Here is a 57,671-nt window from a genome sequence, read left to right as displayed (position 1 = left end):
GGGAGCAATCTTACCCTGCAAGAAATCATCATAGCGGCTGGAGTATTGCGTATAGTTCAAAGAGATGATATGAATAGGCGCTATTTTGGTTAATTTTCGTTTGATTTCCTTATAATTTGGCAAATGAATATTGGTGATAGCCTCGACAATAATTACGTTATGATCATCAGCTATTTTTTTAAGTTCTTGAGCTTGAGCAACGGTTTCAACATAGGGCTTTTCACAAATAACATTTTTGCCAGCCAAAACGGCTTTTTTAACAACGTCATAATGCAAAAAGTTAGGTACGGCGACGTAAACGGTGTCTACGTTGTCGTCATTGCACAACTGATCGTTATCCGCAAAGACCTCTTTAATACCGTACTGCTTAGCTAAATCTTCAGCGATATGGCGACTGCGCTTAGTCGTAGAGATTGCTGCTAGTTCCAAATTTTCAATTTTAGCAGCAGTGGTTAAAAAGTCATGGACAATTTTGCCACTGCCAATAATACCTAATTTCATTTTGGACCTCCAATTTACTGGTGAAAATATTTAAAAGAGTTAACACCCTTATTTTATCTCATCGAATAGATCTGGAGAACCCTATCATTTTAGATTATTTAGTTGTAGCTGGGGTCTGGGGTCGCATTTTTGACTTCGTCAGGAAGAGCTAAAGAATCAGAGCCACCAAAGCCAAACATTTTAAGTTTGAAAGATGCTGGTGTCTTTTTATCATAATTCATCTTAAAGTAAACAGCATAGTCTGTTACTTCTTCGTCTTTCAGAGTGAAAGTAACGTAGCATTTGCTGAGTTTAACGTGTTTTTTGAAAGACTTGGTGTCTACCTTATAATCTTTAAAAATCTGGTTTAACATTTTGGCTGCTTTAGTCATGCTGACGCTACTTTTGAGAGTATAAACGCCTTTTTTATGACTAAGACGGGCATTCTTGTTGAAATCATGTTTAACACTCTTGGTAAATTTCTTAATTGTGCTTTCATATTTTTGCATGTCCGGCTGTGCAGTTTCACTGTCTTCAAGAGGTATATATTGCCATTTACCATCTACTTTGGTGTAAAGGCGGTTGGAAGTCAGATCAACCCATTGTTCTACTTTACCTTTGTTTTTACCAGCTCTGACAGTAGTAATAGATTGCACTAGTTGAGGCTTGGTAGTGAAGGTGCCATGGGCATCAAAACCCAGTTTTTGCTTACCACTTTTAATCTTAGTGGTGAAAACGTATTGGCCACTGGTTGGTTCCGCCTTTTTATTGTTAACAATCGCAACAGCCTGCTTTTTATTTAACGCTGCGTCAACTGTTTTGGCGTGAGTCAAACCACCACCAACAAGGGCGGCAGATAATAATACAGTAGAAATTAGTTTTTTAAATTTCATGATTAAATACCTCTTAATTATTAAAAACACTTTATATTATTTTAACGGGTTAGCCGGTGCGTTTTTAACCTCATCGGGTAATTGTAAGTCGTTAAAGTCACCAAAATTACTCTTACTTTGCTTTACTCGAACATGTATAGTTTTGGCGAAACTTGCTTTAAGGCTAACATAGGTACTTACAACTTTTTGATCCTTAATGGTGTAAACAAACTTGCAATTGCTAAATTTAAAACTCTTTAGTAAGGATTTTGTATTTGCTTGACCTAGCATCCCTAGAGTACTTCGTAATAATTTCTTACCGCTAACTTTACCTTTAACCGTGTAAGTTTCATTATTATTGGTGATTTTGGCATTCTTGCCCATTTCCTGATAAATACCCTTATTATATTTCTTAAGCGCTTTACTATTTTTTAGTTTATTTAGTTCTGTAATCAAAAAGTCTGGTAAGGTATCGTACTGCCATTGGCCTTTTTGCTTAGAATAAAGGCGCTTGCTGTCTAAATCTACCCATTGCTCAGTAGTCTCAGTTTTCTTTCCGGTTTTTGTTGTGCTGATGATGTGAAATAACCCCTTTTGACTATTAAAAACGGATTGTTCTGTGGTAGTTGTAGTCTTTTTCCTATATTTGGTCGTTGTTGTTTGTTCCATTTGCAAACTAGTGGGATTTTGTTCATCCTTTGCAATAACTGCAATTGCCTGCTTTTTGCTTAAGGCTGCTTCTACTGACTGGGCATGAAATAGCCCACCACCAACAAGGGCGGCAGATAATAATACAGTAGAAATTAGTTTTTTAAATTTCATTGGTAATATCTCCTTTTTTAAGATAACTATATTTTATATCTAAAAAAGCTTTTGTATACCTTTTTTAGTTAAATTTTTATTAAAATTATATATATTAGTCTGCCCAACAGGTCTTGACCAAATAAAAGTCTGAATAATCCTGTTGCCATTGGTGGTAGAGCTTGATTTTTAGATAATCCGGTCATAAAAATAGTCCCGCAAGTTGCTTAATTTGCAGGATTCATTTCATTATTCGGCATTTTTTCTAAATTAAAAGGACTAGCTTCTGCTTAGTAGCGGAAGTAAGTCCTTAACTAGAACCCCATAAACTTTGCTGGTTTTAGGGTTCACATTAATAATAGTTATTTCTTCTTTTTATTTGTTTCAGGTAATGGCTTGGCGTTAAGTGCATTATTAGGAATCTTTAAAAAGTCCCTGCTGCCAATGTTGCCGTAACTTTGACCAGCACTGAAGCGCATTAATTTGTTTACTTTAATTTTAACTAAGTATTGAAACGTATAAAGCTTCTTATTTTTAACCACAAGTTTTGCGGTCATACCTTGAATTTTTCCTATTTTGGCTATTTTACGGTAAATAGTTTGTTGCTTTGAGCTTTGATTATTAGTGATAAAAATGGGATCAAGCGCCTTCTTTATGGTCTTTTGATCTTTAACTGTTGCGTCTAGCGTATATGTTTGCCCCTTACGTGTCATTTTATAAGCTTCTGTAAGAGCCGCTGGCGGATCCATTAACATGGGGTTGTTGACTATGGAGTCCAATAAATCAACGTATGAATGACCAGTTAATTTGTTAAAGTCGCTCTTGTACCAATTGCTTTCACCATTAATATAGATATGATTGGAATTATCAACCCACTCTTGTGCAGACTGGGTTTTGCCTTTAGCCTGTGTTTGGGAATTAAGTTGAAAAACGGTGGGATTGCCTCCAAATAGGGCAGTCGTAGCAACAACTTGGTTCGAAGTATCAGTACCCAAAGTGATAACCTGCTTTGCCTGCCCACTCTTAAAAGATTTCTGTGAACATTTGATTACTTGGCTTTTAGTTAAAATTGGTTCGCTTTGCTTTTTTGGCTTCGAGCAACCACCAGCAATTAAAGCTGCCATTAAGCTTAGGCCCAGCATTAGTTTTTTAATTTTCATAACTAGTTAGATAATCTCTTTTCTTATAATCATTATTATTTCTATTGTATCTTAAAACTTGAATTTAAAAAACGATTTTTAACCCTAAAACCTATGAAAACAAAATGTAAATGTGTAAAATAGTAAGTGAAACATTTAATTTGCAAAGGAGATATTTCATGTCAAAATTAGTTTTGATTCGTCACGGACAAAGTGAATGGAACCTTGAAAATAAATTTACTGGTTGGATTGATGTAGATTTATCAGAAAAAGGCGTTGAAGAAGCCAAGAATGCAGGTAAGTTAATTAAGGAACACGGCTTGAAATTTGATCAAGCTTATACTTCAGTTTTAACTCGTGCCATTAAGACTTTGCACTATGCCTTGGAAGAAAGCGACCAACTTTGGGTTCCCGAAACTAAGACCTGGAGATTAAACGAGCGTCACTACGGTGGTTTGCAAGGCTTAAACAAGAAGGCTACTGCTGACAAGTACGGTGATGAACAAGTCCACATTTGGCGTCGTTCATACGATGTTTTACCACCAAAGATTGAGGATGACTCTAAATACAGTCAAGTTCACGATCGTCGTTACGCTGATCTTGACCCACACATTATTCCTCGGACTGAGAACTTAAAGGTTTGCTTAAAGAGAGTTATGCCATTCTGGGAAGATCACATTGCACCAGACCTATTGGCTGGTAAGAATGTCATTATTGCCGCTCACGGTAATTCACTTCGTGCTTTGACTAAATACATCGAAAACATTTCTGACGCTGATATTATGAACTTGGAAATGAAGACCGGTGAACCTGTAGTTTACACCTTTGATGACAAGTTGAATGTCACTAACAAAGAGAAGTTAGACGACTAATTTTAAGTTAAAAAATAAAATTCCTAACCTTCGTGGTTAGGAATTTTTTGTAGCTGCAGTTTATTTGTCAATTTTGACAGAAGCGTCAAGTTGTCGACCAGATTGTTCAGCATATTCTTTTAATTTTGGTTTGATTTTTTTCAATAAAGTCTACTCTCCTTTTTATCACTTATACTCCGCAACATATTGTACTTTAATATATTTAAAACACTATATGTTGAAAAGGCTATTGCTTTTAGGCTTTAGCATGATTATCAATCCGGTTCCTTTTTCCAGCACAAAAAAGCAAAAAAATAGATCAAGTCTTTTCCAAAAGAAATACTTGATTTATCTTTTTGTCTAAAAATTAATTCTTACATTTTCTACTATAGCAATACCGTGCAAAGTATAGTTTTTTCCAGGAATTGATTCCTTATAAGAAATTGTATTAAACGACATTACAATGCTTAAAGCTACTAATATAGCTTTTAAAATGAAAAAAGTAAAAAATTAGTACAAACAAGATTATTAATGAAATAAAAGAACTAAGTAAAAAACATGGCTACCCGCCATATGCTGATCAATATATTATCAGAGTGACCTTGCCATAAAGATATTAAAAACCGATCTGTCCAATTACTAGGCAGATCGGTTTTGTTCTTTAGTTTTTGCCTTTTCTTTTGGATTTCAAAGCAATAGCAAAATCAGCAATTTCATTTTGATCTCGCTTACTTAAATGACCGATTCCCTTAAAGGTTAAACCTCTTTTGGGAAAGCGGTAAAGCTTACCAATATCGACCCATGAGGGCTTCATTAAACCGGCAGCTTGCCATTCTTTAATTGGATAATACTGTTGCCTGATATAAGCCGATTTATTTTTGTACTTACTGGTAATTTTATAAGCTTCAACTGTTTGCGCCGAAACCTTGCGAATTAATACTGGTCTAGGCTTACCACCATTAGTTTCTACATAACTAACGAATAAGCTAATTAGGTCATTAGTCTTCATTTGGATCATTTAGCCAATTAGCAACTTCTTTAGCGTCTTTAAACTCCACTATTGGAGTATTTTCAGTGGCCTTTAAAAAACGTAACTTTGCTCGTTCTGTTTCACTTAAAGTTGGCTTAAAGGGTAAAGCACCATCTGCAACGATTTGCTTATAAAGCATGTTAATAGCCGTGGTGGGTGTTAGGCCCAACTCACTCAAAATTGCTTCGGTATTTTCAGCCAAGTTTTTATCAATTTGTACTTGAACTCTTTTTTTATCTTTAACTGCCATGACTGTCTCGCCTCTCTCAAATAGTACTCTAATTGTACTACTGTTTGAGTGCTACTTCAATTTCTATGCCTTTTTGGGCTTTTGCTTTAATTTTAACCGCTTTGCTACTGCTTATTTTTAATTTCTTCGTCTGACCAAATGTGGCTTTTCCCTTGATCTTGTATAATAGGTATTATAAAGAATTTTATTTAGGTAAGAATCTGTTCAGACAACTAAATATCAATATTTAACAGAAATTAGGTGCTCTTCAACTTAGCTACGTAATACTGGAATTAGTAAGACTAAAATAATATTGATATTGGGCTTGATACTCTTGAACATTTAAATCGTGAAGATGTAATGTTGTACATTGATTATCTTAAGAATGGCCAAAATAAGCAGGGGGAGTATAACTTTCCCCCATTTAAAAATTAGAAAGCAACGTTATCATGCTCCAAAGGGAGACAAAGCCCTATTTTTAACTATATTTATCGTAGGCTGGTTAAGTCGCTAATTGAAGAAAAAGAAATTTCAAACTGGGATTTAAAAATTGCAGGTCAGTGTTTCAAAAATTTTGACTTAAGAGATGTGAATTCTTTGCCAGGTTTTAAGAATTACTCTGGCAAAAGTAGTTATTCAGCTACTATAACAGTCGATAAGCTTTTAGATGAATTCAAGATTGATCTAGGACAAATCGGTGAAGTCGCTGAACTAAAAGTTAACGGTAAATTAGTGGGAAGAACTATTGAGCAAAGCACAACTTTTGCGATAACACCATTCTTAAAAGTAGGTCCAAATAAAATTGAAGTTGAAACGGTAAATAACTTGGCCATTAAAATTCAAGACCCTGAATCCCAATTTGGTATTATTCCACCAGCTGGATTAATCGGGCCGGTAAAGTTAAAAATCTACCAAAGCTGAAAAAAGAAAGACAATCAATTACGTAAAAATAATTGATTGTCTTTTTCTTGAAATGGATGTTGAGAAATTCTTAATCCGGTTCATTAATATTTAAAATGGCATCGAACACGCTCTGGGGCAACTTAATATCACTTTTAACAGCTTGCCTTTTGTTTAGACTTTGTCTACGCAAAAGTTGTTGTTTCTTCGAAATACTCCGTTTTTCGCCATTAACAGCCGCATTTTTACGCAAAGGCGGTACGTCAACTCTGGCAATTGCTTTGTTTTCCACCATTGCTTGCACAGGCATGGGGTATAAACGCCGCGGCACAGTATACTTCAATTTTTTAACTAATTTATGGGCGATCAAATCGGCTTTTTGCCGCGGCACGATAATGTCTAGAGCATCAACAGAAGCATAATTAATCTGAATTTGAATTTTAACTACATCTACTAGTTCGTAATCCAGAAATTCAGTGTCAAGAGTCGCAAAACCATGAGTAATTGATTTTAAGCTGTTGAAAAAGTCATAGGCAATTTCAGATACCGGCAGTTTGTATGTTAACGTGACTAAATCTTGTTGATTGTCCAAGTTGACCATTTCCCCAAAATGCTGGTCGCATAATTTCATGACGGCACCCAAGTATTCATTGGGCGTGGTAATTACGGCCTTAACGTATGATTCAGTGACATAATCAATTTCAGAAAAATCAGGAAATTTTGCCGGATTGGTGATAGTGAGATATTCCTGTTTAGGCTGAGGCTGCTTGAGGTAAACGTGGTAGGTGGCATTCGGCGCGGTTGTCAACACTTCGACATGATATTCATCGCGCAGTCGTTCCTGGATGATTTGCAGATGGAAAATACCTAAGAAGCCGCAACGAAAGCCGGCATCCAGTGCTTCAGATTGTTCGGGGGTGTAATGAAAGGCTGAATCATTGAGAGCGAGCTTACTGATAGCCTGCTTTAGAGCCTCATAGCTGGTATCTCCTTTAGGATAAAAACCAGCATAAACCATTGATTGCGCTGGCTTAAAGTGGGGAATGGCATTTTTAGTCGGATTTTCCGCAGTGGTTAAGGTATCGCCAACCTGCACGCTGGCAACATCCTTAATCCCAGTCACAATATAGCCGACTTCACCCGCGTTTAATTCCTTTACTGGCTTCATATCTGGCGTGAAGATTCCCACTGCTTGAGCATTAAATGTGCTGCCGTTCTGCATTAATTCTAGTTTTTGCTGGCTTTTTAACGTGCCGTCAATTAGTCTGACATCGGCGATAATTCCCTGGTAAGAATCATACTGCGAGTCAAAAAGCAAAGCCTTAAGAGGTGCAGCGGGTTTTCCCTGAGGAGCTGGGATTTTTTGGTAAATAGCTTCTAATACCTGGTGAACATTTTCGCCAGTTTTAGCAGAAATTTTTAAAATAGCCACATCTGCGAATTCGGGGCGCAAAGCACGAATTTGCGCTTCTGTTGCCGCAACGTCAGCCGCCGCATTGTCAATCTTGTTAATAACTGGAATGATGGTCAAGTTATGCTTTAAAGCTAAACGTAAGTTGGCTACGGTTTGTGCTTGTACGCCTTGGGTTGCGTCAACTAATAAAATAGCACCATCGCTGGCGGCGAGGCTTTTAGAGACTTCGTAGGAAAAATCAACGTGTCCCGGCGTATCGATTAAATTGTATTCGTATTCTTGACCATTGTCAGCTTGATAAAAGTTACGCACTGATCGTGATTTGACCGTTACTCCGTGAGCTTGTTCAACTTCCATGCTGTCGAGTAATTGGTCACTTAACTGCCTTTTGCTCACAGTATCAGTTTGTTCCATAATTCTGTCAGCTAAGGTTGATTTACCATGATCAATATGAGCAATTATGGCAAAATTTCTGATGTTCGCGAGTTTCATTTTATTTAGTTCCCTCCAGTTTTTGTTGCAATCCTTGTAAGTAAAACAACATTATTTGATTGGCTTCTTGTTCGAGGTCGATTTGAAAGCCGTTAAAGTCGACGGGCAATTGATCGTGGTGAAATTCGTCCAGATTCATCATGTTCATGAGACCGCTAATTATGGCGCTTTGAATAATAAAAAGGTGACTGGCCTCTTTAACGCTTAATAGTGTGATTCTTGCAGCAATCGCCTGTCCCAGTTGCTGGTTTATTTCATATAATTTTTCCCGACCGGCCAAAGTTTGTTCTCTGTCAGCCGCTGCTTCTAAAATTGGTCCTCGTAATGCGTTAAGCCGCAATAAATCGGGCCTTTCACGTATTAACAGGTGATTTTGTTCTAATAAAAAAGCAGTAAAGTCATTCCAAGAAGTGATACTTGCAGTTTTTTGAAAACGCTGGCGTACTTCTTTGAGGTAGTCTTGATAACCAGAAAGCAGCAGATACATAAAGATGTTTTCTTTGGTTTTAAAGTAATTAAATAGTGTGCCTTTAGCTACGCCTGATTCATGTGCAATTTGCGCCATGGATATTTGGTTAAAATCATTTTTTTGAAATAATTTACTGGCTGCAGCCGCAATTAGCTGCTTTTTGGCTTCTTTTTCTCTGGGAGTTAAGACATACATAATGACATTTTGTGCTCCTTTCATTCAATAATGACCAACGGTCATTTTACAAATAATTATTAATTTTTGCAAGCAAAAAACCAGCTACTTATGCAGCTGGCTTGAACACATATTTTATTTATTAATGTATTTCTTTAATTGTTCACCATGAAGTCCGGCACTTAAGCCCACTAAGAGTTTAATTCTGGCCTTTTGGCCATTAAGGCCGCGGCAGAAGATAATACCCATTTTGGCTAAGCCAACACCGCCGCCCTCATAATCATAGACCGGTTCGGCGATACCATTAAAGCAGCGTGAGACTAATACCAGCGGAATATTATTATCAAGCAATTTTTGCAGTGCTGGCAGTGTTTGTGGCGGCATGTTGCCAGCACCTAAAGCTTCAATCACTATTCCTTTAGTTGTCGGTTTATTTAAGGCCTGCAAAATTTCTGGTCCCATTCCTGCATAGGCCTTTACCAGATAGACATTTGCAACGACATGATCAATAGGTAAATGTTGCTGCGGGTTAATAGTTTGCACATAATTGACGTGGCCTTCTGAAACAACGCCAATTGGACCAAAAGTGGCTGTCCGAAAAGTAGCTACGTTGGTGGTGTGAGTTTTGGTGACATAACGGGCCGGATGAATTTCATCATTCATGACTACTACAACGCCCTTACCAATGGAAGCATCAGAGCTGGCTACCATAATTGCAGTCCTGAAATTGTACAGGCCGTCACTGCCAATTTCGTTAGAAGAACGCATGGCCCCGGTCACTACTACAGGCATTTTGCTGGAGATAGTTAGATCTAAAAATAAAGCTGTTTCTTCCAAAGTATCAGTGCCGTGAGTTACAACTGCGCCAAAAAAGCCTTCTGCTTCAGCTTGGCGGATACGCAAAGAAAGTTGCAACATGCGCTCAGGAGTCATATGGGGCGAGGGCAAATTAAAAATTTCTTCTGTAACTAACTGCACGTCATCATCAACATTTAAAGGTAAATCAGCTAGTGGATTTTGACTGTTGGGCTTAATTTTGCCATTTTCATCTTCTGACATTGAAATGGTGCCACCAGTGTGTAAAATTAAAATTTTTTTGCTCATGATCGTTTTACTCCCGTAATTTCTTTTAATACCCATCAAGAGTAACATAAATTTTCAGCTGCTGATACCTTTAACGGTCAAAGTTTTTAGACATAAAAAAGCAGCCAGACGAAGCAGTGATATGACCCTCAAATTTAAGACAACTTTGGCCGTCATATGAGCAAACAGACCAGCCGTTTATGTTAAAAGTTTTAATCAGCGAAAACCTCTTGCGCCAGACCAAATGCTGACCATGCTTTAGGCCAGCCGCAATAAAAGGCCAGGTGGGTAATCAACTCCACCATTTCGTCTTGAGTAATACCATTCTTTTTTCCTATAATCATATGTGATTTAAGTTGGGGGAAAGCGCCTTGTGCCATTAATGCAGCACAGGTAATTAAGCTACGGTCGCGTGCAGATAATTTATCTTCTCTTGACCAGACTTCACCAAATAAAACGTCATCATTTAATTCTGCAAATTTAGGTGCAAAATCACCTAGTTTATCTCTACCAGCAGTCTGTTTTTTCATTTTTAGTCCTCCAGTTTCTCATATTCTTCATCTGTAACAGGTTCCAACCATTTAGGCGTTCCCGCAGTAATAGCTATATGTGCAAACCAACTGTTCTTGGTAGCACCGTGCCAATGTTTGACACTGTCATGAACTACGACGACATCTCCTGGGTGCAGTTTGCGTGCCGGCTTACCCTCTTCTTGATACCAGCCTACACCGGCGGTAGCTAGTAAAATTTGAAAGCCACCAATGTGCTGGTGCCAGTTGTTGCGACAACCGGGTTCAAAACTGACATTTGAAACGCTGACATTAATATTAGGATCACTGACTAAACTCTGCAAATAGCTTTGACCTTTAAAATATTTTTGATAAGCAGTATTTTTGGCACCTAAAGCAAAAATACCATCTTGCACATCACTTTTATGATCGTCCATTTTTTTAACTCCTTTATATTTGATTTAATAAGATTACTTTAATCCTTAACGTGAACTTTAAGTCAAGTTGTTTTAACAGATGAGTTCAATGAGTTTTATTAATGATAACTATTGTTTTTTGAATAGTATATATTGGAAAAATATAATGTGATAGAATTAATTTGACTAATGAAAGCGATTTATATTAAGGAGATTACCATGATTTATCACAAGAATATTGCATGGAATGCAAATTATGATGTTGTTGTTTTAGGATTTGGCGGTGCTGGTGCCACTGCTGCTCGGTTTGCGGCTGATCATGACGCTAAAGTGCTACTGGTTGATGCAGCTCCTGAAGGGCACGAAGGTGGTAATACCCGGTATTCTGCCCAATTAATTGGTACTGGTAACGATTTTGATGAGTTAAAAAAGTATTATCAGAAACTAACGGCGCCAATGGAACTTGACGAAGAGATGATTGATACTTATGTCGACGGGATGGTGCACATTCCTGAATATGTTTCAAAATATTTGGGTGTTAAACCAAATAGTGCTAAGGAATATGCCCCTGACAAAAGTTATGCTTTCAGGGAATTTCCAGAATTTCCAGGTTCAGAGTCCTATGATTTCACCACTGTAACTAAACATTGGTTTGATGCTTCCTTATGGCAGATTTTAAAAGAGCAGGTAGTGAAACGGCAAGACAAAATTGACGTTTTGTACAGCACACCTGCTCAAGAACTAATTCAAGATCCGGAAACTAAAAAGATTTACGGCGTAGTGATTAAGCGTGACGGTAAGCTGCTCAAAGTTCAGGCTAAAAATGGTGTTGTCATGACTACCGGTGGTTTTGAAAATAATCAAAGAATGATTGAAGACTTTATTGGCGCCAAAAGACTGGCACCTTTAGGCACCCTTTACAACAAAGGTGATGGTCTGAGAATGGCCCTGGAAGTTGGCGCTGATTTTTGGCATTTACATAATTATGAATCTTTAGGTCTGCTTCATGGTATGGCTTTTGCGGTACCAGCAGGACAACGCGGTCGCTTAATGTTAGGGTCTCAAAATGAAGCGGTCGCTAGCGGCAGTGCCTTTGTTGTAGGTGATGACGGTACCAGATACTTTAATGAAGCAGAAGAAAACCGCCACGGCCATATCAAGAATCATGGTCAATGGAAAGTGCCGCTAAATCAAGAGCACCCATACTTGATTTTTGATGAAACTAAAAAGCATGAATTAGATAGCGATAAAATTATTGGCGATTACAAACCATACACAGAAAATGTTATCAAAGCTGACTCTGCTGCTGAATTAGCAGGTAAAATTGGTGTTGCACCGGCAGTATTGTCTGATACCCTCAATCGTTTCAATCAAGCATGTCAAAAGCAAGATGATCCCGAATTTAGAAGAGATCCAGCAACTTTACGTGCATTTACTGGTAACACAATTTATGCTGTCAGACTAGAACAAACTATGCTCAATACACAAGGTGGTCCTAGAAGAAATAAGAATGCCGAAATTTTAGATACCAGAGGTAAAGCAATTCCTAATCTTTATTCTGCTGGTGAACTTGGCGGTATCTGTGCTAACCAATACCAAGGCGGCAATAATTTGGCAGAATGCTTAATTTGGGGCAAGATTGCAGGAGAAAATGCTGCTAAACCAAAAGCTGCTGCAACTACTGATGCGGCAAGTGGTGCTACTATGCCTGAAAAGCACTTAACTTCGGATCTTAAACACGAAACCTATGAAACAGGAGAAAACCAATATATTGGTAAATCAACTAAAGGTATGGGTGATGAAATAGTTGTCCGGGTAACTGTTGATGAGCAAAAGAACTTGAAGAACATTGAAGTTTTGAAGCAAGCTGAATCAGATGACTATGGCCTAAAAGCTATCAAGACTTTACCTGCCAAAATGGTTCAGGAAAATACCGTTGATGTTGATGCAGTCAGCGGTGCCTCAAGCTCATCACGCGGTCTCAAAGATGCGGTTAATGATGCGCTAAGTAAGATAAAGTAACAGTTTTTAAAAAGGCCATTTGCGCTAAATGGTCTTTTTGTATACACTAAATCAAATTGTGCAATACAAATCTATGTTTTTATAATAAATGTTTTTGGTTATAATATATACATAAACAATACTAAGGCTTTTAATGAGGTAATCAAAAAATGAATTTTACGCAATTACGATGTTTTATCAAAGCTGTTGATAATTCAAGTTTTACTATCGCAGCTGAACGACTAAATTTTTCCCAGTCAGCAGTTTCCAAAAATATTAAGGATCTTGAAAATACTATTGGCGTTACCTTAATTAATCGCGCGCATCATCGTATTTCTCTCACTAATGCAGGCAAATATTTTTATCATGTCGCCAGAAATGTTGTAGATGATATGGACTACACCGTTGCTTATTTACAGAGCCAAAAAAACGATCCAGAAACATTGTTGCGAATTGGAGTTTGTGATACTCCGCTAGAACAAAAAATTTTACCAATATTTTTACGTAAACTGCGGGAATCTGGCAGTAATCTCAACGTTCAATTTATTTTTGTACTTAATAACTCTATTGGAGAACTTCTCAACCATCACGTTGATTTATGTGCCATTGCAAGAGATGATGTTGAAGTAGTTGCGGATGTTAAATTCAAGCCTTTAATTCAAGGACAATTTGTTTTGGCATGTCCCAAGGGTTCGCCTTTAGCTGAAAAAGAACTAATTACTTTAAAAGATCTAAAGAACACCAATATCTTTTTACTGGATCCCAATAGTTCTTTAAATGTGCAAATGAGGTATCAGGATATTCTTATCAATAATATGGGAATGGATCATATTAAATTTGTGCAAGATTTTTTAGCCATGGACATTTATGTAAAAGCAGGCTGGGGTTATGGGGTACTACCTAATTTTATCGTCGATGGTAGTGCCAAAGATGTATCGTATATTCCTATTGATTATCATGACATATCTCCTTATGGTATTGCATATATGGAATCTTTTACAAATGAATCTGTTTTAAATCAAGTTGTTAAGATTTTAAGGGAAACAATTAAAGAATATTCACCGGTAAAAAAATAATTTTAGTGAAATTAAGTTATTTAAATAATACTTGCAGTATGCACACGATGGTTGTTACTGTAAGTATTTTTTCTTGAGCAAAAAATCATGAAACAATGTTATACATTCCATTTTGTAATCTTCAATTCTGAAATGCGTGAAAAGAATCACTTGATTCATAGTATCATGTAAGCGATTGAGAAATTAGTTTTAAAAAGTGAGGGACAAAAATGGAAAATATTTATGATGTAATTATCGCCGGTGCCAGTAATGCCGGTGGTATGGCAGCATGTGCCGCGGCAGAAAAAGGAGCTAAAGTTCTGTTAATTGATAAACAGGGCAGTTCACAATTTCTCTACCGGTCTTTCTTTGCCGCTCTGAATAGTAATGCTCAAAAACGGGCAGGTATTAAGGTTGATAAAGCTAAATTAATGAACTTTTTAACTTTATTTTTCCAAGATAATGTTGATGAGCGTCTACTTTGGACCTGGGCAAATCATGCTGATGAAACAGCGAACTGGCTGGAAGATAACATTCTAAAACCAAATGGTGGCGTCTTGAGACCGCAAAAGGATGCTTACTATGAAACAGTTGTTAACACCGCTTTTAACACTGAACTTGCAATTGCAACACCTGACAACGGCTGGGCTCACTATGGTGATTGGGTAATTGATAAAGTTAAGGAGTTAGGAGTAACTCTTAAATACAATACTAAGCTTGAAGAACTTGTCACTGATGACAGCGGTGCGGTGACCGGTGTGATTACCAGCGCTCGTGATAGCGGTGAAAAAACGACATATCAGGCTACCAAAGGTGTCATCATTTGTACAGGTGGCTATGGCGGCAACGTTGAATTAATGAAGAAGTGGGATCCGCTTGGCTACAAGAAGAACGTTTATTCTGACGGTCCGCGTGATGACGGTTCAGGAATTCTTGCAGGACTTAAAGTGGGAGCAGCTCGTGATGAAGAACCAGCAGAAATTATTTTTGACCGTGGCGCTGTTCCTGTTGGTACCAATGCTGAAGAACACTATCAAATTGACTTTAAGGGTCCTGGCTATTTCTGGATGGGTGCATATCCAATGCTAAAGGTTAACCTGAACGGCGAACGTTTTGGCAATGAGAGTGTCCCTTACCAATTTGATATTAATGCAATGGCTAAACAACCGGGATACCTGGAAGCACAAATTTGGTCAGAAGATACCATGGATCACTTAGCCCAGTTCAAAACTCAAGGCTGTTCTCGTTTAGGCTGGCCTGGTATTTACAATACTGAAGAAAATAAGGCTGAGATTCAACGCAGAATTGATGATGGTATGGTTCAAAAAGCCGATACCATTGAAGAATTGGCTGAAAAGTTGAACTTGCCAAAAGATAACTTGGTTAACAGTGTTAAACGCTATAACGAGATGTGTGCCAAGGGCGTTGATACTGATTTTGGTAAAGAAAAATTCAGATTATTCCCAGTTGCTAAAGCGCCATACTATGGTGTTATTATGGGTGGCCGCCTGCTGGCAACACTAGATGGCTTGCGTATTAATACCAAGATGGAAGTGATTGATAAGATGGGTAAGCCAATTCCTCATTTGTATGCGGCTGGTAATGCCAGTGGTGGTTTCTTCTGGGGTAGTTACCCAGACCGTGTTCCAGGTCTTACTTGCAGCCATGCTCAAACATTCGGCCGTTTAGCTGGACAATACGCCGCTGAAAATTAGTTTTAATTACAAAAGGAGTTTTAATTTATTATGGATGAAAAACAGTTACCTAAGCTTTCTAGTTATAGATGGGTAATTTTAGCTATTATCTCTTTGATGGATGCTACTAGCAGTTATATTCAATATCAAATTTCTGCTTTAGCTACACAAGTTATGCCGGCTTTACATATTGCACCAGCACAATTTCAAAGCTTATTGATGGCTCCAATGTTTGTCGCAGTTTTCCTCAGTATTCCTGCTGGATCACTGGGAGATAAATATGGTGCTAAGAAAATTGTCACTTTTGGTTGCTTTGTTTCACTTATTGGTGCTTATGGTCGTATAATCGCTACTAATTTTGCTACGATGATGATTATGTTGCTGCTATTTGGTGTTTATATGGCACTTCTGAGCGCCAATGCCTTAAAGATATTTGGTATATGGTTTAAACAAGATACTAAACTGGCTATGGGAGTATTCTTTGCATCAGCAAGTATTGGTATCATGTTAACGCAGTTAACTTCTCACATGTTTCCAAGCGTTAAAGCAGCTTATATTTTCTCATCTACACTTTTATTAATATTAACTGTTTGCTGGATTTTATTTGTTAAAGAGAAGCCTGAAGGCGAAGAGGTTCCGCCAGTACAGGCTCAAGCTCCACAAGCTAAACCTGAATCAGCAATGAAATACTTTAAGGTTGTAGCACGCAGCAAGAAGACTTGGTTAGTTGGTCTTGCTGGTGGTTTAGGTGTTGCTGCCAGTGAAAGCTTTTCCGGTATTTTGCCACAAGCCTTTGCTGCTCGTGGTATGACACCTGCTGCAGGTAGTATGATAGCAGCTATTGCAACTATTGGTAGTTTGTGCGGCTCATTATTTGGGCCTGGTCTAATCAACAAAGCTAAAAAGGCTAAGCCGGTAATGATAGTCTTTACTCTTATAGGTGGCTTTTTAATGGCAATGACTTGGTTCATACCTTTAGGTTTGCCTTTAACTATTGCTTTGATTCTTGGTGGCTTGTTTGGTGCCATGACTGGTCCAATTATGAACTCAATGCCGATTCAGTTTCCTGAAGTTGGTCCTAAATATGCGGGTAGTGCCGGAGGACTTGTAAGTACAGTTTCACTACTTCTTTCATCTTGTCTTCCAACTGTAATCGGTTTAATTGCTGGTAGAAACTATGAATTAACATTTATAATTCAAGGAATATTTTTCGCAATCACTGCTATTATCATTGGGATCCTGCCAGACGCAAATGGTAGTCGTCCACGTAGATAAACGAAAGGAATTTTGTAATGACCAAAAAAATAACTGCAAATCCGGGCAAATACACTGGCTCGGGTCAAGGTAAAGAAAGTCAAATTAACCTTGAAGTTGAGGTTGACACAGATAAAATTGTTAATGTTAAACCATTGGATAAATATGCGCCAGACAGTTTGGCTGACAATGCATTTAAGAAGATGGCCCAAAAGATTGTTGACCAGCAATCAGTTGATGTTGATGTCGTTTCTGGAGCTTCCGAAACTTCACGCGGGATTATTGCGGGTGTAAAAGAAGCCCTTGATAAAGCCGGTGTTGACTATGATGCTCTTAAAGAAAATGGTGGTCAAAATACCGGTAAGAAAGAAGAAACTATTGACGTTGATGTTGCTGTAGTTGGTGCCGGTGGTGCTGGCGTGGCAGCTGCTTTAGCTGCACGGCAACATGGCGCTAGCGTTGCCTTATTTGAAAAAACCATTTCTCCACTTGGCGCAAGTACGTTTGCCGGAGGAATGTTTGCTGGCGACAGTCAACAACAAAAAGACCAAGATGCAGTCGTTTCTAAGAAGTGGCTTTATGACGAATACATGGACGCTTCTCAAGGCTATATGAACTCAATTCTTGTGCGCCGCATTATCGATGAATCAGGTAAGACCGTTGATTGGTTAAATGAAAACGGCGCAATTATGAAATTGGTTGATGCTGGTACTGGTGGCAGCTATGATCATATTGGCATGCCTGCTACCCTTCATGGCTATCAAGAAGGCGGCACTAAGGCAGTAACTAAATTGATTGAAAAATTCAAGTCAATTGGCGGCAAAATGTACTTTGGCTTTGCTGGCAAAAAACTGCTGCAAGATGATGACAAAGTTGTTGGTCTAATTGCTGAAAGTGATGAAGAAACGCTCCACGTTAATGCTAAGAAAGTTGTTATTGCCACAGGTGGCTTTGGCGGCAACCCTGAAATGCGTAAGGAATACCTGGGTGATGTCAGCACACAAGGGCAGGTTTTGCAAAATACCGGTGACGGTTTGAATATGGCCTGGGATGCAGGAACTGCTCACCATATCAACGGCTCAACCCATTACTTCTGGCAAACATTTAGTAATAAAGATATTGGTGATATGGCTAAACTTGTCGGCCCCAACTGGATGCCTGTTAATGCACTAGCAGACTTTCCAAACTTGCGCGTTAATAATCGCGGCCAGCGTTATGCCAGTGAAACCCATGCATTAGACTTTGCTGTGCATGGAGCCGAATTGTCAGAACAACCACAACAAACCGAATTCGTTGTCTTTGATCAGGCAATGCTGGACAAGATTAAAGAAGGCGGCACAGTTGCAATTGAAGATCACTATGGCAAGTGGAAGAACCACCGCCAGTTCTACATGGAATTTAATTATCCAACAGATACTGAAGAAAATATTAAGCATGAACATGAAAAGACAGACTTTACTGCACTGTTAAATAAGCTGGCTGCAACTAACGTTGTATTTATTGGTAATACAATTGCTGAATTAGCCGAAAAGATGGGCGTTAACAAAGAAAATCTGCAAAAAGCGGTTGAGCAATACAATGACGCTAAGAAGAAGGGTGAAGATGATCTATTCTTCTCTGATACCAAGAGAATGATTCCAGTTGAAAACGGACCATTTTACGCTGTGAAGTTTATTGCCCGTAATCTGGGAACTCTTGGTGGTGCCACAATTGATGAAAAAATGCATGCTTTGACTCCAAAAGGTGAACCTGTACCTAACTTGTACGTGGCAGGTGCCGATGCATCTGGAATGTATGGCAAGGCTTATGTTGACTTTGAAGGTGGTACTTTAGGCTTTGCTTATATCTCTGGTAGATTAGCCGGAATTGATGCGGCTGAAACTGCTAAAGCTGGTAAATAGTTTTATTTAAAATCAGGTATAAATTTTAAAAACTGGTTTGTACTTAATTTTTTACTTGAGGAAGAGAATATGACACAAGAAAAATATGATGTAGTAATTGTTGGCGCTGGACTTGCTGGCTTTGCTGCTGCAGATGAAGCTGTTGACAATAATTTAAAAACTTTGCTGGTTGAAAAAGGTAAAACAACTGGAGGCACTGGCAATTATGTTGAAGGTGTTTTTGCTGCCGATTCAGAACTGCAAAAAAAGGATAACGCGGTTCTGAACAAGGAAGATTTGCTTAAAGAAGAACTGACTTATTCGCATTACAAAGCAGACGGTAAAATGTGGCAAAAATATATTGACAATGCTGGTAAAAACGTTTCTTGGCTTGAAGACCATGGTGCCGTAATTGGTATGGTAGCAAACCTGGGTTCCGGTGCCCGGACCTGGCATTTATTTAAAGGCAGGGGTCATGATGCTATTCATAATGGCTTAGAGCCGTATGCTAAGAATAAGGGGATTACGATTCTTACTTTAACAAGAGTAACTGACTTAAAACAAAATGCTGACAGCACTTATGATGTTACTCTGACTAATGTGGTAGAAAAAACTGCTAAAGTTGTTAATGCTAAAAATGTGGTTTTGGCTACAGGTGGCTATTTGAACGACCAAAAGTTATTAGAAAGTACACCTCACCAAAATCCTGATAACATTATTCCCGTTAACTCTGGTAAAAATACTGGAGACGGTTTGAGATTGGCCTGGAAGTTGGGCGCTAAAAAATACTTCACAGGCATGGCAATGATGTTTGGTGGTCAGCTAAAAGATAAGACTATCCCATCATTCAAGCTCTGGGGGACAGCTATTTGGAGTTCAGTTTGTGACCAGCCGCAAATGTGGGTAAATGAATTAGGCGAGCGTTTTGTTGATGAAAGTGCAGCTGTTGTGAACTGGGCTAATGAAGGTAACGCAATGAACCGCCAAGATCGGGTCTTCTGCATCTTTAGTCAAAAGATTTTGGATGACTTTACTGATAAATCTTACCCAAGGTCAATGAAGCCATTTGTTCCAGAAGACAGGTACCCGACTTTGCGTGATGACATTGCCAAGGCCGAAAAAGAAGGCCGCCAGTACCTGCACAAGGCCGCAACACTGGAGGAACTAGCTCAGGAAATTGCTACTCCTAATTTAGTTGCTTACGTTAAGCATTATAATGAGATGGCGGCAAACGGCGAAGATACTGATTTTCATAAACCGGCCAAATATCTGTTGCCAGTTGATGGCAAGGGTCCATTTTACGCTATTGAATTAGGTGTTGGTGCCTATACTACTGGTGACGGCCTTCGTGTTAATATCAATAATGAAGTACTTGATACTAAAGGCAGACCTATTGCAGGCTTATATGCTATTGGTGGTGATGGTTCTGCTGTTCTGTATGGTGATACTTATGGTGTTAATGTTCCTGGTACACATGCAGGTTATTGTATCTTTTCAGGTCGTAATGCAATCAAAGCAATTGCGGCTAAGGAATAAAAAAGCAAAAAATAATTTCTAAAATAATAAAATAATATCCCAAATTAAAAGACTAACTCCCGTTTTGATGTGAGTTAGCCTTTTTTGCTTGATAACTTAAATTATGCGTTTGCTTTTACAAATTGGTCTACTTCATCTAAATATAATTGCTTTTGGCGCTGACTGATCCAAGAGGTCTCAAAAGAATTTTTAGCAAGTTGCACGATTTGATCTTGTGATAGATCAAATTTTTGTGCTAAAGCATAATAATTATCACTGATATAGCCTTTGAAGTAAGCAGGGTCATCTGAATTAATGGAAACTTTTACTCCCGCATTCAAAAGATCGATTACTTCTTTACCCTTCATTTCCGGTGAAACAAAGCTGTTAGATAGCGGGCAGGAAGTCAAGCCAATTTGTCTTTTGGCAGCTAATTCAACCAGGTCTGGGTCTTCCACAATGTTGGTGCCATGGTCAAGCCGCTCAACTTCCATAATTTCTAAAGCCTGACGAATATGTTCAATTGAATCTTTTTGATCAATGTCACAGTGAGTAGTGATGTGCAGTCCAGCAGCAACTGCGTCTTCAAACTGGCGGGCAAATTTTAGTGGCGGATTGTTATGCTCATCAGAGTCAAGTCCAATGCCAATTATCTTATCACGGTACTTGAGACCTTCCTGCAGGGTCTTTCTAGCAGATTCTTTAGAAAAATCACGTAAAAAGCACATGATCAGATGAGCATCAACGTTTAATGCCCGTGCATCAACAGTAGCTCGATAAAGACCATTGAGTACAACTTCGAAGGGGATGCCGCGGCTAGTATGAGCTTGGGGGTCAAAAAATAGTTCTACATGTCTAACGTTGTTGGCGGCAGCCTTAGTTAAATAGGCCCAGGCCAAGTCGTAAAAGTCTTCTTCAGTTTGTAAAACATTCATTGCTGGATAATAGACAGCTAGAAATGATGCCAAATCATGGTAATTATAAGTCTTTTGGACATCTTCAATTGTAGCTTGGCCTATATCGACGTGATTGCGTTTAGCTAATTTTAACTTCAATTCCGGTTCTAATGTTCCTTCGATATGCAAATGCAATTCGGCTTTAGGCAAGCCCCGTGTAAATTCTGGTGTGACGACCGAACTCATGTAATCCTCCTTAGATAATGTTCTTGTTTTTCACTTGTTATTTTAGTTTAGCACAATTTTTATAATAAAAATAGAGTAAAAAGCGAACAAATTAAAGAGCATTAACGGATATGTTCCTAATAAAATACCTAACTAAGAATCTAGTTAGATAAAATAATTAAAAATTCCAATTAAGTATTTTAGTCGCAATGGCGCCATTTTGCATCTGTTAAAATGCGGGCTGTTAATAAACCGATTGGCAGAGCAGTAATAATCATCAAAGCATCCATAATCCAATAAGCACCGACATTAATGTTAGTAATGCCAAAATTAAAGACAGCGCGGTACATGTATAAGCCGGGAACCATGATGACAATTGCGGGAACAGTGATCGCAATACGGGGAAAGCCAACTTTATCGCGGACAAAACTGGCAATTAGTCCTGCCAATAATGCCCCAATGAATGCTGCTAGAGCGGCTGGAACATGGTTAAATTCAACTAGACTTAAACGCAGAGTATTTGCCAGGGCACCAATTACGGCAGCAACTGTTGCCATTGATAATTTAGCATTAAACATAATTGAAAAGCCAAAAACGCCACAAAAACTGGCAATTATTCTAAGCACTGTCAGTAAAGTCGGATTAAGATTTAGTTTTGGTATAGCACCCGGTGATAAGTTGAGCATGGTAGCCGTACCCCAGCCCACCATTGATGCAATCATGACAACAAGTATTGCGTAGGCTAGTCTCTCCAGCCCTGATCGCATATCAAGTTTCGACATATCAAGACCAGATGTGATAAAAGGGAAACCGGGAATGACATAGAGCATTGAGCCGATATAACCATAAGCATGATTACTGCTCCAACCCCAAACTATTGTTCCTAATTTAAAGCAAAGGAAATACACCGCGCAGGAAACTGCTACACCAACAGTTATTTTGGCAACAAGAGTAATTTTCTTTTTACCCATTAGTTGGCGTAAATAGTTACCAACTAAAGCGCCTAAAAATGTACAAAACATTTCTGGCAAGCCACCACCAAGTAAAAAAATAAAACTGGCACATGCCAAACCAGCGCTCAAAGCGGAAATAATTAGGGGATAGTTTTGAGTGTGGCGCTCAATTTGATTCAATTTATGATGAATCGCCCCAATTGTCCAGTGACCATTTTCAGCTTCAAATTTACGGACAAATTCTTCCATTTCATTTAACTTATTCATATTGACTTCTGTAGTTGGTAAGGAAAGAGTCTGTGAGTATGACTTGTTGTCAACGTCAAAGCAGGTATAGCTGATAGTTACTAAACCAATGTCGGCTGAACATGTAATTTTGAGTGCCCGTGCAATGGTATTCATCGAATCGCGCACACGCCAGGCTCCAGTGCCACATTGCAGCAGCATTATACCTATTCTGCCGACTAAAGATCCTTTTTCTACCAGGGTAATATCCTTGACTAAAGTATCATCTGAACTTTTAAAAAACTGTTTCCAGTGAATTCTCATGTGATGCTTACTAGAAATCTTGGGATATGATGCTGGAGCTTGTTCGTCTTTCATAACTGCTTTTTGACCTTTCTGTTATTAATATAGTGTTTTAATTTTACCACACTCGTGGTTGGACCAATTTTATAGAATTGAGTTTTAAAAAGATGTTAATTACAAAAAAGTGTAGTATACTACAGTATGATAAAATATTAGTATGAGATTTACTTCTAAGGAAATTATATGACAGCTTTTTTGAACCGAATTGGTCCCAAAATTAAAATTGCGAATACTTTGATTGAAAAGGAATTAAACAAGCAGTTTGCAGAAATATTTAGAGATTATTCTTTAACAGGTGCCCAAATTTCTCTGATGATTTATTTATATGAATCAAAAGCACGGCAAATTACCCAAAAAGAAGTGGCAGATGCATTTGTGCTAAGTCATCCTACAATTCGAGGAATAGTTAAACGCTTAGAAGCAAATAAATTAATTGCTACTTCGCGTTTAGAAAATGATCAAAGGCAAATTGTGTTAGAACTTTCAAATGAAGGCTTTAATTTAATTGACAAAAATATTTTTAAGATTCGGACAATTATGACAAACATTAATAAGCGCATTACTAAGGACTTGTCAAAGCAAGAAATTTCAGAACTTGAACAAGTCTTAAATAAAATTTCTGCAAATTTCTAATTATTATTAGCAAAAATGTAGCATGCTACATTAAAGAAGGGACTAAAATGATCAAAAATATTTCTAATAAAAAAAGAGCTTTAATGATGGCCGTTTTACTATTTGGAGCATTTGTTTCGCTACTAGCGGAAACTTTTCTCAATAACGCTCTCCCCACAATAATGGCTACGTTTAAAGTTAATCAATCCACTGCTCAATGGCTTACTACTTCTTATTTATTGGTCGTAGGGCTAATGATTCCCATGTCAGCGTGGATCTTTGAATCATTTAATTTAAGACAAAACTTTTTAACAATGATGCTAATCTTTTTTACGGGATCAGTCATTTGTATTTTTGCTCCTAATTTTGCCACATTACTAGTCGGCAGAATTATTGAAGCTGTGGCGGCCGGTAGTTTAATGCCATTTATTCAAAACGTCATTTTGATTATGTTTCCTCCTGCAAAAAGAGGCATGGCAATGGGAATCACTGGCTTGGTAATTGGATTTGGTCCAGCTGTTGGTCCCACGATTTCGGGATTAATCTTAAAGTATGCAGACTGGCAAATGCTTTTTATTATTTTAAGTATTGCCAGTGGGTTGGTAGCTATTTGTACTGTATTTTGTATTCAAAATATCACTCAACCGCGCAAAAGCAATACTGATTTAATATCGTTTATTGAATCTATTTTGGGCTTTGGCCTAATCTTGTATTCCCTGTCTGATATCGGGAACACTGGCAAAATTACAATTGCAATAGCAGCTCTTTTTACACTTGGTGTACTAATTATTTTGTTATTTTGTCGACGTCAGTTACATATGAAGAAACCATTACTTAATATTAGAGTTTTTCAAAATTTACAGTTTGACTTGGATACTTTACTAAGTACTATCAGCAATATTTCAATGGTAGGAATTGAATTAGTTTTACCATTATATTTACAAACTACTAGACAAGAGAGTGCATTAACTTCTGGTTTAGTAATGATGCCAGGGGCTCTATTAATGATCATTTGCAATCCGGTTTCAGGAACTTTATTTGATAAGTTTGGTATTAAAAAATTGGCACTTTTTGGTTTTACTATGCTTTTATTAGGCACATTACCAATGGTTGTTTTTAATAGCAATACTAGTCTTGTTTTAATTAGTTTATGTTACGCGCTACGTATGGTGGGAATATCATTTACCATGATGACCACTTTTACTGCGGGTATAAATGTTGTAGAACCCCACATGACGGCACATGCAAATGCGGGTTCATCTACAGTCAGACAAATAGGTGGCTCACTTGGCACAGCATTATCAATGCTGGTAATTAGTTTGTGTGCAGGTGGTACATCGACTGCGAATCTAGCAACTGGATACCGTTGGGGCTTTGTTTTAATGCTGGCTTTTGCAATTATTGGCTTTTGCAGTTCGCTATTTTTGCCTCAAAAAGAAAATTAAATAGTTTTTATTAGTTCAAGTGATAAGCCGTTTAAAATAATTCCTTCCTATACGTTAGACCAAAATAATATTATTCTGCTTAGATAATTATGTGTATAGTTAAAGTGACATTGACCAATTAATTTAAGCTAGATCAATTTTTATGAAAACGGTATTATAAAACTGCTGGTTACTTATAGTTAGGAATTGGCTGGCAAACATTGAACTATTCTATAAAGCACGTAAAAATAGATATTAGCTGAGGAAATGAAAACTAATGAAACTAGATAAAATTAATGAAATATTAGATGAGGTTGTCCCTTTAACTCAATATGCTTTTTTAAAAACTAATGATCTGAAAAAAGATAATAATTTTATGAGTTGTTATCAGCACAGTGACAGTTATGGCATTTTTCATGATGGTAAACTTGCAAGTTATATTATGGCAATCCATTTTGCAAGTCAGATTTTTGATCATCAAATTAAAATGTCAGGAATTGGTTATGTCTCCTCATATCCGGAAAATCGCGGCCATGGAGATATTTCCAAGCTAATGAAAGAAATACTGGAAGATCTTCATGACGAAGGTGTTTCGCTATCTAATTTAGCACCATGGTCAGAAACGTTTTATCGGCAATATGGCTATGAAAATACTATTTATCAAAAAACCTATAGTATTGAACCTACAATGTTTAAGTATTTCAAGCTACCCCAGGCTGGTAAAATTTTAAGAGGCAATTGGAGTAATCCGACATTAAGTAGTTTGATAATAAAGCTATACCAAAAGCAAATTGATGCGGGTGAGGAGCGTAATACGATTGTTAGAGCAAAATGGTGGTGGCACAGACTCGAAACATATTATCCTGGCAGATACGTTGCAATTTATGTTGATGAAAATCAGGCTCCTCAGGCCTATATGTTTTATCGTTTTGTAAATAAAAAATTTAAGGTTGACGAAATCTATTATACAAACGCGACTGCTATTACTGCATTACTTAATTTTATTGGTGGTCATATTTCTTCCTGTACTGAGTTTGAAATTACAGCACCAGAAGATTCATTGCTTGAGGAATATTTTCCTGATCAAAGTGGCTTAAAAATTAGTGTCCGGCCTTACATGATGTCGAGAATTGTTGACTTTGGAAAAATTGTGTCTAGCGTGAAGTTTGCTGGTGAAAAAACTGCCAATTTAGAAGTTACAGAGGATGAGATTTGTCCGTGGAACTGCGGTGTCTGGCATCTGGTGAATAATTCTGGTGAAACCAGTTGCGTTAAAACCAGTGCCAAACCTGATTTTACTGGGTCAATAACTAACTGGACGAAGGTTTTACTAGGCCATTTGACTTTAAAGCAAGCAATAAAGTTAGGGCTAATTAAAAAATTGAGTTCCAGTAAATTGGAATTTTTATCTGGTAAAGTGAGTTTTTATGACTATTTTTAACTGAAAATTGTTTCTAATTAACAAAGTAGCAGTTGCATAAATTATGCGACTGCTATTTTTTTGCTTAGAATGAACGATTTTGCAGGAAAATGACAAATTATGAATGAAAATGATTGCTTTTAATTATCAAAGCGCATAAAATACTCGCTGGGGTGAAATATATGTTAACGCCTGAAAGGCAAAAAGTGATTGAGGATTTCGTTAACCAGCATGGCTTATGCCGTGTTAGTGATCTCTGCTCAATAACTTCAACTTCAGAGTCAACCATTAGACGAGATCTAAATCAATTAGCCGAAAAAGGCTTGATTAAACGGGTGCATGGCGGTGCCCAGTCAGTCAAAAGTTTTACTCATGATGTGTCACAACATATTCGGTTTTCAATGAATCATAATGATAAAAAGCTGATTGCCCAATATGCTGCTGCAAATTTTGTGCATCAAGATGACTATATCTTTATTGATGCAGGAACAACAACATATGAGATGGTTCCTTTTATTGCGAATATTCCAGGAGTAACGGTTGTGACTAATGGGTTAGAAACTGCACTTTGTGCTATTAGCCATGGGATTGATACTATACTTTTGGGTGGTCGAATCAAAGAAAATACTCATGCGGTAGTGGGACAAGCTGCTCTGAAGCAACTGCAGGGGATGAACTTTTCTGCCGGTTTTGTGGGTACAAATGGACTTGATTATCGTGGCAATCTAACCACACCCGATACTGAAGAAGCCGCAATTAAAAAAATAGCAATTGCTCAGGCTAATCAGACATATATTTTGGCCGATACTTCTAAAATTGGCGAGTGTAGTTTTGCCACTTTTGCCCAAGTTAAAAACGTCACAGTTCTTACTACTGCGCTAAGTGCAAAAGAAAAAGAATTACTGCCTGCCAAAATTAAACTGAAGGAGATTTGCTAATGATTTATACGGTTACCGTTAATCCTGCCTTGGATTATGTAATTCAATTAAAGCAGGTTAACCGTGGTGAAGTTAATCGCGCTCATAACTGCTCGTTTTTGGCGGGTGGTAAAGGGATTAACGTTTCCCAAATACTCAACCAGCTGGATATTGATAATACTGCCTGGGGCTTTGTGGGTGGCTTTACTGGCAAAGAGCTGGTACGCCAACTTAATCAGCGCCGCATTGTTAACGACTTTGTTACTATTTCTGATGTGACCCGCGTCAATGTGAAGGTGCACGCGGAGGAGGAATCGGAAATTAATGCCGCTGGGCCTAATATTACAGAGCAGGAAATAACTGCTTTTAAAGCGCGACTAAATGACTTGCAAAAAGGTGACATAGTAGTTTTAAGTGGTTCATTAGCTCCTAGCTTACCAGTAGCTTTTTACAAAGAACTTTTGCCTACTATTAAAGAAGCACAGGCAGATTTTGTGATTGATACAACTGGTCAGGCTTTACTTGATACTTTGAGCTACAAACCACTTGTAATTAAACCCAACCATCATGAACTGGCTGATTTGTTTAATACTACTTTTAATTCTGATAAAGAGATGCTTGAGTGTGCGCGTAAATTGCTTGACATGGGTGCCCAAAATGTTATGGTCTCCATGGCCGGCAAGGGCGGTTATTTGATAACCCCTAAGCATTTTTATCATGCTAAAGCAGCTGTTGGTACTGCCGTTAATTCGGTTGGTGCAGGAGACTCGATGATAGCCGGCTTTGTTGGCACTTATGTGAAAACAAATGATCCGGCAGCAAGTTTCCGTATCGGTATGGCCTGTGGTGCTGCCACAGCTTTTACTAAAGATATTGCCGTTAAAAGTCAGATTGATGCGGTGTTGCCGCAAATTAATGTTGAAGGAATTTCATAAATTGAGGAGAATTTAAATGAAAATTAAAGATATTTTGGCTCCTGAATCCATGATTATGGCGCTTAAAGCGACTAACAAAGAAGATGCAGTTAAAGAAATGGCTGATTTAGAGGTCAAAACCGGCATCGTCAATGACGAAGATGAATTCATTAAGTCAATTTGGGCTCGTGAAAACGAATCTACCACCGGTATTGGTGATGGAATTGCGATGCCGCATGCTCGGAATAAGACAATTAACAAAGCGCGCGTGCTTTTTGCTAAAAGCGAACAGGGGATTGACTACAATTCGCTTGATGGTCAACCAGTTCATTTATTCTTTATGATTACTGCTCCAGATGGCGCCGACAACACTCACTTACAAGCTTTAGCTAAATTGTCCGGGTTGTTAATTGATCCTGATCTGGTTAATGCTCTTAAAAAAGCCCAAACTCCTGAAGAAGTGATTCAGCTTTTTGAAGATGCAGAACAACAAAAGGATGAGGCTAAAAAAGCCGAAAAAGAGCAAGCCGCAAGTGCTAGTGAAAATGATAATGATAAGGAAGAAAAACCTTTAATTGTCGGCGTTACCGCATGTATTAACGGTATTGCCCATACTTATATGGCTCAAGAGGCTTTGATCAAGGCTGGTAAAAAACGTGGCGTTGATGTGCGCATTGAAACCAACGGTTCAGAAGGTGTCAAGGACAAATTGACCGCCGCTGAAATTAGCCGCGCTCAAGGGGTTGTTATTGCGTCTGACAAGAAAGTTGACATGCCTCGTTTTGATGGCAAGCCGTTAATTTCTCGTCCCGTTGTTGACGGTATCAACAAACCTGACGAATTGATTGATAACATTTTGAATTCTAAAGCTAGCGTTTACCATTCAAACGGTGAAAAGAGCAGCGATGATAGTGACAATGCTAAAGAAGGCGTTTGGGGCTCAATTTACAAGAACCTCATGAACGGTGTTTCCCACATGTTGCCATTTGTTATCGGTGGCGGTATCTTAATGGCAATTTCCTTTATTGTGGAAAACTATGCTGGTGGTCCAAAATCTCCTGCATTTATTTTCTTGAATAATGCTGGTAACATGGCCTTTGCTTTCATGGTACCAATTTTGTCAGGTTACATCGCTGAATCAATCGGTGATCTGCCCGCTTTAATGCCTGGTTTTGTCGGTGGTTTTATGGCTACGGTCTATAGTGGTGCCTATGGTGGTGCTTATGTTGCCAATGTGGTAACTAATGCTAAATCACCTGCCGGTTTCTTAGGCGGTCTGGCTTCTGGATTTATTGCCGGATACTTGGTAGTCGGCTTAAAGAAATTGTTTGCTAAATTGCCGAAGTCTCTTGAAGGAATGAAGCCAATGCTCATTTACCCAATCTTGAGCCTGCTTTTCATAGCCCTGATTATGTACTACATTGTTAACCCAATCTTTAGTGCCGTTAACTTTGCCATTACTAATTTCTTAAACCAAATGGGTACGGGCAACTTAGCTGTTTTGACTACTATTTTAGCTGCCATGATGTCAATTGATATGGGTGGACCTTTCAATAAGGCTGCTTACGTCTTTGCCTCTGGTGCTTTTGCCAACGACCCACATTCAACTGTTGCTGCTGTAATGATGGCTGCCGTAATGGTTGGCGGTATGGTACCACCATTTGCGACTGCAATTGGTACGACTTTCTTTAAGAATAAATATACTTTAGATGAGCGCCGTGCAGGTTTAACCAACTGGATTCTAGGCTTTTCCTTCATTACTGAAGGTGCAATTCCGTTTGCTGCAGCTGATCCTGGACACGTTCTGCCTTCATGCATCATTGGTTCTGCTGTTGGTGGTGCCTTAGTGGGCATATGGCGCATCGGTGTTCCTGCACCTCACGGTGGTCTCTGGGTATCTCCGCTTGCTAACCACATTTTACTGTACTTTGTTGCTACTATCATTGGCTCCATTGTTGCAGGTGTAATCTTAGGTTTGTGGAAAAAGCCTGTTGACAAACAAGATCAAAAATAACTAATTTAACGTTAATTAAATAAATTAAAAAACTGCACCAAGCTGCTTAGAGAGCTTGATGCAGTTTTTGCATATTAAGACACTATAAATTTATTAAGATAGCTTTTACTTTAGTGTTTCTAAATGAATGTACTATTTAAAATATCCGTTGGTTAATTATTACTAAAAGTCTAATTTTAATAATACGTATTATGTAAACTGGTAAAAATAGATCATACAACTTATGATAAAAATTAGGCAAATATAATAATTTAGTAAAGAGTTTTAAAACTTTTGAGGTAAAGCAATGTTAACTTTCAAGCAACGAGTTATTAAATTTGAGTATAAACTGAATGAAACAGACGAAGAAATAATTGATTGGATAAATAAGAATAGTAAAGTAATTTCAAAAATTACTATCACAAAGTTGTCAGCCAAAACAAATGTTTCACCTAATACAATTAGTAGACTTTGTAACAAACTAGATTATAGAGGATTTAGTGACTTTAAGTTTGAATTTCAGAAGGATATGGAAAAAAAGACAAATTTTTCCAAATTACAGCCTTATGAGATAAATTTAAATCTGATTGATGTAGAAAGAGAAAGAAAAGCTGTTAATTTGATGTCTAAAGCAAATAAGATTGTTTTTTTTGCTGTTGGAGAAACCGCTTTCGTTGCTCATAATTTTTCCTATATGTTTCACGCAGTTGATCAAAAATCGGAATTCATTACTTATGAAAATCAAGCTTTCCGAGAATTACAAAATAATAAAAATATATTACTGTTTTGCATTAGTCAAAGTGGTGAAACTAAACAAATTCTTAAAGCTGCAAAAATAGCTAAAAAGAATCATCAAAAAATCATAGCTTTAACAAGTTTAAAAGTAAATGATTTACAGAAGTATGCAGATATAAGTTTATACAGTTATGCAGAACCATTTTATTGGCATGGATATAATCTAACTGATAAATTACCACTCTATATAATTTTAAATAGTTTATTCCAAAAATATTTTGAGAAGCATAATTTTTAAATCATTCTATTTATTATAGGAATAATTTACCTATTTGTATAAAATTACACATTCTTTGACGTTATTGAATTAATCAGGTTAAACTTTGTCGAAATAAGTAAGCGCTAACAAATAAAGTGATATTTTATTGGCAATAAGGGAGGTTATGAGAATGAAATTATCGCAAGGTACTTCTACTAAATTAATAATACTTGATAAAAAAGTCACCTGTAAAGATGAAGCTTTCAAGCTGTTAGCAAGTAAATTTTTTGATGAAGGGGTTATTAGTTCCAAAAAAGAATTTATTAAGGCGGTTTATACAAGAGAAAAAGAATCACCTACAGGCTTAGAAAACGGAATAGCTATTCCTCATGGAAAATCTTCAACTGTAAAAAAAGCCCAATTTGCAATTTTAAGGACGTTGGATCCAATTGAAGATTATAAAAGTTTAAAAGAAAACAATAAAGTAAAATTGATATTCATGATGGCTATTCCCGAAAATGGATCAGAAGAGCATTTAGATGTGTTATCAACTTTAGCGACTAAGCTGATAAATCAGCAGTATCGCCAAAAAATAATGATGGCTAAAACGCCAGAAGAGATTATTAGTCTACTCGATAATACAAATGATACAAATTCAAAACAAAGTCCAATAGAAAATAATAAAGATTCTTACGTTGCTGTTACTGCTTGTGCGGCAGGTATTGCACATACATATATGGCTGCTGAAGCATTGGTAACAGAAGCAAATAAAGAAAATATTTCAATGTATGTTGAAAAACAAGGAGCTAAAGGTGTTGAAGACAGGCTAACCGTCAAACAGATTCAGAATGCTAAAGCTGTAATATTAGCCCATGATGTTACTTTAAATGAAACTGATAGATTTAAAGGCAAGCCAATTTTAGATATTCCAGTAGCTGAACCTATAAAAAATGCACATGATGTCATTTCTAAGGCTAAAGAAATAAGCAAAAATTATAAGTTCACAAAAAACAATGTCGCAAACAATACATTAAATTTGAAGAAGAATTGGAAGACTGAAATTAAAGATTCAGTGCTAACTGGAATATCTTACATTATTCCAATAATTATTGCAGGTGGAATGATATCTGCCATTACGATGCTGATAGTGCAATTATTTGGGTTACAAGCACTTTCAAAAAATCCAACTAGTTGGATATCTTTACTTAAAGCATTGGGTGGAAATTTACTTAGTGTATTAATGATACCTATTCTTTCAGCATATATGGCTTACTCTATTGCAGATAAACCAGCTTTAGGACCTGGATTTGCTGGTGGACTTGCCGCGAATATGATTAGTAGTGGGTTCTTGGGTGGTATGCTTTCAGGTTTAATTGCTGGTTATTTAATGAAATGGATGAAAAAAAACATTCATACAGATGGGGCATTTTCAGGAGTAATTACATTTTGGTTATACCCGGTGGTTGGTTCACTTATAACTGGTTGTCTAATGCTATTTTTAGTAGGAAAGCCAATTGCTTGGTTGAATAGTAGTTTAATAAATTGGTTAAATAATTTGGCTGGAACCAATGCAATATTACTAGGAGCAATTATTGGTTGTATGGTTTCGTTTGATCTAGGTGGACCAGTAAATAAGGCTGCATATGCATTCTGCTTGGGGGCAATGGCAAACGGAAACTTCGTGCCATATTGCGCTTTTGCTTCAACTAAAATGGTTAGTGCATTCACGACAACTCTCGTTTGTTTGCTAAAAAAAGATTTAGTAACATCCGAAGAAAGAAAAATTGGTAATCAAACGTGGATACTTGGATTAGCTGGTATAACAGAAGGGGCAATTCCATTCGCTATGGCAGATCCGGTAAGAGTAATATCTTCTTATGTAATTGGTTCTGCAGTCACAGGGGCTATTGTTATGTACTATTCTATTGGACTAAATGTCCCAGGTGCTGGCATTTTTTCAATGCTTTTTTTAAAGAACGGTGTAAGTGCTTGGCTAAATCCAATAATTTGGTTAGTTGCAGCATTAATCGGTACGCTTATTTCAACAATTATACTGATATTTTTAAAAACAAAAAGGAGAAATAAAAATGCATAAAAGAGAAATATACGTTGTACCACATTTTCATTGGGACAGAGAATGGTATTTTTCAACAGAAGAATCCCAAGTACTATTAGTAAAAGATATGGAAGACATACTTAATAAACTAGCAGATGATCCTAATTATAAAGCATATGTTTTAGATGGACAAACAGTAGTACTAGAGGACTACCTGTCAGTGTGTCCTGAAAATTTTAATCGTATTAAAAAGTTTGTACAAGAAGGAAGGCTTAAAGTTGGTCCTTGGTATACACAGACTGACGAAAATATTGTCAGTGGAGAATCTTTAACTAGAAACTTATTATATGGCTTTAAGGATAGCCATAAGTTTGGAAATCCAATGATGATAGGCTATGTTCCAGATCCATTTGGTCAAAGTGCTCAAATGCCAATGATATTAAATCAATTCCAAATAAAAAAGTCACTATTTTGGAGAGGTTTTTCAGATTCTAAAGGGACAAATAGTAGTGAATTTTATTGGAAAACTGATAATGGTTATAAGGTTTTAGCAGAAAATTTCCCATTAGGTTACGCAATAGGTAAATATTTAGAAACCGATTCTAAAAAATTAAAAGATAGGATGGACAAAATCTTTGATATATTGGATTCAAGAGCATTTGGTAAGTATGAATTATTACCAAATGGTCATGATCAAATGCCAATTCAAAAAAACATTGATTATATTATAAAAAAACTAAATAAGTTATATCCAGACCGTCATTTTTGCCTAAGTGATTTTGAGACTTTCTTTGATAAAATTTATAGTGAACAAGATTTGCCAACTGTACAAGGTGAGATGTTGGATGGAAAAATAAGTCGAATTCATAGAAGTATTTATTCAACTAGAATGGATTTAAAAGAGCAAAATACAAAAATAGAGAATGAAATTACTAATTTACTCGAACCTTTGGCCAGTCTTGCCAAAAGTTTGGGCTTTTCATATGAACATGGATTAATTGAATCGATTTGGAAAGGCTTAATGAAAAATCAGGCTCACGATTCAATTGGAAATTGTGTTAGTGACGAAGTTAATAAGGAAATCGGGCTTCGGTATATGGTTACGCAACAAAAAGTTGAAAGTCTTATAAAACTATATATCAGATTAATTAGTGAATCAATTGATCAAGCTAAATCATTCCCGCATCTAGTGATATTTAATTTAAACAAAGAAAGAAGAAAAAAACTAGTTACAGCTACTATTGTAACAAAAGAAGATTGTTTCACTTTGACTGATTCTGCAAATAATTTGGTACCCTTTGATGTAATATCTCATGAATTTTTAAATCCTGGCTTAGTAGATCGACAACTAGTTGCAAATAATAACTATCAGCCGTTCCATAAGTTTACAATTGAATTTGAATATACTTTTGATGGGATGGGCTATGAAATGTTAAACATAGTACCAGATAAAAATGAAGTAATGTCATATGGTCATAAAGTTGATGAAATTAATACAAGATTTTACGGCATCACATTTAATAATAACGGTACTATTAATATTAAAAATAAAGAAACAGGTAAAACTAATAGTAATATTATAATCCTTGAAGATTCAGCTGACGTTGGTGATGAATATGATTATTCACCTTTGAAAGGGGATAGTTCTTTATATTCTGTTAACAGTTCGTCTAATGTTTGCATAAATATAATGGAGTATAAAAATAGTTATCATGCAGAAATAAAATATGATTGGTCGATACCCAAAGATGTTGAAAGTCGCCAAAAGAAAGTAAATAATGGACTCATAAAAGTAAAAATAGGATTAACAGTTTCTAAGTTTAGTAAAAATATAGCGGTAAATTTAAATATTGATAACCAGGCAAAAGAACATCGATTAAGATTACTAATTCCGACTAATATCAAATCTAAGTTTTCTATTGCAGATAATCAATTTGGAAAAATTAAACGTCCTGTTATTGATCCAAATCTAAAAAATTGGAAAAAAGAAAACTGGTGTGAAAGACCGGATACAATATTTCCTTTTCTTACTTATATTTCTTTGACAGATTCAAATACTACTTTTTCAGTATTTACAAATTCTTCAAGAGAATATCAAGTTGTTGGAAAAGATTATGATTGTATTGCAATTACATTATTACGAAGTATTGGTCAGTTAGGAAAGCCTAATTTGATGAGACGCCCAGGTCGGCCATCTGGTATTGAAGCTTCTACTCCAGATAGTGAAATGATAGGTAATCTTTCCTTAGATTTTGCTTTGAGGATAGATAATGAAAAATTTGGAAAATGCGAGATAGCTCAAAAAGCAAAACAATATCTGACACCAATTTTGTCTTATAATCTAAACGGATATTACGCATTAAAACTTAACGATACAGGTAAAAAATTAAAAAACAGTTTGAGAATAAACGTAAATAAAATGCTAGGTGATTTACAATACGGAGTAATTTCTACAATTAAATTAAGTGAAAATAATAAAAATTTCTTATATAGAGTTTATAATCCAACTGACCGAAAACTAAAAATACCTCAAGAATTTGATCAATTTACTTTAGATGAAAATGAAAAAAATAATAATCAAATATATTTAATGCCGAACGAAGTAATTACACTGGGAACAAAAATTTAAATTTTGATTTATTTAAGTCTGAGTTAAATGTTTTGTCTATATGCTCCTATATGATGTACTGCTTTTAAAGTAGTGCATCTTTAGTGTATAATGGTTATTAATTGTAAGTAACTTCGGTTTTTTACTGCAATTAATTAATAAGTTGCCGTGTTAATTAAGATAACACTTCAAAATGAAAAGGAATGACAACATTAGTGAAATTTACTAGATTAAAAAAGATATTTACTGCAATTACCTTATTGGGTTTGGTTCTTTTGACGTTAGGTGCTTGTTCACAGAAACCACATAAAAGTAATAAAATTACTATTATGACCACTACAAATATTTATTCTGACATTGCTCAAAATGTAGTGGGCAAATATGGTAAGGCAGAAGCAATAATTACCAAGTCATCTGTTGATCCCCATGACTTTCAACCTACCACAAATGATGCTAAAGCATTATCTAATGCTGACATAGTAGTGGAAAACGGCTTAGGTTATGACAGCTGGATGGACAAATTGGCTTCTTCAGTTGATAAGAAACCGGTGCGCGTTGGCGAAGACTTAATGGGCTTAAAAAAGGGTGATAATCCTCATATCTGGTTTGATTTGACTATGCCTACTAAGTATGTTAATTACTTAGTTAAGCGGCTCAGTAAAAAAGATCCGGAGCATGCTCGTTATTACCGTAAAAATGGAAAAAAGTATTTAGCCCAGATTGCTCAAATTCAGAGATCTGCTGCTAAATTAAATCATCATGTTAAAAAACCGATTTATGTTAGTGAGCCTGTTTTTGATTATGCCTTAGAATCTGTTAATATTAAAGTGGCAAACAAGGATTTTGAGAAGGCAATTCAAAACAATACTGACCCTAGTCCAGCTTCCGTTCAAAAAATGACTGAAGGGATCAAAAAACAAAAAATTGCATTTTTTGTGGACAATGAACAGACATCTAGTTCAACTGTTACTAACTTTTTGAAATTGGCTCAAAAACAAAATATTCCTGTTTTAAAAGTAAGAGAAACAATTCCGGATAATACAAATTATTTAGATTGGATGAAGGATAATTATCAAAACTTGGCTGAAGTAGCCCGAAAGTAGTTATTATGAGGCGATGAAAATGAAGAAATTAATTGCTGTTTTGGCATTGGGAGCAACTGTTACAACCATGGCAGTGCCACAGCCGGTGACAGTTCAGGCTGGTACAATTAATGACACTGCAAAACAAAATAGTTATAGCGGTGTAACATTTGCGGAACAAATATTGGCACAAGAGGGTATTAAATATAATGACTTTACTGCTGCCAATCCAATTAATTATCGTAACGGCAAGCCCGAAGGTGTTGTTATTCACGAGACTGCTACGCCTAATGCTACAGCACGCAATGAAGCTATTTATTTTAATCGTGAGTGGATGAATATTTACTCCTATGTTCATGCTTTTGTGGATAAGACTGGCGTTATTCAGATGACGACTCCTGATTATGGCGTTTGGGGTGCAGGTCCTGTAGCCAATAATCGTTTTATTCAAGTGGAATTATGTGAGGAAAATAATCTTGCTGATTTTGCCAAAGGTGTCAACAATGATGCTGTTTATGTGGCGCAGCTTTTGCACAAATATAATTTGGTACCGGATAATGCCGTTCATGATGGTAAAGGTACAATTTGGTCTCATCATGCTGTATCTACATTTTTAGGCGGAACTGATCATACTGATCCAGACGGTTATTTTGCCAAATGGGGTTACTCAATGGATGACTTCTTTGAGCTAGTTAAATATTATTATGATCAAGGGGCATCAGCAATACCTACTGCTCCTGTTGGTAGTAGTCCGGTAGCTACACAGGTTCCAGCACCGACAACACCTGTTGCACCCGCTAAAAAACCTGCAGTTTTGCCTAAGCCGGTTGCTACCAGGACTTTGATGCATAATGCGCTTATTTATGATGAAAACGGGGTAGCAACGGATTTACCAACTAAAAAAGCCGGTTCCAAGCTAACTATTTATGGTAATCTAACAATTAATAAACGGAAATATTTACAAATAGGTATTAATGAATACGTTGTTGCCAGCAATGTAGAAGGTAAACTTCGACTCTTAGGGCATAATGCCTATATTTATGACGGTAACGGCCAGCGAGTTGGCACAAATAAACTATATCGTGGAAACTATGTCCGCACGTACGGCGGCCGTGTAAAAATTATGGGTCGTAAATATTACCCCGTTGATGTTAATCAATTCGTCAAGGTGGGCAATTTTTAATAATAAAAGTGGGAATAATGCAAATTGTCTGATATTTTAGAAGTCACTAATCTCTCAATGAGATTTGACAAAAATACTGTTTTCAATAATTTGAATTTTAAATTAGAAAAGGGTTCACTTACTGCCCTTTTAGGCCCAAACGGCACAGGAAAAACGACTCTAATTAATATTTTAATGGCTATTTTGACACCTAGTACAGGTAAATTTAAGTTTGCGGATGGTGTTCGGCTGGGGTATGTGCCTCAGTTTCGCAACATAGATGCAGAATATCCGTTATCAATTGAAGCTTTTGTGGGTCTAAATGCCCCTGTTATCAAAAATAGTGCAACTAAGAAGGCAATAAAAAAGCAACTAGAGGAAACTAACCTGTATCAAATTAAAGATACTCGGATGGGCGAAGCTTCTGGTGGTCAAAAGCAAAGAGCTTATTTAGCACAAGCTCTGCTTGATAATCCGAACATGATTATTTTAGATGAAGCTACAGCAAGTCTTGATCCCGTTGCTAAGGATGAATTGATGAAATTAATCAAGCATTTGAATGCGAAGCATAAAATAACGGTCTTGTTTGTGACACATGATGTGACATTAGCTCACAAGTATATGCAAAATTATTTATATTTAAACCATGGTCAAATTGAACATGGCGAGATGTCTCAATTTAAGGAGGCATATGAATAATGTTTGCCTACGGCTTTATGCGTAATGCCTTTCTGGCGAGCACCTTTATTGCCATAACTTGTGGTACGGTTGGTGTCTATGTAGTTGCGCGCAATTTTAGTTTTTTAGCACATACACTGTCTGAAATTGGTTTTGCTGGAGCTGCGTTTGCAGTTTGGCTCGGAATTGGCCCTTTGTGGGGGATGCTGTTATTTACTCTGTTGGGTTCAATTAGCGTAGGGGAACTGTCACTTCACAGCGAGCAAAAAGAATCCTCAATCAGTGCAATTTCAGCTTTATTTACTGGCTTGGGAGTTCTTTTTCTGGCAATATCCGGTGCAAACAGCAATTATGCTACTAACATTTTGTTTGGTAGCATTATCGGAGTTGACCATCAAGGCGTAATTCAACTAATAGTCTTGTCCGTAATAGTGCTACTAATGATTTTTAGTATTCAGCGCCCGCTGAACTTTGATTCCTTTGATCACATTGGTGCTCTTGCTCATGGGGTAAAAACCGGAGCAATCAGCGTGATTTTTTTAATAGCTTTAGCAATGTCCGTTTCAATCGGCGCACAAATAGTGGGCTCTCTTTTAGTGTTTATTTTATTGACTTTGCCACCTGCTACTGCTAATTATTTGGGCAAAACTATCCCGTCAATGATCGCTTGGTCTGTCTTTTTTGCTTTAATTGGCGTTTGGCTCGGGTTATATCTGGGTTACATTACTAATTTACCTGTAACCTTCTTTATTGCTGTGATTGAAGTAGCAATTTATCTTGTTACTTACTTTACTCACATCATTAAGCATAAATTATAGTATAAATTTTGTTATTTAAACTTTCCTTTTTGAAATTCACTAACTTTTGTATGCATTTACATGTATAATAAAAAGCGGAAATAATAATAAAGAAGGAGTCTTAAAAAATGACATATTATTATAATGGTTTTCCTCAAAGCGAACGTAATGAAGCTTTAAATATGGTCAACCTCGATGAACTTGAGGAACGGGCAAAGGAAGTTATGCCTGAAGGAGCATATTACTATATTGCTTCGGGATCTGAAAATGAATGGACTTGGCGTAACAACACTACTGCTTTCAACCATTTTCAAATTGTACCGCGTGCTTTAACTAATATGGATCATCCGCAGTTAGATACTGAATTTATGGGCATGAAACTAAAAACACCGGTGATGATCTCACCTATTGCTTGTCACGGTATCGCTCATAAGGATGCAGAAATTGCTACCCAAAAGGGGGCAGCAGCTGCTGGTGCACTCTTTTCATCCAGTACATATGCAAATAAGAGCGTTGAAGATATTGCTGCTGCAGCTCCAGATGCACCGCGCTTTTTCCAGCTTTACCTCAGTAAAGACTGGGACTTTAACCAAATGGTCTTTGATGCGGTTAAGAAAGCCGGCTATAAAGGAATTTTCCTGACAGTTGATGCGCTGATCTCTGGCTTCCGTGAAGCTAATCTTAGAACTAACTTTGCTTATCCTGTACCCTTAGATTTCTTTACTCGTTATCAAGGTGCTAAAGGCGAAGGTCAAACTGTTGCTCAAATGTATGCTTCTTCAGCGCAAAAAATTGGCCCGCAGGATGTTAGACGCATCAAGGAAATGTCTGGCTTACCTGTATTTGTTAAAGGTGTTGTTTGTGCTGAGGATGCTTATATCGCTATGGGTGCTGGTGCTGATGGTATTTATGTTACCAACCATGGTGGCCGTGAGGTAGATTGTGGCCCTGCAACAATTGACATGTTGCCAGGAATTGCGAAAGCTGTTAATCATCGGGTTCCGATTGTCTTTGACTCCGGTGTTCGTCGTGGTTCGCACGTCTTTAAGGCTTTGGCACTTGGAGCTGATATGGTGGGTATTGGCCGGCCATATCTATATGGTCTAGCACTTGGTGGTGCCAAGGGTGTTCAATCAGTTATTGAACAACTTAACCAAGAACTGTTAATTGACATGCAATTAACTGGCTGCAAGACAATCGACGATGTTAAACATGCTAAGATTACTCATATTAATTATACGGCTGATAACTTAAAGTCAAATACTGATCCTTCAAGAGTTAAGCCATATCCTGTAACTGCTGAAAACCAATTGAAGAATAATGGTTCAGATGCTGTAACTGGTGCTTCTCAAGCTTAATTAATTTGAAATGTAAATAGTAAAATCGCTCTATATACTAGTTGCTCTTACTAATAAATAGAGCCTTTTTTATTACTTAAAAAAATATTATTATTAAGTAATAGTTGTAATTCTATTTTTATATCTTTATAATTGTCATAATAAAAATAAAATTTAGGAGGAAAATTATGAAGAAAGCGTGGAAATTGCTTGAAACTTTGTTGATAGCAGTCATAATGCTAACCCTGTTACCCCAAACTGCAGTAGCTGCTAAAGGACAAACTGAACAAAGAACTGACAATTATCTACGAAAAGTCCGACAAAAAGGCGAGCTAGTCATGGGAACCAGTCCAGATTATCCTCCTTATGAATTTGTCAAAAATATTAACGGCAAATCTAAAATAGTAGGTATGGATGTTGAAGTAGGACAAAAAATTGCTCATGATATGGGTGTTAAGCTTGTTGTGCGATCAATGGACTTTGACTCTCTTCTAGTAGGTCTTGAAACTGGAAAAGTTGACATGGTTATTGCCGGAATGAATGCAACACCTAAAAGGGCTCAAAGTGTTGCCTTTAGTCAACCATATTATAGAAGTGATCAAAAATTACTGATAAGAACAGAAGATAAGGGCAAATATCATAATTATAAGTCTTTTGCCGGCAAATCAATTGGTGCCCAAACTGGCAGCATGCAGGCGACAATGCTTAAAAAACAAGCCAAAAATGTCAAACTTAAAACTATGGATAAAGATAACGACTTGGTTTTAGGACTAAAAACGCATAAGGTTGATGCTGTGTCTGTTGACAAGGCAACGGCTGAGGCTTTTGCTCAAAATACGGCTGGCGTGATGGTAATTCCGGCAGGTCTAAAGACCGAGTCATCTGCAACCTCTATTGCTTTTCATAAAGGAGCTAATAGCTTAGTCAAAGCTGCTAATAAATCAATTGCGGAGATTAAGCAGAAAGATTTAATCAATAAGAAGTATTTGCCAAAAGCCGGCAATTACTTAACAGGTGGTAAGACGAAAAAAGAAGTTAAAGCATCCAATTCAATGTGGGCATATAAAGACTTCTTTATTGCGGGAGTTGGCTATACCTTACTTATTTCCGCCATTTCTGTTTTTTTCGGTTTCTTATTAGGTGCGATACTGGCATTTATGCGGCTAGGACACAATCAAATTGCCCGTTCGCTTGCGAGAGCGTATGTGGAATTTATCCGTGGTACACCGTTAATGGTGCAATTACTCTTTATTTATTTTGGCTTAGGGGTAGTGATCAATATTCCGGCTTTACTGTCCGGTATAATTGCAGTTTCTCTTAACTCTGCAGCTTATGTAGCGGAGGTAATTCGCTCGGGTATTAATTCGATTGCTGTGGGCCAGACAGAGGCTTCTCGTTCTTTAGGTTTGTCATGGACAGCAACGATGCGTTACGTTATTATGCCGCAAGCAATGAAAAATATTTGGCCGGCTCTGGGAAACGAATTTGTTTCTCTAATCAAGGAAAGTTCTATAGTTTCGGTAATAGGCGTCAAAGATTTGATTTATCAGTCACGGGTAGTCCAGGCTGATACCTATCGTGGAGTTATGCCATTGGTAATCACAATGATCTTATACTTTATCATTACTTTTGGTTTATCCAGCCTAATGAAAGTATTTGAAAGGAAAATGAATCATGACTAACGCAAAACCCGTAATTAAAGTTGAACACTTGCAGAAAAAATTTGGCAGTAATGAAGTCCTAAAAGATATTAATGCGCAAGTAAATGAAGGCCAGGTTATCTGTTTAATTGGTCCTTCAGGAGCTGGTAAAAGTACGTTTTTACGGTGCTTAAATTTGCTGGATCAGCCATCTTCCGGCAAAGTGATTTTTGAAGATAAAGAATTAACTGCTTTAAGTGAAGACCAACTTGATAAATTGCGTGAGAGAATGGGCATGGTTTTTCAGCAGTTTAACTTGTTTCCTCATATGAGCATTATTGAAAATATCAAATTGGCACCTATGAAGGTAAAAGGAATGAGTGACAGTGATGCTAAAGCTAAGGGACTTGAGCTATTAGATCAAGTAGGTTTGGCTGACAAGGCAGACGCTTTTCCCACCAGCCTTTCCGGTGGCCAGCAGCAAAGGGTTGCTATTGCCCGTGCCTTGGCAATGGATCCTGAAGTAATGCTCTTTGACGAACCAACTTCGGCGCTTGATCCAGAAATGGTAGGAGAAGTACTTAAAGTCATGCAGGACTTGGCCCAAAAAGGGATGACAATGGTCGTTGTGACTCACGAAATGGGCTTTGCCAAAAATGTTGCGGATGAAGTATGGTTTATGGCAGACGGCTATATTCAGGAAAAAGCTGCACCACAACAATTCTTTGCGCAGCCACAAACTCCGCGTGCCCAGGACTTTTTAGCCAGAGTATTGGAAGCATAAACATTTAAAAATTAACCTACCTGCTGGCAATTTAGCCAAATAAGGTAGTATCAAAGGTAAAGCGTAAAAAGTTATGCAATTTAAAACCCACTTTCAGTTAAAGAGAAAGTGGGTTTTGATGTAAGAAATTATGATTTACATATCAGTTATATTATTTGTCAGCGAAACTTGCAAGTGTTATTTAAAATTATTTTGGACAATTTCCTTAAATTCAGCTAGACGATTGGCGAAAGTGGCGAAGGCCTCTTCCAAATAATCAGGCTTAGTCATGTCAACCCCTGCTTTTTTCATGATTTCAACCGGGTAGTCGCTGGAACCTGCTTGCAAAAAGCTGATGTATGCTTTTCTCTGCTCAGCAGTACCATGCACAACATTATTGGCCAGAGCAGTGGCAGCAGCAAAGCCTGTAGCATACTGGTAAACGTAGAAATTATAATAGAAATGAGGAATTCTGGCCCATTCTTTAGCAATTGCTCCTCCTGGCTCAACTGCATCACCATAATAGCGCTCATTTAATTTGCCGTACATGTCGTCTAAACGGTCGGCAGTTAAAGGTTCACCTTCAGCATCCAGTTCATGAATGCGCTGTTCAAACTCAGCAAACTGCGTTTGTCTAAATAAAGTTCCTTTGAAAGAGTCCAAATAATAATTTAGAACAAAAGCGCGGGTTTTAGGGTCAGTGATATGTGCTAAAAAGTATTCTGTTAGAATATTTTCGTTCGTAGTTGACGCAATTTCAGCAACAAAGATAGGATAATCACCATAAACGTATGGCTGGCTTTGTCTGGTATACATACTGTGAACGGAATGACCAGTTTCATGAACCAGTGTATATAAGGAATCAACGTTATCTTCCCAGTTGAGTAGTTCATATGCATCAGTATCATAGCAGCCGCCAGAATATGCACCGGTAGCCTTGTTCTGTGATTCAACTACATCGATTACCCGATTATTAAAAATGTAGTCAACCTGCTTTAAATAATCCTCACCTAACGGCCGTAGAGCTTTTTTAGCCTCTTTTTTGGCTTGATCAAAGGTGTAAGTTAAAGACGGTTTGCCTGTTAACGGAACATACATGTCCCACATTTGTAAATCGTTCAAGCCTAAAATTTGTTTGCGTAAAGCCACATAGTCATGAAGAAGGTTTAAATGCTGGTCTACCTCGCTAATTAAAGTATCGTAAACAACTGTTGGTACACCATTTTCGTTCATTGCACATTCGCGTGCTGATTGATAATGATGAACACGGGCATTATAGTTGTGTTCCTTTACTGCACCAGAAAGGGTAGCAGCTAGAGAATTTTCAAACTGGCCGTATGTGGCATACATTGAATCAAATGCATCTTTTCTTACTGCACGCTTTTGAGATTGGATCAATAAAGAATATAGGCCGTCAGAAAGCTGCACCATTTCCCCGTCATCATTTTGGGTGTAACCATATTCCATGTCCGAATTAGTCAACACGTTATAAGTATTGTCAGAAGCAGACAATGCATCCCCAGCATCTGCAATCAGTTTCTCTTCCTTTGCGGACAAAGTATAAGGCCGCATTCTGGTAATCTGATCAAGTAAATGATTGTAGTTGACCAATCTTGGTTCTTCTTGTTTAAAGGCTGCTAATTTTGCGGTAGAAACACTTAAAATTGCAGGATTCATAAAAGCGGTGACTGCTTCAAATTGACTGGCTAATCCTTGTACTTGAGCAACATAACCTAAATAGTGTGCGTTTCCAGTGTCAACATCACTGGCTAAAGTAGCATAAGAGTAAACTTTTTCCAGCCTTCTGCTAAGTGCTAAAATTTTAGTTATTCCATTATATAATGATGTACCTGATGTAACAAAATTTTCTTTCAAGGTGCTTAAAACTGGTATTTCTTTTTTAAGACGTGTATATTCATCTTCCCAGTCAGCATCTGATTTAAATATTCTAGTTAGATCCCATTTTAGATTTGCGGGAACCTCACTTCGTTTAGGAATTGACATTTAAAATCTCCTTTTTTGATATATATAATTAAATTATACTAAAGAATAAAAAATAAGATATTATTAATTATAATTGATATTATTTTAATTCAAGTTTGAAAGTGTTAAAAATAATAGATGGAAAAATACGAAAGGGATTAAATAGAGGAATGGATCCAAATTCAAAACGCAGAGAAGATTACCATAAAAAACATTCTTCTCTAAATCTTCATCGTAATCATGCTTTAGCAGAACCAACTAAAGTATTCAAGGGCAGCGTTTTCGCACGGATTTGTGGTATTGTGGCTGTTTTGGGTGTTTGCCTGGGTCTAGCTTGGGCAGCTCACATGTATTTTGCCTTGCACAGCGCAATTGATGGTGATAGTGGTAACTATGCCACGTCTGCTCGTATTGCTAACAGGCAGCCAATCTCAGTTTTGATTCTTGGGGTTGATCAAGGACTTGAAGGAAGACATGATAAGGGCAACTCGGATACTTTGATTTTGGCTACTGCTAACCCGGCTAAGAATAAAGCAACAATGACTTCTATTCCTCGTGATACCCTTGCTAATATTTTAGGTGATCCGGGAAACAAGTACAATATGTTTCGGGTTAATTCAGCCTATGGAATCGGCGGCAGTTCTGCTTCTATGAAAACTGTTGCGGCTTTAATTGGTGTTCCCATTCATTATTATGTAGAAGTTAACATGAAGGCGTTAAAAAGCTTAGTTGATGCTGTTGGCGGTGTTGATGTCAAAGTACCGTTTAAGTTTTCGTATGATTGGTGTGATTTCCATAAAGGAAAGCAACACCTAAACGGACGTCATGCTGTGGCTTATGTTAGAATGCGCCATGATGATCCGCGAGGCGATTACGGCAGGCAAATGCGCCAAAGACAAGTAATTACCGCAGTTGTCCACAAGGCTATTTCCGTTGATTCAATTGCTAATTACCGCAAGCTGGTTAAGATCTTTTCGAAGTATGTTAAAACCAATCTTACCTTTAATGATATGTTAGCCTTAGCTTTGACATATCGTGGTTGTTCCCAAAATATTTCCAGCGGTTATATTCAAGGACATGATGCTTGGATTAACGGTTCTTCTATTCAGGTGGCGTCTACCAAAGAATTACAGAAGGCCTCTGACAAGATCCGGACCAATCTTGACTTGGATAAAAAAATATTGGATAATGATGAAACGAAGCTCAATAGGCTAAATGAACAGAACAATAACATTAAATGGCAGGATCCAAGTCCGTTTACTAACTATCAGATTTACCGTTCAGTAGTAACTGATGAGTCAAATAACAGTTCTAGTGGAACTGCTTCAAGTGGGACTAATTCTGGTCAATAAGTGTTCTCAGCAAAGGAGGATAAAATATGCGTAAGCAATCTGTATTTCTAGTTGTTTATGGTGTGATATCAGCTTTTATTGCTTTTCTTGCCGTAATTTTCATCTGCTTACGCACATTGCACTGGTCTTTACCGGTTGCTGTTTTAGTGGCTAGCATATTTGCCTTATTTTTCTTTGCTCTTTCATGGTTTCGGGGTCATGCTTCCGTTGAAATAAAGCGGATTGCAAGTAAATATCACTTATCTGATAAGGATTTAGCCGAAATTACGGGAATGAAAGCAAGTGATTTTCCAATATATAATAACAAGTTGCAATTAATTTTGCCTAAGCGCTATTGGCCAAAAATATTGGATGCCTTGCAGAAATATGAACAAGAAAGAATGTAAAAGTGGGCAACTGCCCACTTTTTTATTGCATGCGTTTATAAATTGAACTGATAGACAAAACAACTGCTTTACTTTTTACCAGTACTACTTATCTTACTATCTAGGGAGATGCATAATGAGTTTATTAACAGTTAAAAATTTAGGACAAGGTTTTGAGGATAAAACTTTGTATGAAAATGCCAGTTTCGTTCTTAATAAAGAAGACCATATGGGAGTCACTGGTCAAAATGGGGTTGGCAAATCCACTTTGATTAAAATTTTAACTGGTGAAATACTGCCTGATGAAGGTCAAGTTAAATGGCAAAATAAGGTAGCAGTCGGTTATCTCGACCAGTATGCTAAATTGCAGCAAGGCGTGACAATTCGGCAGTTTTTGCGCACAGCTTTTACTCCTCTTTATCAAAAAGAACAAGAATTAAACTCACTTTATGAGCAATATGCAACTGAAGGAGCTGATTCTCTACTCGCAAAAGCGGGTAAACTGCAAACTTACTTAGAGGAAAATAACTTTTATAATATTGATACAGAAATTGAACGTGTTGCTTCTGGCTTAGGCCTGGCTGAATTGGGATACGATCATGATGTGAGCCAATTGTCAGGTGGTCAAAGATCAAAAATCATTTTAGCTAAATTGCTGCTGCAAACTCCGGCTGTTTTACTGTTAGATGAGCCAACCAACTACTTAGATGTTGTTCATATTGACTGGCTGGTTGACTACTTGAATGATTTTGAGGGTGCTTTTATTGTTGTTAGTCATGATTATGACTTTTTAAACAGAATTGCCAACTGCATTATTGATATTGATCTGGGCACAATCACGCGTTATACCGGTACATTAAAGCAGGCAATGAGGCAAAAAGAAGCTAATCGGGAAACTTACATGAAGGCTTATACTAACCAGCAACGCAAAATTGCTAAAACGGAAGCATACATACGTAAAAATAAGGCTGGAACCCGGTCGAAAATTGCCAAATCACGGGCGCGTCAGTTGGCAAAGATGGAAGTGCTGAATCCACCCAAAAGCAATCATAAACCGCATTTTGCATTTCCTTATGTAGCAACAGCAGCCAATTTACTTCTACAAACACAGGATTTGGTTATCGGCTATGACCAGGCGCTGGTAAAAGAAGCTTTTAATTTTTCAGTTGGAAATAATGAAAAAGTTGCTATTACTGGCTTTAATGGGATTGGTAAAACCACGTTATTAAAAACGTTGCTGGGGCAATTAGAACCCATTTTTGGCACCTATAAATTATCAGAAACTGCCAAGATTGCTTACTTTAAGCAGGAATTGACCTGGCCTAATAACAATATGACTCCTTTGCAATATTTGCAGGAAAATTTTGAACAGATTAAGCCTAAAGAATTAAGAGGCGCTCTGGCAAAACTAGGTGTTACCGCTCAGCAGGCAATGAGCCCTTTAAAAAAATTATCGGGTGGTGAACAAGAAAAGGTTAAACTGGCAAAAATGTTGTTTGAACCTGCTAATTTATTATTTTTAGATGAGCCTACCAACCATTTGGATCGTGATGCAAAAGATGCACTTAGGCAAGCTATCGTTAAGTTTCCTGGCGGAGTCATTATCGTTAGTCACGAACGAGACTTTTTCCAAGGTAACTGGGTTAATAAAACTATTGATATTGAAACGATGAATAAACTTTGAGGTGAAAAATGAGTGCTGAACAAAGTGAACTGTTTTACCAGGATTTACTTGATACCTGTTTAACTGCCGGTGAGCTAATGATAGAAGGGGGCAGTGAAATGTATCGCGTTGAAGATACAATGCTGCGAATTGCCAAAAGTGCCGGAGAACCCGATCCGCGAGTCTTTGTGGTACCAACAGGCGTTTTTATGAGTCTCGACCACGGCAATTATTGTCAGAGTATTTTAGTACATGAACGCAATATTAATCTTGAGTTGGTTGATCGGATTAACTCATTATCGCGCGCTTTTGCGGATAAAAAAATCACTTTGCAAGAAGTTAAAAGGGAAGTAGATAAAATTGCCCACGGTGGTTTTCCCACATTTCCCTTGTGGCTGCAAACTATTGGCGCTGCAGTTTTAAGTGCCACGCTGATGGTAATGTTTATGAATAATTATGACTGGGTTGATTTTCCGGGCGCAGCTTTCGTTGGAGCAATCGGATTTCTTTCTTTTTATTATTTTAAGCGTTTTACCAACGTCAAGTTTTTGGCTGAACTGGTTGCTGCCCTGGTTATGACAGTTGTAGCAGCTGGATTAGTTAATCTTTTTCCCAAAATGATTATTGACAATATTTTAACTGGAGCGTTGATGCCACTAGTGCCGGGTCTGGCATTGACTAACGCTCTGCGGGATTTGTTTAAAGGTGATATTCTTTCAGGAATGGCGAAAATTTGTGAGGCCTTGCTCACAGCCTTTGCGTTAGGCGGTGGAGTTGGTATTGTGTTAAAGTTTTTAGGAGCATAAAAAATGCCTTTTTGGTTAGAAATAGTAATTAACGTTGCCTTTGCTTATTTAGCTTCTGTTGGTTTTGCCCTAACAATCAATGTTCCGCGGCGAGTGCTTAATTTAGCTGGTGTGAGCGGTATTATTAGCTGGATTATCTATTGGCTGGCAATGAGAGCATCAATGGGACGGCTACTTTCAAACTTGCTTGGTTCTTTTGCCATTGGCATTTTAGGAATAGTTTTTGCCAGGATAAAAAAGTGTCCGGCTACTGTCTTTTATATTCCGGCAATTGTGCCCTTAGTACCCGGAGTTCCTGCTTATCAGGCGGTGAGAGAACTAACCTCGGGCAACTTGAGTGGAGCTAATGATGCGGTTTTACGTGTAATAATAGTAACCGGCTCAATTGCTCTCGGGATGCTTTTATCAAGTATGTGTGTGGAAATCTTTTTCAGGATAAAAAAATTTTACAAACATCATTCGAATAAGTATAATAATTAATGCGAGTCGACAAAAACGCGAGATGCGTATTTGTGTGAGGACACCCGCCTTAAATGGCAGGCACGGGAAGTGCTGGTGGTTGACCAACCTGATGTGAACAGAAGTAGTCACCTGTTATTAATAATGGGCCTCGATTTGAAAAAGAGCAGATTCTTAATTGAATCTGCTCTTTTTTTATTCCAGATATAATGCCTGTTTTCCTTGCTGATTATAACTTTTCTCCAAGTTTTGCCACGGAACCTTTTTATTTTTGGTGCCAAAAGGATCATTAACATAAACTACATGAGCTTTTTTGTCAAAGCCGGTAATAACACAGGCGTGAGAAGATGGTGTTACCTGAACTTTACCTTGAGCTGTTTGCCATGTTTGCATATCGCTAACATGATTAAAATTGGTCGTTGTAATGATTAGCACAGGATGGCCATCAGAAACTAGTTTCATTACTTGAATAAAATCATGATTAGTAAAGTTTTTAATCCGATTGGTGTATTTTAGTCCTATTTGTTCTAAAGGCTCATTATAAACGCACCAGCCAGCATTTGCTTGGCTCATATAACCAACAAAACCCACATGGGGATTACCCCGGTATTTGCCATCATCCGTGTAAGAAGATACATGCTTGATATTTTCGGATAAGTTTAGTTTATTTACCTTGATACCATAATACTGTAACAGCATTGACAAGGAAGTCACTTCGCAACCATTTGGCAGTTCCGGATACTGGTTTTCTAGTGGAACATCCAGTTTTTGAGAGGATTTCAGGGTAACCCAGTCATAGCGATCTTTAAGACTATTAGAATTAAGGCCGCTAAAAATTACACCTAAGAAAACGAGACCTAGGAATATCAATAAAATAGCTTTAATGGAAAATCTTTTCTTTTTCATAAAGCTATTTAAACATAGATTGTTTATTAAAAGCAAAAAATCGTTCAAATAAATGAACGATTTTTGGAAAATTAACTAATTCTTTAGTGAAAGTAGAAATTAGTGGTGAGTTGCGCCTGACAAAGCGTCAAGACTGTGATCTTCACCTTTAACTGCCATACCTTCAACGTCCATGCCTGGGCAGAAGACTTCATCTTCTGGAACGCCCCTTTCTTCGGCAAAAGCCTTAGTCAGAGTTTCCATATCCATCAAATGATATTTCTTGTCTGGGTGTTTTGGATCAACAATTTGAATTTGCGCCATCATACCGGCATCTTCGTGTTCGATAATGTGGCAGTGATACATGAAGACACCAGTGTTTTGGAAGTAAACCTTTATGCGAACTGTTTCTTGAGGTGCTACTTCGATAGTGTCCTTGTAAACTCCTCTTTCGTTTGGATATGGTTCTTTACCGTTACGTGATACAACCAGGAAGTGAGCACCGTGAGTGTGGAATGGGTGCAACATGCCGTTAACTTTATCGTTAGTGTTAGTTACGTCCCAGTATTCAGCATTCATCAATTCCTGCTTCATATCAATTCTTTCCATTGAGAACAACTTGCCGTTGATCATGTTGTGGTTATCCATAGTAACATGAGGAACTGGTGAGTTAGGGTTAACAACTGGATCATATGGTTTGAATAAAGTATCAGGAATTACGCTGTCATCTTTTTCATAACTGTGAATTCTGAATTCAACCAGCTTGAAGTCGTCAGTGTAAAGGTTGACAACATCGCCTTCTTTATAATTGCTGAAATCAACAACTACTTGTTGACGCTCACCCGGTCCAATTAAGACTTTAGTCAACTTAACTGGGTGCTCCAAGAATGAGTCGTCACCGGCGATTTGGGTCATTACCAAGTCATCGCTAAAGTGCAGGCGCCATTCACGACGGTTAGAACCACCTAAGAAGAGCAAACGTACTTTTTGAGTAGTGACATCAACATATGGTCGAACAACACCATTGATGATTGGAGTGTCGCCAAAGATACCCATTGCGTTGTAGTCTGCCTTATAGTCAAATTGGTTGTCTTCGTGGAAAATACGGTCTTGCAAAATAATTGGGAACTCGTCCTTGCCGTAAGTCTTAGGAATTGGCAGTTTAGCTTCGTTAGCATCAGTAATAACAACGCCCATAGCTAGTCCCATCCAAACTTGCATGGCAGTTGATGGACATGGATGGGCGTGCAGCCAAGTTAAAGCTGCTGGTTGTTTAACTATGAAGTCAATGTGCTTTTCTTCACCTGGGTAAACTGGTGAGTGACAAGCACCATCGTTACCAGGACCTGAAAGTTCCATACCGTGCCAGTGGTAAGTAGTCAATTCTGGCAAGCTGTTCTTCAAAGTTACGTGAACATGTTGACCTCTGGTCAAAACCATGGTCTTACCCAGAACTGGGAAGTTGTAACCCCATGTGTGAGTCTTTTTCCCTGGCAAAAATTGGAAGTCGCCTTCTTGAGAATCGATTGTGTACCAAACATCGTTATTTTCTTGTTTATCAGGTTCTAATACTGGAGGAACAATCAAAGGTTGAGCTTCAACGCCTTCAGGAATATGAAGATCTTTATATCCCATTTGGTGGTTTTTATCAAAATCTTCAGAATTATAGAAATAATCTGTGTAAACTTTATCTGACATATTCGTCTACCTTTCAGTTAAAAAATTTAGTGAAAAATTTTTAGTTACATGTTAAATTTACTCTATGTGAAAACGCTTGTAAAGTAGATAAGTCTATGTTTTTTTGATAAATTTTTATAAAAGCGCTTTTGCAAAATTTCAAGGGCTAAAGCGTTATTTAATATTTACAAAAATAGTGCGTAGCTTTCGTTTTCTTTAAACTAAATAATTGCAAAAATATTATAAAATAACCCTGAGCAGAAAAAAATGTTTTTTAAAAATTATTTTTAAAAGAAATAAAATAAATTGTTTTTAAACCAAAATTTGAGTATCGTATAAAAGATGATAAAAATTGATAAATTTAGATAAGGATTTTTAACTTGAAAATAAGCTTAACAGATTTCACTACCAAAATAGAAAAGCAAGATTATATTGAAGACTTAGAAACTACTAAATATGCTGATGTCAGTAAATCCAAAACCAAATTGCGTGAACAGGCAGCTAAATTGGTTAAGGAAACTAAAGCTGCCCTCAAGCATAACTCACTGAGTCATATTGCTCTTGAAATTACCGGTCAAAGACCCATAACTTTTGCATTAGAGACCAATATGATCAACTTGCCATATAGTAATTACAAGAAGAATACCAATTTTTTCGAAGAGGGTAAAGAATATCCGGTTGCAGTATACTTTGAAACGCAGTCGGAATATTTGAATGCATCGGGATTTCGAATTGATCAAATCGCGACGGAAGCAGAAATTGAACAAAATGAAACCGAAGTTATTGCCAAATTAACAGATGCTATGCAGGAAAAAATAAAACAAGTACGTGAGTTCCAAAAGCCTGCTGCTTCTGCTAAAAAGAAGACCACTGTTAAAAAGCCTAAAACAAAAAAGTCACAAAAAGAAACAAAGTCTAAGAAATAAAATATCTGAGACTTAGTAGGTGAAAATTAATGCAAATTTGAACGTAACTATTCAAAAGGTGTTTTTTACCATATAATGGAAGAAGATGCAGGAGGTCCATTATGATTAGCTGGAATCTACTTGGAGTATTGTTATGGGTAGTAGTTATTCTTTATTTCGTTTTTGTTGTGCAAAACATTCGTAAGCGCCGCATCACAATGATTATTAAGAAGCACCGACAATTTAGCTGGCCCAATTTTTTGATAGATATCATTGAAGTAGCCGCTCTTTTAGTTGGGATTGTCTGGTTATTCGGCAAGACTATGCTAGATAACCCGGATCTTGATGATACGACTAAGATTAAGTCTCATATTACCTATGAACCGATTGTCATGAACCCGGGAGAAGGCAATTCAAGTTACGTTACAATTGATTCGAAAAAGAAAAGGATTAGTACCCAGACTTTCACTTATTACAGGCCGGGTAAAAAAATTAAAGTAGCCAGTGATTTCGCTACAGTGGCTTATGGTAAAAGTCCTCTGGATCTTAATGCGGCCAAAATTCCATACGACAAAAAGCAACTGCAGACAATGGACCGCAAATATCAGCGAGCTTACGTTGCTATTTACACCGCTAACTATAAAAAGGTCTGGCAAAATGGCATTGGCATGCATGCAGGACACAATGCTACTCGTTATTATCTAATCAGGATTCCGGATTCATCGTTTATCAGGGAGAAAGAAAAATAAAATAAATAAAGCGTTTGCATAATTGTAAAAGTGTGGTATGCTTTATCTGTATTGAAAATTTAAGTAGATTGTTACTATCAAATTAGGCGAGACTACTAGTATAACTGATGAATTTTTATTGTTCATCGGCTATTGCTAGTAGTCTCTTTTTTTCTGCAAAAAAGGAAGATGTTATGCGCCTTAAAAAAATTTTTAATAATAACAGCATTTTAGTTGATGTTGGGAAAGGACAGGAAGCTATTGTTTTCGGTAAGGGAGTGGGGTTTGAACAGGGCAAAAATAGACTAGTTGATACTAAAAAAATTCAGAAAATATTTTATTTAGACAATAAGAAGGATAAAGAGTCGTTTAATTATCTTTTCCATAATATTCCTGCAGATATTATTGCAGCAGTTTTTGCGGTTATTGAAAATGCGCGAATCAATTATCATTTTCAGGTTTATGATTCGATTTATCTCACCTTAAGCGAACATGTCAATGGCGCCTACAAATTACTGTTAGCAGGAAAATATCGGGAAAATGAGATTCCGGATTTAAGTGAAAGATATCCAAAAGAATATCAAATTGCAAACGAAGCTCTGGGAATTATTAACGATAAATTAGGCGTTGATTTTCCACTTTCAGAGGTCAAAAGTATAGCGCTTCATTTTATCAACAGCAAGATTCCTACAGGTATTGTCAAGCACGAAGGTAAATCAAAATATATTTTTAACACATCTAAACTAATTAATGTCGTTCTTAATGTCCTGGATAACAATAACATTTATCAAAATGGTAAAAATCGGGACAGCTTTAGACGATTTCTAATTCACTTGCAGTATCTGGCCAAAAGGCTCTGGCGGCCGCCAGAAAAAAATGAATCTATCGATAAAAAGATTGAATGTGACATGATCAAGGCCTATCCGCGATCTTACAAAATAACTCAAGAAATTTTTCAGGCTCTTAATGCGGAATTTAATTTTCAGCCGTCAGACGCAGAGAGGGTTTACTTTATCATTCACATTCATCAAATTTTAGGGACAAAAGAAAAGGAGTAAAAAGATGGCAACTAAAGAAGAAATTTCAATGGCCGGCTTTGAAATAGTCGCTTATGCTGGCGATGCGAAGACTGCATTAATCACAGCACTTGATGAAGCTAAAAAAGGCAATTATGACAAGGCCAGAGAGCTGGTTAAAAGTGCAGACAGCTCTTTAAACGATGCTCATAATGCACAAACAAAACTAATGAGTAAAGAAGCCAGTGGTGAAGAAATGGAGACCACATTCATTATGTCACACGGGCAGGATACTTTAATGACTACGATGCTATTAAGGGATGAAGCTAAATATTTTATAGATTTGTATGAGAAGTATAATTCCGCTCTGAAGGAATTGAATGAACTAAAAAATAAGTAAATGAACAAGGAGTTTAAAAATGAATGCTGTAATTAAGCAAATTGAAAAAGCACAGCCATTCTTTCAAAAAGTCGCCGCTAATAAATATTTGCGCGCGGTCAGAGATGGCTTTATTGCTTTAATGCCGATAATTATCTTTTCCAGTATATTTTTACTGATAGCCAACGTGCCTTTGATCTGGCACTTTGCCTGGCCAACCAAAGTAGCTAATGCATTAAACATGTTTTACAACATGTCCATGGGAGTTTTAGCACTGATGGCTTCTTCATCAGTCGCTAAGGCATTAACCGATTCGTTTAATCTGGATTTACCAAAAACAGATCAAATTCCAACTGTAGGCGTGCAGTTTACCGCACAGGTTTCTTTTGTCTTGGTAGCTGTTGATACTTTAACTGATAAAATGAACAACCTGTATTTTGCAGTTGCAATGATTGGTACCAAAGGACTAATTTGTGCCTTTCTGGTAGCATTTATAGTTCCAAATGTATACTATCAATGTTTTAAACACAATATTACGATTAAATTGCCAGATGCTGTACCCCAAAATATTGCGGGAGCCTTTAAAAACATTATTCCTTTTGCAATTAGTACGTTTTTCTTCTGGATCTTTTCATTAGCTTTTAGAGCTGCGACTGGGACTAACCTAGCTGCCTGGATTATTCAAGTTTTATCACCTTTATTTACCGCAGCAGACGGTTATTTTGGTCTGGCAATAGTTTATGGTGCGATGGCTTTCTTCTGGTTTATCGGAATCCAGGGGCCATCAATCGTTGAGCCTGCGGTTACTGCTATCTATTTAAGCAATGTTGAATTAAACTTAGCAGCCTGGAAAGCTGGTAATATTGCAGGCGCCAACAGAATTCTGGCTCAAGGTACACAATACTTTGTTGCTACTTTAGGTGGTACAGGTGCTACTTTAGTAATTACATTAATGTTTGCTTTCATGTCTAAATCAAAGGAATTAAAAGCAGTAGGTCGTGCTGCATCAATTCCAGTTTTGTTCGGGGTTAATGAGCCAATTTTATTTGGTGCACCATTAATTTTGAACCCAGTCTTCTTTATTCCTTTCATTTTGACACCAATTGCCAATGTCTGGCTTTTTAAAATATTTGTTGATGTCTTCCACATGCCTGGCTTTATTTACAATTTGCCTTGGACTACACCAGGAACACTCGGCTTGATAATGGGTACCGGCTTTTCGATTGGTTCAATTATCTTGGCAATATTGCTTCTAGTAGTTGATGTTGTCATGTACTACCCGTTCTTTAAAGCATATGACATGCAAAAATGTACTGAAGAAGCAGCAAAAGTAACTAATGACACAAGCGAATCAACTAATGCAACTGCTACTAATACCAGTACTGAACTAGCAGCTTCTGTTTCTGAAAATAATACTAATAAAACTGCAAGTGAAAGCAAAATTCCACTAGCTAAAACAAAAGATGGTAAAAGTCTGAATGTTCTCGTACTTTGTGCTGGTGGTGGTACCAGTGGTATTTTAGCCAAAGCCTTAAACAAGTTAGCTGCTGAAAACAATTTACCTTTAGCAGTGGCTGCTACTTCATTTGGTGCTCACCACGATTTGCTTTCAGGAATGGACATCGTTATTTTGGCACCGCAAATGAATGCGATGAAAGATGAATTGAAAAAGGAATGTGATAAGAATAACGCTAAGATGATTACGACTACTGGTAAGCAATATATAGATATGACACAACATGCTGACAAGTGTCTGGACCTGATAATTGCTAACATTTCTGAATAAAGGAGAATAAAATGACTTTACTAAATAGAGTACAAAAATTACCTCACGATTTCGTGTGGGGTGGTGCCACTGCCGCTTATCAAGTTGAAGGTAGCACTCAAGTTGATGGTAAAGGCAAAACGATGTGGGATGATTACCTTGAAAAGCAGGGCAGATTTTCACCAAATCCTGCTAGTGACTTTTACAACCGGTATCCAGAAGACATTGGGCTTGCCAAAAAATATGGTTTAAATGCTGTGCGCGTTTCAATTGCTTGGACCAGAATTTTTCCTGAGGGTTACGGTCAAGTAAATCAAAAAGGCGTGGAATATTATCATAAATTATTCAAAGAATGTCTTGATAATGGCATT

At 37.3% G+C, this 57,671-nt stretch carries 50 protein-coding genes and 1 pseudogene (2 of these 51 running past the window's edge); 35 read left to right on the top strand and 16 right to left on the bottom strand.

Going from position 1 to position 57,671, the window contains the following annotated elements; genetic code table 11:
- From LDX54_RS08305 to LDX54_RS08290, 4 genes are all read right to left on the bottom strand, one after another.
- Window positions 1-501, bottom strand: partial view of a Gfo/Idh/MocA family oxidoreductase gene (locus LDX54_RS08305; RefSeq protein ID WP_265667459.1) — the 5' portion only. 465 nt of this gene lie to the left of the window's left edge; only the first 501 of its 966 coding nucleotides appear in the window; the start codon lies at window positions 499-501; the stop codon falls past the left edge of the window.
- 98 nt (window positions 502-599) lie between these two features.
- The gene (locus tag LDX54_RS08300) at window positions 600-1,373 is read right to left on the bottom strand and encodes a hypothetical protein (RefSeq protein ID WP_265667460.1); all 774 of its coding nucleotides are present in this window, start codon (window positions 1,371-1,373) and stop codon (window positions 600-602) included.
- A gap of 36 nt (window positions 1,374-1,409) precedes the next feature.
- Window positions 1,410-2,174 carry a hypothetical protein gene (locus LDX54_RS08295; protein ID WP_265667461.1) on the bottom strand — a complete coding sequence of 255 codons (765 nt, stop codon included), beginning with the start codon at window positions 2,172-2,174 and terminating at the stop codon, window positions 1,410-1,412.
- A 341-nt stretch (window positions 2,175-2,515) separates the two neighbouring features.
- The gene (locus LDX54_RS08290; RefSeq protein ID WP_265667462.1) at window positions 2,516-3,313 is read right to left on the bottom strand and encodes a hypothetical protein; all 798 of its coding nucleotides are present in this window, start codon (window positions 3,311-3,313) and stop codon (window positions 2,516-2,518) included.
- Window positions 3,314-3,471: 158 nt separating this feature from the next.
- On the opposite strand from LDX54_RS08290, the gene LDX54_RS08285 reads away from it, so the two are divergent.
- Entirely contained in the window at window positions 3,472-4,164 is a 693-nt protein-coding gene (locus tag LDX54_RS08285; protein WP_110446606.1) for a 2,3-diphosphoglycerate-dependent phosphoglycerate mutase, read from the top strand.
- Between the two features lie 646 nt (window positions 4,165-4,810).
- Here the strand turns inward: LDX54_RS08285 and LDX54_RS08280 are convergent.
- Window positions 4,811-5,152: pseudogene (locus LDX54_RS08280) on the bottom strand (hypothetical protein); the annotation flags it as partial.
- Window positions 5,142-5,423: a type II toxin-antitoxin system RelB/DinJ family antitoxin gene (locus LDX54_RS08275; protein WP_265667463.1), complete on the bottom strand. Its 282-nt coding sequence runs from the start codon at window positions 5,421-5,423 to the stop codon at window positions 5,142-5,144. The gene LDX54_RS08275 and the pseudogene LDX54_RS08280, both read right to left, overlap by 11 nt.
- 576 nt (window positions 5,424-5,999) lie before the next feature.
- Between LDX54_RS08275 and LDX54_RS08270 the strand changes: the two genes are divergently transcribed.
- Window positions 6,000-6,323, top strand: coding sequence for a hypothetical protein (locus LDX54_RS08270; RefSeq protein ID WP_265667464.1), 324 nt, complete (start codon window positions 6,000-6,002; stop codon window positions 6,321-6,323).
- A gap of 70 nt (window positions 6,324-6,393) precedes the next feature.
- Here LDX54_RS08270 and lepA read toward each other — a convergent pair whose 3' ends face one another.
- The 5 genes from lepA to LDX54_RS08245 all read right to left on the bottom strand — a co-directional run bounded on the left by lepA (window position 6,394) and on the right by LDX54_RS08245 (window position 10,880).
- The gene (gene lepA / locus LDX54_RS08265) at window positions 6,394-8,208 is read right to left on the bottom strand and encodes a translation elongation factor 4 (protein WP_265667465.1); all 1,815 of its coding nucleotides are present in this window, start codon (window positions 8,206-8,208) and stop codon (window positions 6,394-6,396) included.
- Between the two features lies 1 nt (window position 8,209).
- Window positions 8,210-8,896, bottom strand: coding sequence for a TetR/AcrR family transcriptional regulator (locus tag LDX54_RS08260; RefSeq protein WP_265667466.1), 687 nt, complete (start codon window positions 8,894-8,896; stop codon window positions 8,210-8,212).
- 90 nt (window positions 8,897-8,986) lie between these two features.
- Window positions 8,987-9,955: an asparaginase gene (locus tag LDX54_RS08255; RefSeq protein ID WP_265667467.1), complete on the bottom strand. Its 969-nt coding sequence runs from the start codon at window positions 9,953-9,955 to the stop codon at window positions 8,987-8,989.
- 191 nt (window positions 9,956-10,146) lie between these two features.
- The gene (locus LDX54_RS08250) at window positions 10,147-10,464 is read right to left on the bottom strand and encodes a carboxymuconolactone decarboxylase family protein (RefSeq protein ID WP_265667468.1); all 318 of its coding nucleotides are present in this window, start codon (window positions 10,462-10,464) and stop codon (window positions 10,147-10,149) included.
- 2 nt (window positions 10,465-10,466) lie between these two features.
- Complete coding sequence (locus tag LDX54_RS08245) at window positions 10,467-10,880, bottom strand: cupin domain-containing protein (protein WP_174795184.1); 414 nt, start codon at window positions 10,878-10,880, stop codon at window positions 10,467-10,469.
- A 198-nt stretch (window positions 10,881-11,078) separates the two neighbouring features.
- On the opposite strand from LDX54_RS08245, the gene LDX54_RS08240 reads away from it, so the two are divergent.
- The 6 genes from LDX54_RS08240 to LDX54_RS08215 all read left to right on the top strand — a co-directional run bounded on the left by LDX54_RS08240 (window position 11,079) and on the right by LDX54_RS08215 (window position 20,279).
- Entirely contained in the window at window positions 11,079-12,881 is a 1,803-nt protein-coding gene (locus tag LDX54_RS08240) for an FAD-binding protein (RefSeq protein WP_265667469.1), read from the top strand.
- Between the two features lie 149 nt (window positions 12,882-13,030).
- Window positions 13,031-13,936: a LysR family transcriptional regulator gene (locus tag LDX54_RS08235; RefSeq protein WP_265667470.1), complete on the top strand. Its 906-nt coding sequence runs from the start codon at window positions 13,031-13,033 to the stop codon at window positions 13,934-13,936.
- Window positions 13,937-14,145: 209 nt separating this feature from the next.
- Window positions 14,146-15,630, top strand: coding sequence for an FAD-dependent oxidoreductase (locus tag LDX54_RS08230; protein WP_265667471.1), 1,485 nt, complete (start codon window positions 14,146-14,148; stop codon window positions 15,628-15,630).
- 30 nt (window positions 15,631-15,660) lie between these two features.
- On the top strand, window positions 15,661-16,884 hold the full coding sequence (locus tag LDX54_RS08225; protein WP_265667472.1) for an MFS transporter: 1,224 nt from the start codon (window positions 15,661-15,663) through the stop codon (window positions 16,882-16,884).
- 17 nt (window positions 16,885-16,901) lie between these two features.
- On the top strand, window positions 16,902-18,764 hold the full coding sequence (locus LDX54_RS08220) for an FAD-dependent oxidoreductase (RefSeq protein ID WP_265667473.1): 1,863 nt from the start codon (window positions 16,902-16,904) through the stop codon (window positions 18,762-18,764).
- Between the two features lie 69 nt (window positions 18,765-18,833).
- Entirely contained in the window at window positions 18,834-20,279 is a 1,446-nt protein-coding gene (locus tag LDX54_RS08215) for an FAD-dependent oxidoreductase (RefSeq protein ID WP_265667474.1), read from the top strand.
- Between the two features lie 101 nt (window positions 20,280-20,380).
- On the opposite strand, the gene add is transcribed toward LDX54_RS08215, so the two are convergent.
- Together add and LDX54_RS08205 are read right to left on the bottom strand one after the other, a co-directional pair.
- The gene (gene add / locus LDX54_RS08210) at window positions 20,381-21,400 is read right to left on the bottom strand and encodes an adenosine deaminase (protein ID WP_265667475.1); all 1,020 of its coding nucleotides are present in this window, start codon (window positions 21,398-21,400) and stop codon (window positions 20,381-20,383) included.
- Window positions 21,401-21,579: 179 nt separating this feature from the next.
- Window positions 21,580-22,935 carry a threonine/serine exporter family protein gene (locus LDX54_RS08205; RefSeq protein WP_265667476.1) on the bottom strand — a complete coding sequence of 452 codons (1,356 nt, stop codon included), beginning with the start codon at window positions 22,933-22,935 and terminating at the stop codon, window positions 21,580-21,582.
- Between the two features lie 168 nt (window positions 22,936-23,103).
- Here LDX54_RS08205 and LDX54_RS08200 point away from each other — a divergent pair, with 168 nt between their 5' ends.
- The 16 genes from LDX54_RS08200 (at window position 23,104) to LDX54_RS08125 (ending at window position 43,338) form a co-directional block, all read left to right on the top strand.
- Window positions 23,104-23,553, top strand: coding sequence for a MarR family transcriptional regulator (locus tag LDX54_RS08200; protein WP_174795196.1), 450 nt, complete (start codon window positions 23,104-23,106; stop codon window positions 23,551-23,553).
- Between the two features lie 47 nt (window positions 23,554-23,600).
- Complete coding sequence (locus tag LDX54_RS08195) at window positions 23,601-24,977, top strand: MDR family MFS transporter (RefSeq protein ID WP_198202589.1); 1,377 nt, start codon at window positions 23,601-23,603, stop codon at window positions 24,975-24,977.
- 256 nt (window positions 24,978-25,233) lie between these two features.
- The gene (locus LDX54_RS08190; protein WP_265667478.1) at window positions 25,234-26,397 is read left to right on the top strand and encodes a GNAT family N-acetyltransferase; all 1,164 of its coding nucleotides are present in this window, start codon (window positions 25,234-25,236) and stop codon (window positions 26,395-26,397) included.
- 161 nt (window positions 26,398-26,558) lie between these two features.
- The gene (locus LDX54_RS08185; protein WP_265667479.1) at window positions 26,559-27,314 is read left to right on the top strand and encodes a DeoR/GlpR family DNA-binding transcription regulator; all 756 of its coding nucleotides are present in this window, start codon (window positions 26,559-26,561) and stop codon (window positions 27,312-27,314) included.
- The gene (pfkB, locus tag LDX54_RS08180; protein WP_265667480.1) at window positions 27,314-28,228 is read left to right on the top strand and encodes a 1-phosphofructokinase; all 915 of its coding nucleotides are present in this window, start codon (window positions 27,314-27,316) and stop codon (window positions 28,226-28,228) included. The genes LDX54_RS08185 and pfkB overlap by 1 nt, the downstream gene beginning before the upstream one ends.
- Before the next feature lie 16 nt (window positions 28,229-28,244).
- Complete coding sequence (locus LDX54_RS08175) at window positions 28,245-30,221, top strand: fructose-specific PTS transporter subunit EIIC (protein WP_265667481.1); 1,977 nt, start codon at window positions 28,245-28,247, stop codon at window positions 30,219-30,221.
- 286 nt (window positions 30,222-30,507) lie between these two features.
- On the top strand, window positions 30,508-31,233 hold the full coding sequence (locus tag LDX54_RS08170; protein ID WP_187157267.1) for a MurR/RpiR family transcriptional regulator: 726 nt from the start codon (window positions 30,508-30,510) through the stop codon (window positions 31,231-31,233).
- A gap of 151 nt (window positions 31,234-31,384) precedes the next feature.
- Complete coding sequence (gene mngA / locus LDX54_RS08165) at window positions 31,385-33,289, top strand: PTS 2-O-a-mannosyl-D-glycerate transporter subunit IIABC (RefSeq protein WP_265667482.1); 1,905 nt, start codon at window positions 31,385-31,387, stop codon at window positions 33,287-33,289.
- Window positions 33,282-35,879 carry a glycoside hydrolase family 38 C-terminal domain-containing protein gene (locus LDX54_RS08160; RefSeq protein ID WP_265667483.1) on the top strand — a complete coding sequence of 866 codons (2,598 nt, stop codon included), beginning with the start codon at window positions 33,282-33,284 and terminating at the stop codon, window positions 35,877-35,879. Before mngA ends, LDX54_RS08160 begins: the two co-directional genes overlap by 8 nt.
- A 182-nt stretch (window positions 35,880-36,061) precedes the next feature.
- A complete protein-coding gene (locus LDX54_RS08155; RefSeq protein ID WP_265667484.1) occupies window positions 36,062-36,961 on the top strand; it encodes a zinc ABC transporter substrate-binding protein in 900 nt (299 codons plus the stop codon).
- 13 nt (window positions 36,962-36,974) lie between these two features.
- A complete protein-coding gene (locus LDX54_RS08150) occupies window positions 36,975-38,123 on the top strand; it encodes an SLAP domain-containing protein (protein ID WP_265667485.1) in 1,149 nt (382 codons plus the stop codon).
- A gap of 57 nt (window positions 38,124-38,180) precedes the next feature.
- On the top strand, window positions 38,181-38,801 hold the full coding sequence (locus LDX54_RS08145; RefSeq protein WP_265667641.1) for an ATP-binding cassette domain-containing protein: 621 nt from the start codon (window positions 38,181-38,183) through the stop codon (window positions 38,799-38,801).
- A complete protein-coding gene (locus LDX54_RS08140) occupies window positions 38,801-39,598 on the top strand; it encodes a metal ABC transporter permease (RefSeq protein ID WP_122026496.1) in 798 nt (265 codons plus the stop codon). Before LDX54_RS08145 ends, LDX54_RS08140 begins: the two co-directional genes overlap by 1 nt.
- Window positions 39,599-39,705: 107 nt before the next feature.
- Window positions 39,706-40,935 carry a lactate oxidase gene (locus tag LDX54_RS08135; protein WP_110446577.1) on the top strand — a complete coding sequence of 410 codons (1,230 nt, stop codon included), beginning with the start codon at window positions 39,706-39,708 and terminating at the stop codon, window positions 40,933-40,935.
- Window positions 40,936-41,102: 167 nt separating this feature from the next.
- Window positions 41,103-42,596 carry an ABC transporter substrate-binding protein/permease gene (locus LDX54_RS08130; protein ID WP_265667486.1) on the top strand — a complete coding sequence of 498 codons (1,494 nt, stop codon included), beginning with the start codon at window positions 41,103-41,105 and terminating at the stop codon, window positions 42,594-42,596.
- On the top strand, window positions 42,589-43,338 hold the full coding sequence (locus LDX54_RS08125; protein WP_110446575.1) for an amino acid ABC transporter ATP-binding protein: 750 nt from the start codon (window positions 42,589-42,591) through the stop codon (window positions 43,336-43,338). The genes LDX54_RS08130 and LDX54_RS08125 overlap by 8 nt, the downstream gene beginning before the upstream one ends.
- Before the next feature lie 177 nt (window positions 43,339-43,515).
- Here LDX54_RS08125 and pepF read toward each other — a convergent pair whose 3' ends face one another.
- Complete coding sequence (pepF, locus tag LDX54_RS08120) at window positions 43,516-45,321, bottom strand: oligoendopeptidase F (RefSeq protein ID WP_265667487.1); 1,806 nt, start codon at window positions 45,319-45,321, stop codon at window positions 43,516-43,518.
- Between the two features lie 149 nt (window positions 45,322-45,470).
- On the opposite strand from pepF, the gene LDX54_RS08115 reads away from it, so the two are divergent.
- The 5 genes from LDX54_RS08115 (at window position 45,471) to LDX54_RS08095 (ending at window position 49,966) form a co-directional block, all read left to right on the top strand.
- Entirely contained in the window at window positions 45,471-46,652 is a 1,182-nt protein-coding gene (locus tag LDX54_RS08115) for an LCP family protein (RefSeq protein ID WP_265667488.1), read from the top strand.
- A 26-nt stretch (window positions 46,653-46,678) separates the two neighbouring features.
- On the top strand, window positions 46,679-47,038 hold the full coding sequence (locus LDX54_RS08110; protein ID WP_265667489.1) for a hypothetical protein: 360 nt from the start codon (window positions 46,679-46,681) through the stop codon (window positions 47,036-47,038).
- A 115-nt stretch (window positions 47,039-47,153) separates the two neighbouring features.
- Window positions 47,154-48,701: an ABC-F family ATP-binding cassette domain-containing protein gene (locus LDX54_RS08105; RefSeq protein ID WP_265667490.1), complete on the top strand. Its 1,548-nt coding sequence runs from the start codon at window positions 47,154-47,156 to the stop codon at window positions 48,699-48,701.
- A gap of 8 nt (window positions 48,702-48,709) precedes the next feature.
- Window positions 48,710-49,486, top strand: coding sequence for a threonine/serine exporter family protein (locus LDX54_RS08100; RefSeq protein WP_046325507.1), 777 nt, complete (start codon window positions 48,710-48,712; stop codon window positions 49,484-49,486).
- Window positions 49,487-49,489: 3 nt separating this feature from the next.
- The gene (locus LDX54_RS08095; RefSeq protein ID WP_046325506.1) at window positions 49,490-49,966 is read left to right on the top strand and encodes a threonine/serine exporter family protein; all 477 of its coding nucleotides are present in this window, start codon (window positions 49,490-49,492) and stop codon (window positions 49,964-49,966) included.
- Between the two features lie 174 nt (window positions 49,967-50,140).
- Here the strand turns inward: LDX54_RS08095 and LDX54_RS08090 are convergent, their stop codons facing one another.
- Together LDX54_RS08090 and LDX54_RS08085 are read right to left on the bottom strand one after the other, a co-directional pair.
- Window positions 50,141-50,851 (bottom strand): C39 family peptidase, encoded by a 711-nt coding sequence (locus LDX54_RS08090; protein WP_265667491.1) that lies wholly within the window; start codon window positions 50,849-50,851, stop codon window positions 50,141-50,143.
- Between the two features lie 99 nt (window positions 50,852-50,950).
- A complete protein-coding gene (locus tag LDX54_RS08085) occupies window positions 50,951-52,528 on the bottom strand; it encodes a multicopper oxidase domain-containing protein (RefSeq protein ID WP_122037996.1) in 1,578 nt (525 codons plus the stop codon).
- 359 nt (window positions 52,529-52,887) lie between these two features.
- Between LDX54_RS08085 and LDX54_RS08080 the strand changes: the two genes are divergently transcribed.
- The 6 genes from LDX54_RS08080 to lacG form a co-directional block, all read left to right on the top strand.
- Window positions 52,888-53,433: a hypothetical protein gene (locus tag LDX54_RS08080; RefSeq protein WP_265667492.1), complete on the top strand. Its 546-nt coding sequence runs from the start codon at window positions 52,888-52,890 to the stop codon at window positions 53,431-53,433.
- A gap of 101 nt (window positions 53,434-53,534) precedes the next feature.
- Window positions 53,535-54,161 (top strand): LVIS_2131 family protein, encoded by a 627-nt coding sequence (locus tag LDX54_RS08075; protein ID WP_110446566.1) that lies wholly within the window; start codon window positions 53,535-53,537, stop codon window positions 54,159-54,161.
- A 173-nt stretch (window positions 54,162-54,334) separates the two neighbouring features.
- Window positions 54,335-55,198 (top strand): PRD domain-containing protein, encoded by an 864-nt coding sequence (locus tag LDX54_RS08070; RefSeq protein ID WP_265667494.1) that lies wholly within the window; start codon window positions 54,335-54,337, stop codon window positions 55,196-55,198.
- Window positions 55,199-55,202: 4 nt separating this feature from the next.
- The gene (locus LDX54_RS08065; protein WP_046325500.1) at window positions 55,203-55,556 is read left to right on the top strand and encodes a PTS lactose/cellobiose transporter subunit IIA; all 354 of its coding nucleotides are present in this window, start codon (window positions 55,203-55,205) and stop codon (window positions 55,554-55,556) included.
- Between the two features lie 19 nt (window positions 55,557-55,575).
- Window positions 55,576-57,321, top strand: a complete 1,746-nt coding sequence (locus tag LDX54_RS08060; RefSeq protein ID WP_265667495.1) for a PTS lactose transporter subunit IIBC — start codon at window positions 55,576-55,578, stop codon at window positions 57,319-57,321.
- An 11-nt stretch (window positions 57,322-57,332) separates the two neighbouring features.
- Window positions 57,333-57,671: the 5' portion of a 6-phospho-beta-galactosidase gene (lacG, locus tag LDX54_RS08055; protein WP_265667496.1), read on the top strand. It continues 1,086 nt past the right edge of the window; 339 of the gene's 1,425 nt are visible here — the first part of the coding sequence; it begins with the start codon at window positions 57,333-57,335; its stop codon lies off the right edge, out of view.

Origin of the sequence: Lactobacillus sp. IBH004 (assembly GCF_026185255.2) — a bacterium.
GTDB lineage: Bacteria > Bacillota > Bacilli > Lactobacillales > Lactobacillaceae > Lactobacillus > Lactobacillus melliventris.
This window is presented reverse-complemented; position numbering and strand designations above follow the sequence as displayed.

Excerpts from the sequence above, each read along its gene's own strand:
- LDX54_RS08300 (WP_265667460.1), bottom strand. The coding sequence starts at position 1,373 with ATGAAATTTAAAAAACTAATTTCTACTGTATTATTATCTGCCGCCCTT.
- LDX54_RS08295 (WP_265667461.1), bottom strand. The coding sequence starts at position 2,174 with ATGAAATTTAAAAAACTAATTTCTACTGTATTATTATCTGCCGCCCTT.
- LDX54_RS08290 (WP_265667462.1), bottom strand. The coding sequence starts at position 3,313 with ATGAAAATTAAAAAACTAATGCTGGGCCTAAGCTTAATGGCAGCTTTA.
- LDX54_RS08285 (WP_110446606.1), top strand. The coding sequence starts at position 3,472 with ATGTCAAAATTAGTTTTGATTCGTCACGGACAAAGTGAATGGAACCTT.
- LDX54_RS08275 (WP_265667463.1), bottom strand. The coding sequence starts at position 5,423 with ATGGCAGTTAAAGATAAAAAAAGAGTTCAAGTACAAATTGATAAAAAC.
- lepA (WP_265667465.1), bottom strand. The coding sequence starts at position 8,208 with ATGAAACTCGCGAACATCAGAAATTTTGCCATAATTGCTCATATTGAT.
- LDX54_RS08260 (WP_265667466.1), bottom strand. The coding sequence starts at position 8,896 with ATGAAAGGAGCACAAAATGTCATTATGTATGTCTTAACTCCCAGAGAA.
- LDX54_RS08255 (WP_265667467.1), bottom strand. The coding sequence starts at position 9,955 with ATGAGCAAAAAAATTTTAATTTTACACACTGGTGGCACCATTTCAATG.
- LDX54_RS08250 (WP_265667468.1), bottom strand. The coding sequence starts at position 10,464 with ATGAAAAAACAGACTGCTGGTAGAGATAAACTAGGTGATTTTGCACCT.
- LDX54_RS08245 (WP_174795184.1), bottom strand. The coding sequence starts at position 10,880 with ATGGACGATCATAAAAGTGATGTGCAAGATGGTATTTTTGCTTTAGGT.
- LDX54_RS08240 (WP_265667469.1), top strand. The coding sequence starts at position 11,079 with ATGATTTATCACAAGAATATTGCATGGAATGCAAATTATGATGTTGTT.
- LDX54_RS08235 (WP_265667470.1), top strand. The coding sequence starts at position 13,031 with ATGAATTTTACGCAATTACGATGTTTTATCAAAGCTGTTGATAATTCA.
- LDX54_RS08230 (WP_265667471.1), top strand. The coding sequence starts at position 14,146 with ATGGAAAATATTTATGATGTAATTATCGCCGGTGCCAGTAATGCCGGT.
- LDX54_RS08225 (WP_265667472.1), top strand. The coding sequence starts at position 15,661 with ATGGATGAAAAACAGTTACCTAAGCTTTCTAGTTATAGATGGGTAATT.
- LDX54_RS08220 (WP_265667473.1), top strand. The coding sequence starts at position 16,902 with ATGACCAAAAAAATAACTGCAAATCCGGGCAAATACACTGGCTCGGGT.
- LDX54_RS08215 (WP_265667474.1), top strand. The coding sequence starts at position 18,834 with ATGACACAAGAAAAATATGATGTAGTAATTGTTGGCGCTGGACTTGCT.
- add (WP_265667475.1), bottom strand. The coding sequence starts at position 21,400 with ATGAGTTCGGTCGTCACACCAGAATTTACACGGGGCTTGCCTAAAGCC.
- LDX54_RS08205 (WP_265667476.1), bottom strand. The coding sequence starts at position 22,935 with ATGAAAGACGAACAAGCTCCAGCATCATATCCCAAGATTTCTAGTAAG.
- LDX54_RS08200 (WP_174795196.1), top strand. The coding sequence starts at position 23,104 with ATGACAGCTTTTTTGAACCGAATTGGTCCCAAAATTAAAATTGCGAAT.
- LDX54_RS08195 (WP_198202589.1), top strand. The coding sequence starts at position 23,601 with ATGATCAAAAATATTTCTAATAAAAAAAGAGCTTTAATGATGGCCGTT.
- LDX54_RS08190 (WP_265667478.1), top strand. The coding sequence starts at position 25,234 with ATGAAACTAGATAAAATTAATGAAATATTAGATGAGGTTGTCCCTTTA.
- LDX54_RS08185 (WP_265667479.1), top strand. The coding sequence starts at position 26,559 with ATGTTAACGCCTGAAAGGCAAAAAGTGATTGAGGATTTCGTTAACCAG.
- pfkB (WP_265667480.1), top strand. The coding sequence starts at position 27,314 with ATGATTTATACGGTTACCGTTAATCCTGCCTTGGATTATGTAATTCAA.
- LDX54_RS08175 (WP_265667481.1), top strand. The coding sequence starts at position 28,245 with ATGAAAATTAAAGATATTTTGGCTCCTGAATCCATGATTATGGCGCTT.
- LDX54_RS08170 (WP_187157267.1), top strand. The coding sequence starts at position 30,508 with ATGTTAACTTTCAAGCAACGAGTTATTAAATTTGAGTATAAACTGAAT.
- mngA (WP_265667482.1), top strand. The coding sequence starts at position 31,385 with ATGAAATTATCGCAAGGTACTTCTACTAAATTAATAATACTTGATAAA.
- LDX54_RS08160 (WP_265667483.1), top strand. The coding sequence starts at position 33,282 with ATGCATAAAAGAGAAATATACGTTGTACCACATTTTCATTGGGACAGA.
- LDX54_RS08155 (WP_265667484.1), top strand. The coding sequence starts at position 36,062 with ATGACAACATTAGTGAAATTTACTAGATTAAAAAAGATATTTACTGCA.
- LDX54_RS08150 (WP_265667485.1), top strand. The coding sequence starts at position 36,975 with ATGAAAATGAAGAAATTAATTGCTGTTTTGGCATTGGGAGCAACTGTT.
- LDX54_RS08145 (WP_265667641.1), top strand. The coding sequence starts at position 38,181 with ATGAGATTTGACAAAAATACTGTTTTCAATAATTTGAATTTTAAATTA.
- LDX54_RS08140 (WP_122026496.1), top strand. The coding sequence starts at position 38,801 with ATGTTTGCCTACGGCTTTATGCGTAATGCCTTTCTGGCGAGCACCTTT.
- LDX54_RS08135 (WP_110446577.1), top strand. The coding sequence starts at position 39,706 with ATGACATATTATTATAATGGTTTTCCTCAAAGCGAACGTAATGAAGCT.
- LDX54_RS08130 (WP_265667486.1), top strand. The coding sequence starts at position 41,103 with ATGAAGAAAGCGTGGAAATTGCTTGAAACTTTGTTGATAGCAGTCATA.
- LDX54_RS08125 (WP_110446575.1), top strand. The coding sequence starts at position 42,589 with ATGACTAACGCAAAACCCGTAATTAAAGTTGAACACTTGCAGAAAAAA.
- pepF (WP_265667487.1), bottom strand. The coding sequence starts at position 45,321 with ATGTCAATTCCTAAACGAAGTGAGGTTCCCGCAAATCTAAAATGGGAT.
- LDX54_RS08115 (WP_265667488.1), top strand. The coding sequence starts at position 45,471 with ATGGATCCAAATTCAAAACGCAGAGAAGATTACCATAAAAAACATTCT.
- LDX54_RS08110 (WP_265667489.1), top strand. The coding sequence starts at position 46,679 with ATGCGTAAGCAATCTGTATTTCTAGTTGTTTATGGTGTGATATCAGCT.
- LDX54_RS08105 (WP_265667490.1), top strand. The coding sequence starts at position 47,154 with ATGAGTTTATTAACAGTTAAAAATTTAGGACAAGGTTTTGAGGATAAA.
- LDX54_RS08100 (WP_046325507.1), top strand. The coding sequence starts at position 48,710 with ATGAGTGCTGAACAAAGTGAACTGTTTTACCAGGATTTACTTGATACC.
- LDX54_RS08095 (WP_046325506.1), top strand. The coding sequence starts at position 49,490 with ATGCCTTTTTGGTTAGAAATAGTAATTAACGTTGCCTTTGCTTATTTA.
- LDX54_RS08090 (WP_265667491.1), bottom strand. The coding sequence starts at position 50,851 with ATGAAAAAGAAAAGATTTTCCATTAAAGCTATTTTATTGATATTCCTA.
- LDX54_RS08085 (WP_122037996.1), bottom strand. The coding sequence starts at position 52,528 with ATGTCAGATAAAGTTTACACAGATTATTTCTATAATTCTGAAGATTTT.
- LDX54_RS08075 (WP_110446566.1), top strand. The coding sequence starts at position 53,535 with ATGATTAGCTGGAATCTACTTGGAGTATTGTTATGGGTAGTAGTTATT.
- LDX54_RS08070 (WP_265667494.1), top strand. The coding sequence starts at position 54,335 with ATGCGCCTTAAAAAAATTTTTAATAATAACAGCATTTTAGTTGATGTT.
- LDX54_RS08065 (WP_046325500.1), top strand. The coding sequence starts at position 55,203 with ATGGCAACTAAAGAAGAAATTTCAATGGCCGGCTTTGAAATAGTCGCT.
- LDX54_RS08060 (WP_265667495.1), top strand. The coding sequence starts at position 55,576 with ATGAATGCTGTAATTAAGCAAATTGAAAAAGCACAGCCATTCTTTCAA.